We start from the raw sequence: 49,803 nt of genomic DNA on the forward strand, positions 1-49,803 counted from the left end.
CTAGTCTCTCCTTAACCTTCAGTTAGTTATCCTGCCATTATCCACCTGTTTGACAGATGGCAAAGCAATCCGCACAATGACCATACTGTGTCGTATGGAAAAGCGTACGGTAGCGTATGGAAAATATAACTGTCAAGCCCCAACCTCGAGCCGCGCGCCGCAAGCCCGTCTCATCACGCACGCAACTCGACCGCAATGACTGGGTCGAGGCGGCTATTGACGTGCTCGCCACGGAAGGCGTCACCGGCCTGCGTGTCGAAGTGCTGGCCAAGCGCTGCGGCGTGACCAAGGGAAGTTTCTACTGGCACTTCAAGGATCGTCAAGACCTGCTGACTGCCGTCCTCGAGCGCTGGAAAGAAGGACGCATCCGCGACATCGAAAAAATAACGACGGTAGCTCCCGGCCAGGAACGCGACCAGTTGCATTACGCCATCGAAGTTTATGGCGCGAGCCGAAATCGCAAGGGAATGTCGATCGAGCTGGCCGTCCGCGACTGGGCCAGACATGACAGCCTGGCAGGAAAAATCGTCGAAGCGGTTGACCTGTATCGGCTGGAATGCACGCGCAAGCTGTTTGTTGCGGCCGGAATGTCCGACGCCGAAGCCAAAAGCCGCAGCCTGCTGCTCTACGCCTGCGTTTTCGGGCTTTCATTAATGCATTACAGCCCGTTTGACGACAATCTCGGCGATCTGAAGCAACGCATCGCCGAACGGATTGTCTCCGGTTAAAGCTGGCAGTTCCGCAGTTGGCCAGCGGCGACCGACTCTTGTTCCCAGTCATTGATTGCTGCGGTCAACTGCCCGACCAGAGCCGTTAACGCCTTGACGCCCCCCTGGGCATCGGCGCTGGCGGCGGCCTGCTCCAAGTGAATGGTCCGTTCGGCCAATCGAGCCCGGGACTTGTCCAGCCACTGGACGCGCCCCTGAATCTGCGCACGGCTCTGTACAGGCGTTTCGAAAACCTGACTGAATTCGTCGATTTCCAGGCGGACAACGCAATTGCTTCGCCCCTGCCCGGCCGCAACCAGACCCAGATCGCGCACCAGACCGAGCTGGATCATCTGGGCGGGTGGTCCGGCCCAGCGCGCCCGCGCATACTCACGTAATCTGGCGGGGTCGCTGTAGGCCAGACGATAGTTGATCCCCAGCGCGTCGAACCAGAGCGGCGCCCTGACCTCAACGGCCATCGGCGACGGACGCTGCCGGCGATCGATCTGGCGCTCCAGACCTGGGCCAAGATCGTAAACAGCCATGGCCGTATCGCCGCCCCGCTTGCCTGCGGTAAAACAGGCGCTCAGGGCAAAACTCAGGAAAATGATGGCGAAGCGACGCATATTATTTCGCCCCTTCCACCGAAAAACCTGCCTCGCCCGGCCCCGGCGGCATGGCCGGGGCGCCGAAGACCAAGCCTTGCGGCGAATCTTCAAGAATGCGCAGGACCCGGCTCAACTGGCGCGAGGTCAGCGAGAAATCACTGGCCAGCTCGTTCAGGCGCGGCATCAGGGCGGATGCCCCACCGGCCGAAGCGTCACCGATCGCCACATCGAGCTTGTCGGTCGCCTGCTGCATCTTGCCGATCAGTTGCCGGGTATCCGACAGCAACGGGCCCACCTCGCCGGCGGCCTGGCTCAGGCTTTTGACATTCTTGTCATCGAGCAGTTTTTTGACCTGCACCAGGGTACCGCTCAGGTTATCCAGCGCCGGTTTCATGCTGGCCGAGGCAGCTTCGAGGTTGGCCAGGGTTGCCGTCAGATGCTGGCGATTCTCCTCGCTGAGCATGGCATTGGCGCTGGCCATCAGTTGCCGGGCCTGGCGCAGCGTGGCGGTGCCGGTCTCGCCCAGTTCGTCGAAGAGGGACGGAATCATCGTGATCCGTGGCGGCCTCTCATCGTTCGGCTCAAGCGGCTCCATGTCCTTGCCGGTTTCCAGCAACAGGATGTGAGCCAGACCGGTCACCCCCTGGTAGTTCAGTTTGGCAATGGTGCCACGGGTCAGCGGCACATCCTCGCTGACCGAAATGGTGACCAGAATATTGCTGTAATCGTCCGGATCGAGACGGATATCGGTGACCTTGCCGACCCGGATACCACGGTAGCGCACCTGCGCCTGCGGATTCAGACCACCGATGTTTTGCTTGGTGACGACGATGTAGTCGTGCGTATCTTCCTTGCTGCCGCCCAGCCAGTAGATAGCGAGAAAAGCGGCCACCCCGAGCAGGATGACGAAGAGGCCGGCAGCAAAGGCGTGGGATTTGTTTTCCATGAATGCTTATTAAAGCAGTTTCCGGCGGTCGGCGCCAAAAAAGCCAGTCACGAAGGGATGATCGACGGTCATCACCTCGTCTTTCGGACCAAAAGCGATGATGTGCTGATCGGCCAGCACGGCGACATGCGTCGCCAACCCGGCCAGGGTATTGAGATCGTGGGTGACCATGACCACGGTCAGCCCGAGCTCCTTTTGCAGCGCGCCGACCAGATCGACGAAATTCTGGCTGCGATCCGGGTCGAGGCCGGACGTCGGCTCGTCGAGCAGCAGCAGTTCCGGCTCCAGCGCCAGCGCCCGAGCCAGCGCAACGCGCTTGATCATGCCGCCGGAAAGCTCGGCCGGCATCAGCTTGCCATGGGCCGTTTCGAGTTCGACCATGGCCAGCTTGAGGTGCACCAGCCGGCGAATCCAGTCTTCGTCGAGGCATTTCAGTTCGCGCAGCGGGAAGGCGATGTTGTCGAACACCGAAAGCGCTGAAAACAGCGCCCCTTGCTGGAACAACATGCCCAAACGGCGGCGCACCGCACGCTGCTTGAGCGGATCGGCGTGATTCAGGTCGAAACCAAACAGGCGAACACTGCCCGCATTAGGGTGCAACAGACCGAGCATCTCGCGCAGTAGCGTGGTTTTCCCGCTGCCCGAGCCGCCGAGCAAACCGACAATTTGCCCCGCCTCGACCCGCAAATTCAGATCGCGATGCACGTGACGGCCGGCAAACAGCGTATCGATGCCGCACAGTTCCACCACCGGTGTCTGGCTCATTGCTAGGGCACCCCGATGTGACGGGTAAAGACGGCGAAGATGGCATCGACCAGAATCACCGTGGTAATCGCCGTCACCACGGCACTGGTCGTATTGGCCGACAGGCTCTCGGTGTTCGGCTTGACGCGCAGCCCGAAGTGGCAGGCAACCAGGGCAATGACAAAACCGAAGACGAGGCCCTTGCCAAGGCCGATCAGCAGATTGGAAACCGGCACGGCGAGCGGCAGGTTTTCCAGGAAATAGACCAGTGAAAGGTCCAGTTGCAGCATCGCCGCCAGCATGCCGCCGAACAGCGCGACACCGGAGGTCCACAGCACGATCAGCGGCATTGCTGCGGTCAACCCGAGAATTTTGGGCAAAACGACGCGAATGCTGCGCGAGATCCCCATCGTCGACAGCGCATCGATTTCCTCGGTGACCCGCATGACGCCGATCTGCGCCGTCATCGCCGAGCCGGAACGCCCGGCGACCAGCACGGCGACCAGCACTGGCCCGAGTTCGCGAATGATCGAGATGCCGAGAATGTTGATGATGAACAGATCGGCACCAAAGCCTTTCAATTGCAGCGCCGACAGGTAACTGATCGTCACGCCAATCAGAAAACCAACCAGCGCCGTCACCGGCATGGCCTGGGCGCCGGCCTTATAGACATTGGCGGCGCACTCTTTCCACGGCATATCGGCCGGGTAGCGCACGAGGTGCACGAGGTCGAACAACAACTGGCCGAACAGGGCGATCATGCCGCGCAAGTTGGCGACGGCCTTCAACAGCAAGGCGCCGAGGAACACCGGCAGAATGAACGGCCGGCTCGGTGGCGGCGGCATGTCGTGCGGCAGTTCGGCCACCCGACCCAAGACCTGGCGATGCAAATCGGCGATCAGCAAGTTCTCCGGCCAGGCATTACCCCAGGTCCGCCAAAGGAGGACGGCGGCCGCGCTATCCAGCCGGGTCAAACCCGACAGATCCCACTGCTGGCTAGCCGCCGGCTGCGCCGTCAGCCGGCTCTGCAGATCAGCCAGTTCGGGCAGCATGGCGGCCAGCGTCCATTGCCCGGCCAGCACGACTTTCCCCGGCTCGACGTGCAAGCTGGGGATGCCGTTCACACGCTTTTCCCTGGAGCGCGCGACTTGACGACGTATTCGCGCCCGACCTGGCGCCAGACGGCGGCCTCCTCGCCCAGCGCTGCGGCCGTCCAGGGATTGGCGGCCAGCCAGTCGGCTGGTAGTTCGAGCGCGAAACCAGTGCCGTTCGTCCGTACCCGCCAAGCCGGCAGGGCGCGGTCGTCACGGGTGCGATGCAGCAACACCGCCAGTCGCAAACAGAAAACCAGCCGCCAGGCACTGTCCACCGCAGGAATCCCCCCCAGCTTTTCCAGCTTGCCGCGATGGCCGAGCACCAGCATGGCCAGGCGTGCCTGATCCTTCTTGGAGAAACCGGGCATATCGGCGTAGGTCAGAATATAGGCGCCGTGCTTGTGGTAGGCGTTGTGGGCGACCGAAATGCCGATTTCATGCAGACGGGTCGCCCACGACAGGAACTGCACATCCGCCTCGGCCGGCGAACCGTCGGCCAATTGCGTCAAGGCCGAGAGTGCGGTCGCCTCCACCCGTTCCACCTGATCCGCCTCGGCCTGGTAACGGCGGCGAAACTGCGCCACCGTCGAGTCGCGCATGTCGTGGTGATGAAAACGGCCGAGCAGGTCATAGAGCACGCCCAGGCGCAGCGCGCCGTCGGCATAGGTCATGCGCTCGATGCCCAGCTCCTCGAAAATCGCCGACATGATGGCAATGCCGCCCGGCAGCACCGGCAAGCGATCCCCCTTGACCCCCGGCAGATCGAGCGCCTCGGCCGACCCCGCCTTGACCAGCAGCAGGCAGAGCTTGTCCAGCCCCTCGCGGGTGATGCCGCTCTCGCCATTCGGGTTCATGTTGTTCATTTCCAGGATATCGGCGATCGCCCGCGCCGTTCCCGACGAGCCGACCGCCTCTTTCCAGCCCAAGCGCTGGTAATCGTGAGCGATCAGTTCAATTTCCTTGGCCGCCGCGATCTGCGCCTCGCGCAAACGCTTCTTATCGATCTTGCGATCCGGGAAAAAGCGCAGCGTGTAGCTGACGCAGCCCATGTAGAGCGACTCCATCAGCTGCGGATCGTGCCGCTTGCCGATGATGAACTCAGTCGAGCCACCGCCGATATCGACGACCAGGCGCTTATGGGCGACTGACGGCAGCGAGTGCGAAGCACCGATATAGATCAGTCGCGCCTCTTCGCGGCCGGCGATGATTTCGATCGGGAAACCGAGCGCCTCCTCGGCCAGCGGCAAAAAATCCATCGCGTTCTTGGCGACGCGCAGGGTATTAGTCGCCACCGCCCGCACCGCCCCGTTATCCAGGCCGCGCAGGCGCTCGCCGAAGCGGCGCAGGCCGTCCAGCGCGCGCGCCTGCGATGGCGCGTCAAGGCGCTTGTCGGCAGTCAAGCCGGAGGCGAGTCGCACCGGCTCCTTCATGGAGTCCAATGTGTAGATCTGGTCATCGACCACCCGTCCGACTTGCAGACGGAAGCTATTGGAACCTAAATCGACAGCGGCAACGGTTTCGTAAATCATCGGTTTGAAACAACGGGAAAGGTAGCTCTGGCGGCCATTCTAACACCCTGCCCCGGCCCGGATTCCGACAAGGCAGGCGCAAAAAAGCCCGCCGGTTTGCGCCGACGGGCTTTTGACGAACGACAAGGGCGTTTAGCTGGCCAGTGCGTTCTTGATCTGCTCCAGCGTGGACGGATCGTCGATCGTCGTCAGATCGCCCGGATCGCGGCCTTCAGCCAGCGCCTGCAGCGAACGGCGCAGCATCTTGCCGGAACGGGTCTTCGGCAGACCGGTCACGAAGTGCACGCGGGCCGGACGGCCAATGGCACCGAGAATGCCATCGACCGTGCCGAACACTTCCTTCTCCAGCGCCTTGACCAGTTCCGGTGTCGCCACCTTGGAGGCGTCCTTGACCACGGCAAAGGCCATCGGCACTTGGCCCTTCAGCTTGTCCTCGACGCCAACCACGGCCACTTCGGCAATTGCCGGGTGGTTCTGGATCGCTTCCTCGATTTCACGGGTGCCCAGACGGTGACCGGCGACGTTGATCACGTCGTCGGTACGGCCGAGGATGGTGAAGTAACCGTCGTCGTCCTTGATCGCCCAGTCGTAGGAGGAATAAACCAGCGGCTCCTTGAACAGCGTGAAGTAGGTCGACACGAAACGGTCGTCCTGCCCCCAGACGGTAGACAGGCAGCCCGGCGGCAACGGCGGGATGACGGCGGCGATGCCCTTTTCGTTGGCGTCGCAGACCGAACCGTCTTCGCGGAAGATCTGCAGGTTGTAGCCGTAGACCGGGAAGGACGGCGAACCGTATTTGATCGGGGTCTTTTCGACGCCCGGCAAGGCGGCCAGCATCGGCCAGCCGGTTTCGGTCTGCCAGTAGTTGTCGATGACCGGCTTTTGCAGTTCGGTCATGAACCACTCGTGGGTCGGCTGATCAAGCGGCTCACCGGCCATGAAGACGTGCTTCAGGGACGACAGATCGTACTTGTGCATGAAGGCCGGATCCTGCTTCTTCAGCACGCGAGCCGCGGTCGGCGCCGAGAACATCACGCTGACCTTGTACTTCTCGACGATCTGCCACCAGATGCCGGCATCCGGACGCAGCGGCGTGCCTTCGTACATCACGGTGGCCATGCCGGCGATCAGCGGGCCGTAGATGATGTAGGAGTGACCTACCACCCAGCCGATGTCCGAGGTCGAGAAGAAGGTTTCGCCCTCGCCACCGCAGTAGATGTGCTTCATCGATGAGGCCAGCGCCACGGCGTAACCGCCGGTATCGCGCTGGACGCCCTTCGGCTTGCCGGTCGTACCGGAGGTGTAGAGGATGTAGGACGGCTCGGAGGATTCCAGCCATTCGCACGGCACCTGGGCATCCAGGAACTGTTCACGCAGGGTGGCGTAGTCGACGTCGCGACCGGCCACCTTGTTGAATTCCTTGTCCAGGCCACGGTCGACCATCAGCACCTTGGCCGGCTTGTGTTCGGCCAGCTCGATCGCTTCGTCGAGCAGATGCTTGTACGGAACGGCCTTGCCGCCGCGCATGCCGGCGTCGGACGAAACGATCAGCACCGGCTTGGCATCGTCGATCCGGGTCGCCAGCGAACCGGAAGCAAAGCCGCCGAAGACCACCGAGTGGATCGCGCCAATACGGGTGGCGGCGAGGATGGCGAAGGTTGCCTGGGCAATCATCGGCATGTAGATCAGGACGCGATCGCCCTTCTTGACGCCAAGGCTCAGGTAGATCGCCGCCATGCGCTCGATTTCGCGCTGCAGTTCGGCAAAGCTGTAGACCTTCTCTTCGTCGGTTTCCGTCGAAATGAAAATCAGTGCCCGGTCGTTCGGACGCTTGGCCGCATGACGGTCAACCGCGTTGTGACAGAGATTGGTCTTGCCGCCGACGAACCACTTGGCAAACGGCGGGCGCGAATAATCGCAAACCTGGGTGAACGGTTCCTTCCAGTCGACAAGCTGGGCCTGCTCGGTCCAGAACTCGTTCGGCTTTTCGATGGAATACTGGTGAAACTCCTTGTACGTCGCCATAAAACTCCCTCTAAAAAGGTTTTCCTGCACAACAGAAATTCGAGCGGCCTAATTATTTTTTCATCGCGCGCTCGTTCAAACGGTGTTCGATCTCCGCCAAGGGCAAAGCCAAACCCAATTCTTGGTCCATCAATTTCAATAGCGGCAGCAATTGTTTGCCCAAGGCATCCAGATGCGGCAAGACGGCCTGTGTCCGGTTGGCGGTCAGTAGCTCGAGGGCATGGTGCAGCGAAATCGTTCGCGTTGCCGCCGCTGTACCCCCCGCCCCCGTCCGATTGCCTCCCGATTGCATGGCTTCGCGCATGCGCTGCCCGGCCAAGTCGAGCAACGAAGCCGCCGAGGCGACGTGGTCCACCGGCACACCAGCCACCCCGATACTGACCGTCACGCCAACGCTCTGCCCTTGAACGGAAAGACGGGCCACCTCAACCGCCTGCCGAACCCGGTCGGCAAAAGTTACGCAAAAGCTCAGGGCAGTACCCGGCGAAACGACGGCAAACTGGCCGGCGCCAAAGTGCCCGAGGCTATCTTCCTGACGCATCTTGCCGGCCAGCATCTTGGCGAAGCGATTGGCAATCTGCTCGGCCACGGCTTCCCCAAAGCGCTCACCCAGTTCGGCAAAGTCATCAAAACCGAGAACCATCACACTGGTCCCCACCCCGTGCCTAGCTGAATGCGACAGCGCCTGCGCCGCCTGCAACTCAAGGTATTTCCTCGAATACAGGCCGCTGGCCGGGTCCTGCACCATCGCTTCGCGCCCGGCATCCAGGTTTTCCTGGGCGCTGGTCAGGGCAAGCAAATTGTTCAGGCGCACCAGAATTTCGGCGCCCCCGACCCCTTTGGTGATGAAATCGGAAACCCCCATGGCCTTGGCCTTGGCGCGCTCCTCTTCGGTTTCCTCACCGGAGACCAGAATGAACGGCAACTGCTGCAAGCGGCGCAACTTGGAGGTACGCACCCGCTCCAGCAACTCGTAACCGGTCAGCTTCGGCATTTGCAGGTCGGAAATCACGGCCTGGATCGAATGATCCAGCACCAGCGTCTGCCAGGCCGCTTCCCCGTCGGACTCCTCGCGCACTTCGTAATTCCCGCGCAGGTGCTGGGACAAAGAAGCCCGCACCACCCGGGAATCATCAACAATCAGTACGTGCGGCAGGTCGGCCATTTCAGGCTCCGCCGATTTCCACGACGACTCGCCCCTTGGCGCGACCGGCGACAAACTCGGTGAAGGTGGCCGGCAATTCGTCAAAACCTATCCGGCGCGCCATCCCGGCCAGATGCGGTGGCCGCAAATCGCCGGCCAGACGCTGCCACACCCCCAGCCGGTACGGCTCCCGGATATAACCGGAGTCCACGCCGAGCAAGGAGACGCCGCGCAGAATGAAGGGCGCGACCGTCGTATTCAGGGACATGCTGGCCGCCAGGCCAATGCTGGCGATCGTGCCGCCCTGCTCCATGGTGCTGGCGATCCAGGCCAGAATATCGCCCCCCAGATTGTCGACCGCGCCAGCCCAGCGAGCCCGGTCGAGCGGGCGAATCTTCGTCAGGTCGAGGCTTTGCCGCAGCATGACCTCGGCCGCCCCCAGTTCGCGCAGGTAGTCGGCCTCGCTTTCCTTGCCGGTCAGGGCGACGACGTGATAACCCAGCTTGGCCAGCATATCGACGGCCAGGCTGCCGACTCCGCCAGTCGCCCCGGTCACGATGACCGGTCCCTTGTCGGGCCGCAGACCGTTCTCTTCCATGCGGACGATGCCCAGCGCCGCGGTAAAGCCGGCGGTACCGAGCGCCATCGCATCGAACAGCGACAGGCCGGCGGGCAATGGCACCACCCAGTCGCCGGGGACGCGAGCGATTTCGGCATAGCCCCCATGATGCGCGACACCGATATCGAAGCTGGTGGCAATGACCGGATCACCCGGCTTGAAACGTCGATCGACGCTGCTGATGACGACACCGGACAGATCGATCCCACCGACACACGGAAAGCGCCGGATGATCTTGCCGGCCCCGGTCGCGGCCAGCGCGTCCTTGTAGTTGACGCTCGAATAGGCAACCCGGATGGTGACCTCGCCGGCATCCAGCTGGCTTTCGTCCATCCGGACAAAACCGCTGCTCACCTTGCCGTCACGTTCCTCAATCAGCAGTGCATTGAAGGACTCCATAGCGCTCCTCACTCCTCGGGAAATAAATTGTATTCATAATTACGGATTATGAATATAGTTGCAGTCGCTGATTTTTTCAGCATCTTTACAGGTCAGTGTTTTTGAAATACATTCGCGAGCTATGCATAAAGTTCTAGCTTCCATATCACTTTCCGTCGCCCTGCTGGTCGGCGGTATCGGTGCGGTCTCCGCTGCCGAGCAGGTGCGCAAGGAAGAACAACTTTCCTTCCTTGAACGTTACACCAATGCCGCACAGGATGTCATTCTGCAAGGCCTGAAACTGGTCGGCGTCCGTTACCGCCTGGGTGGCAACGACGAAGACAGCGGCCTCGATTGCAGCGGCTTCGTGCGCCTGGTTTTCAAGGACAGCATCGGCGCCTCCCTGCCCCGCACCGCTCACGAAATGAGCGAAGTCGGCCAGCGCATCGACACCAGCCAGCTCAAGCCGGGCGATCTGGTGTTTTTCAACACCATGCGTCGCACCTTCTCGCATGTCGGTATCTATCTTGGCGACAACCATTTCCTGCACGCCCCGCGCACTGGGGCCGAAGTTCGGGTCGAGAGCATGGAAAGCAGCTACTGGGTAAAACGCTACAACGGCGCCCGTCGGATCATCGACGGCAACTGAGCGATGCGGCGATTACGCCGCATTTTTTTCGCCCACTTGCAATAACGTTTCTCATTTGCATACACTGGCGACTCCATCAAATCTGCTGCATGCCACAGGAGTCTGCCCCATGAAGTTGAAGCTGTCCCTCGCCGCACTCGCCATCCTCGCCACCTCGGCCCAGGCAAGCGAACTGAATCTGTATTCGGCTCGCCACTACCAGACGGATGAAGCCCTGTACGCCAACTTCACCAAGCAGACCGGCATCAAGATCAATCGCATCGAAGGCAAGGAAGACGAGTTGCTGGAACGCATCCGCAACGAAGGCAGCAACAGCCCGGCCGATATTTTCCTGACCGTCGATGCAGCGCGCCTGGCCAAGGCCCACGAACTGGGCCTCTTTGCCCCGGTCGCCTCGAAGACGCTGGAAACCCGCATTCCGGCCCATCTGCGTACCGAAGACTGGTTTTCCTTCTCGACCCGGGCCCGGGTCATCGTTTACAACAAGGCCAGCGTCAAGGCCGAAGATGTCCAGAATTACGAAGACCTGGCCAACCCGAAGCTGAAGGGCAAGTTCTGCTCGCGCTCCGGGTCGCACCCGTACAACCTGTCGCTGATGGCCTCGGTCATCGCCAACCAGGGGGAAGCCAAGGCCGAGGAATGGGCCAAGGGCATGGTGGCCAATTTTGCCCGTGCCCCGAAGGGTGGCGACACCGACCAGATCAAGGCGGTAGCGGCCGGCGAATGCGGCGTCGCTGTCTCCAATACCTACTATGTCGCCCGACTGCTGCGGTCGACCAAGCCGGAAGAGCAAAAAGCGATGGAAAAAGTCGGCATCATCTGGCCCAACCAGAAGACGACCGGCACCCACATCAACGTTTCTGGCGGCGGCATGCTGAAGACCGCCCCGAACAAGGCCGCTGCCGTGCAGTTCCTCGAATACCTGGCCTCCGACGAAGCCCAGCGTTATTTCGCCGATGGCAACAACGAATGGCCGGCTGTCGATAGTGTCAAGGTCGCCAACCCAGCCCTCGACGCACTGGGCAAATTCAAGGCGGACAAACTGCCGGTCAAGAACCTCGCCATGTACCAGGCCAAGGCCCAGATCATCTATGACCGGGCCGGCTTCAAGTAAGCCGCGAGGACTCGCCAAAGGGCAAGCGATAGCCTAGACTCTTCCTGGTTTTCTCCATGAAAATCAGGAAATGTCAGGCAAGAATCTTTCCCCCAGCCAATTGATTGCCGCCATCCGCAGCGGCAATCTGCCGGCCGTCAGCAAGGCCCTGGACGACGGCGCCAACATCGAAGAAACGGACATGCACGGCCAGCCCGGCCTGCCTTTGCGGACCGCCTGTTTCAGCGGCAATCTGGAAATTGTCGGCGAACTTATCCGCCGCGGCGCCAACGTCAATGCACCGGGCAGTGATGGCCCGGGCATGCCCTTGCGACTGGCCCGGCGCGCCGGCCACCCGGAAGTGATTGCCCTGCTCATCAAGCACGGCGCGGAAGTTCCGCCCGATGTGCCAGTCGACCCGCAATTGCTGTTCAATACCGCGCACCTCGAACTACTGCCGCTCGATGCGCCGGCCCCCGAACTCCCCGTCGCCAGTACCGTCGAAGCCGAAGCTGACACGGCGCACTTCAACATCATCGAAGACATCGACATCCCGGCCAGTTACGGTACCGATACCAATCTGCTGACCATGGAACTGCTGCGTTTCAACGAAAGCAACGCAACAGCAAACGCGCCGCCCGGCCGCCAACGGCCAGAATCCTAGACCAACGACGGCGTCAGCCGCCGCGTCAGTTGGCGCTGCTGGAACTTGCCCGGCGCGAGGCCGAAATCTGCCGCGACAAGGCGATCAACGGCAACAGGCCGACCGCGACGATGGCCAGCGCCGCGGTGGACGCCTCGGCCAGGCGCTCGTCCGAAGCCAGTGTATAGGCCTGCGTCGCCAGCGTATCGAAATTGAAGGGGCGCATGACCAGCGTGGCCGGCAACTCCTTCATGACATCGACGAAAACCAGCAGGCCGGCCGTAAACAGGCTACCGCGCAACATCGGCGCATGCACCCGACGCAGCGTTTCGCTTTGGCCGAGACCGAGGCTGCGCGCCGCGTCATCCATGCTCGGCGTGATCTTGGCCAGGCTCGATTCGACCGTGTGCAGCGCCACCGCCAGAAAACGCACCAGATAGGCGTAGATCAGCGCGGCAATGCCGCCGGTCAGCAGCAGGCCCGGGTTGTAGCCGAACCAGTGCAGCCATTGTCCGGACAGCCAGTTGTCGAGCCGGGTCACCGGGATCAGCACGCCGACCGCGATCACCGCCCCCGGCACCGCGTAGCCGAGGCCGACCAGGCGATTCAGGCCGTTGGCGAAGCCGCTTTTGGCCAGGCGTGCGCCGTAGGCCATCAGCAAGGCAAGCAGGACGCCAATGATCGCCGTCATGCCGGCCAGCACGAAGCTGTTGCGCGACAGCATCAGGAAACGCTCGCCGAACTGGGCATCCCCTTCGGTCAACGCCATCTTGAGCAGCAAAACGGCCGGCAGGATGAAACCGAACAACAGCGGCAGCGCACAGGCCAGCGTCGCCAGCAGCGCCTTGATCCCATGCAGTTGCGCCCCGGCCATCGGGCGATTGCGGCCGGTCGTGTTGTTATAGCGGGCTCGGCCGCGCGACACCCGTTCCGCCATCAGCAGGAAGAGGACGAAACCGAGCAGCATGGCGGCCAGCTGGGCGGCGGCGACGCGGTCGCCGAGCGAGAACCAGGCGCGGTAGATGCCGGTGGTGAAGGTATTGACCGCGAAATAGGCGACCGTGCCGTAATCGGCCAGGGTTTCCATCAGCGCCAGCGCGACACCGGCGACGATGGCCGGCCGGGCCAGCGGCAGCGAGATGGCGAAGAAGCCGCGCCACGAGCCCATGCCCAGCGTCCGCGCCGCTTCCAGCATGCCGCTGGCGCGTTCGATGAAGGCGGTACGGGCCAGCAGATAGACATAGGGATACAGGACGCAGACGAACATCAGGATCGCCCCGGGCAAGGTGCGGATGTCCGGGAACCAGTAGTCGCCGTGTTCCCAGCCGAAGGTGTCGCGCAGCGCCGTCTGTACCGGGCCGACGAATTGCAGGAAATCGGTATAGACGTAAGCCATGACATAGGCCGGCATGGCCAGCGGCAGCACCATCGCCCATTCGAAGATGCGGCGGCCGGGGAATTCATGCATCGCAGTCAGCCAGGCGGTGGCGACGCCGATCAGCCCGACGCCGCAGCCGACACCGAGGCACAGCCACAGGGAATTCAAGATGTAGTCGGGCAACACGGTATGGACCAGATGCGCCCAGGTGTCGCTAGTGCCGCCAACAAAAAGATTGAGGCCGACGCTGGCGACTGGCAATCCTGCCAGCAAGGCGACGACGAATCCGACAATCAGCAGGGGTGAATATTGGGCGGTACGCATACGTGTGAATGCGAATTATAATCGACCGCTATGGCACAACTTCAACTAAATGGCGTCATACAGCGCTACGGCAAGCACACCATCGTCGATGGCGTTAACTTTTCGCTGGAAGCGGGCCAGATCGCCTGCCTGCTTGGCCCGTCCGGCTGCGGCAAGACGACCTTGCTGCGCTGTATCGCCGGTTTCGAAGATATCGCCGGCGGCGAGATCCTGCTGCACGGCCAGGTGGTCAGCCGGGCCGGCCAGCGCGTCGCGCCGGAAAAGCGGCGGATCGGCATGGTCTTCCAGGACTACGCGCTGTTTCCGCACCTGACCATCGAACAGAATGTTGCCTTCGGGCTGGGCCGCAAGCCGACCGAAGATGTCCACCTGCGCGTCCGCCAGTTGCTGGCCACGGTCGGCCTCTCCGGCCAGGGCGACAAATATCCGCACGAACTGTCCGGCGGCCAGCAGCAGCGCGTTGCCCTGGCCCGCGCCCTCGCCCCGCGGCCAGAGTTGATCCTGCTCGACGAGCCTTTTTCCAACCTCGATGTCGGCCTGCGCGAGCGGCTCTCGGTCGAGGTCCGCGAAATCCTCAAACGCGAGGGGTCGACCGCGATCATGGTTACCCACGACCAGCACGAAGCCTTCGCGATGGCCGACGAGATCGGCATCATGTACGAGGGCCGCATCCAGCAATGGGATGTCCCCTACAACCTGTACCACCGCCCGGCCAACCGCTTTGTCGCCGACTTCATCGGCCAGGGCGTGCTGGTCGCCGGCACGGTCGGCGACAACAACAGCGTGCGCATGGAACTGGGCACGCTGATTTCCGACACCCCGGTTGAATGCAGCGAATCCTGCTCGGCCTGCGATAACGGCTGCCGCGTCGATATCCTGCTGCGTCCGGACGACATCGTGCACGACGACCACAGTCCGGTGCAGGCCGAAGTGCTGCACAAGGCCTTTCGCGGCGCCGACATCCTCTATACGCTGCGCCTGGCCAGCGGTACCGAAGTGCTGTCGCTGGTCCCTTCGCACCACAACCATGCGCTCGGCGAAAAAATCGGCATCCGGCTCGATGCTGACCACGTCATCGCCTTCAAGAAGCATGAGGAGTGTGACGACCCGGCCTGCGAAATCAAGCTTGAACAGCAGGCTGCCAAGCCGATTACCTGGCTGGCCGAAGACCGCGCCCGCTAACCCCCTGGCCGCAGCATGATTCCCTTCCTCGGTCCGCTCGACCTTTTCCCGCCGGTCGATGCTGCCCGCCGGGACATGGGCGGCCTGCTCGCCGTCGGCGGCAATCTGGCGCCGGACCGTCTGCTCGACGCCTACCGGCAGGGCATCTTTCCGTGGGGCACGGTCGAGGGTCATCCGCTGTGGTACAGCCCGGACCCGCGCATGGTGCTCTTTCCCGACGAGTTCCGGCTGACCCGCTCGCTGCGCAAGACGCTGCGCAGCGGCCGTTTCGAAGTCCGTTTCGACAGCAATTTCGCCGGCGTCATCGGCGCCTGTGCCGCGACGCCGCGCCCCGGCCAGGATGGCACCTGGATTTCGCCGGAGATGATGAACGCCTACTGCCGACTGCATGAACTTGGCTGGGCACATTCGGTCGAAACCTATGACGAAGGTGATCTGATCGGCGGTCTATATGGCTTGGCCATCGGTCGCATGTTCTATGGAGAGTCGATGTTCTCTCGCCGGAGCGACGCCTCGAAGGTCGCCTTCGCTCACCTCATCCGTCACCTTGTGGCTCACCAGTTCGGCATGATCGACTGCCAGATGCGCACCGAACACCTCGCCTCGCTCGGCGGCCGGGAAATTCCCCGGGCCGCATTTCTTGACCGTCTGCAGGCCTTGACCGGCAGCGGCTGCGAGCGCACGAACTGGGCGACCGCCCCTGCCGTTTTCGACTGGTAAGCCATGGCCCAGCCCGACGACGCCGCCCTGCCCTTCTCGCTGCTCCAGTTCTATGCGACCTCGCCTTACCCGTGCAGTTACCTGCCGGAACGCCAGGCCCGCTCGCAGGTGGCGACGCCGGCCCACCTGATCGACGGCGAAATCTACAGTTCGCTGGTCCGTGCCGGCTTCCGGCGCAGCGGCATTTTCACCTACCGGCCGCATTGCGACGGTTGCCAGGCCTGCACGCCGGTCCGCCTGCCGGTCGCCGACTTCCAGCCCAACCGCAGCCAGCGCCGCGCCCTGAAAAAACACTGCCACCTGGTCGCCCGCGAACGGCCGCTAATATTCTGCGACGAGCATTACGCCCTCTACGCCCGCTACCAGAACACGCGCCACGCCGGCGGCGGCATGGACGAGGACAGCCACGAGCAGTACGCCCAGTTCCTGCTGCAGAGCCGAGTCGATACCCGGCTGATCGAGTTTTCCGAAAACGACGTGGTGCGCATGGTCAGCCTGATCGACGTTCTCGACGACGGCCTGTCCTCGGTGTACACCTTCTACGACCCCGACATTCACGGCGCCAGCTTCGGCGCCTACAACATCCTCTGGCAAATGGCCCAGTGCCAGGCCAACGGTTTGCCCTACCTCTATCTCGGCTACTGGATTGCCGAGAGCCGCAAAATGGCCTACAAAGCCAACTTCCGCCCGCTCGAGGGCCTCATCGACGGCCGCTGGCAAGCCCTGCCAGCCAGTGCCCCCGACCTGGACAACGCATGAAACTGCACCACCTTCCGCTCCTCCTCTTGCCGCTGACCGCCCTGGCCGACAGCGAACGCCAGCCTTACGCCTGCGACAACGGCAGCCGCATCGAGATTTCATTTTCGGCCGCCAGCGACGGTCGACCGCAGGCCACGCTGCATTTCGCCGACGAAGCGATCACCCTGCCGCAAGTGCCGGCCGCCTCCGGCGCGCTCTATCGCAACGACACGCTGCGCCTGCACACCAAGGATGATGAAGCCCTGTTCGAAGACGGCAAGGGCAATGCCCGGCGCTGCCTGCGCGGCGCGACGCCCCCGGCCAGCCCGGTCGCCGCCCAGCCGGCAGCGGCCAGCAGTTTCATCGACCTCGCCGGCCAGGTCAGCTACCGCGTCCGGATGGCCTTGCCGCCGGAAGCCGTGCTGATCATCCGCATTCAGGACACCGCCCGGGCCGGCGCCCCGGCCCGCGTGCTGGCCGAACAGCGCATCGGGCTGGCCGGCCAGCAGGTACCGATCGCCTTCCAGGCCACCATCGACCGCGACCTGATCGGCAAGAAGGCCCGCGTCACCGTCGCCGCCCGCATCGAAAACAAGGGCAAGCTGCTCTTCATCAACGACAAGAGCTACCCGGCCCTCGCCAACGGCCAGCCGCTACCGCTCGATATCCAGCTGAAACAGGTTGCCGGTGGCAAGGCGGGCTAGGCTTGGCCTCGGCCTGGCCGGCGCGCTGCTGCTCGCTGCCGGCGCCCGGGCCGAGAGCGTCGCCTGCCATGTCACCTATGGCGGTGCGACCCAGGTCATCGAGGCCCGCCCGGTCGATTCGCCCTACGGCGTCGCAACGACCAGCATCGGCTCCTTCTTTCTGTTCCGCATCGTCTTCCGCCGCGAACCGGCCGAACTGGCCGGCATCAAGCTCTATGCCTATGCCGACCGCGACAGCGGGCCGACCCTGCTCCATCAGGCGAGCTACGCCTACCCGGCGAGCAATGCCGCGGTCGACGGCTTCAGCGGCCGGCAGGCCGTTTATGAACCGCTGCGCGACGGCGAACTGCAATACTGGTGCGAACTGAAAATGGCGGCCGGAAAATGAGCCGAAAACACGGGTTGACCGCAGGACTGCTGCTTTTGCTGGCCGGGCCGCTGCTCGCCGAGCCGGTGACGCTGATTTTCGCCGGCGACATCATGCTCGACGACGGCCCCGGCCGCCTGATCGGCCAGGGCGGCGACCCGCTGCTGCCCTTCTCGGCCATTCTGAAGGAAGCCGATTACCGGATCGCCAATCTCGAATGCCCGATTGCCGAAGGCGGCAGCCAGTTCGACAACAAAATCTACAGCTTCCGCGCCAAGCCGCGCGTCCTGCCCGTGCTGCAGGGCCGCTTCGACGCCGTGTCGCTGGCCAACAACCATTCCGGCGACTACGGCCAAAGCGCCTTCCTGGAAACCCTGCACTACCTCGACAATGCCGGCATCGCCCGCTTCGGCGGCGGCCGCAACCTGGCCGAAGCGCACCAGCCGCTGTGGATCAACCGCAAGGGCCTGAAAATCGCCGTCCTCGGCTACAACGAGTTCAAGCCGCGCAGCTTCGAGGCCGGCGCCGAATGGCCGGGCATCGCCTGGAGCGAGGACGACCAGGTGATCAGCGACATCCGCGCCGCCAAAACAGCCGGCGCCGACCTGATCATTCCCTTCATGCACTGGGGCTGGGAGAAGGAAACCCAGCCCAGCGAACGGCAGCAAACCCTGGCCCGCCGGATGATCGACGAAGGCGCCGCCCTCGTCGTCGGCGGCCACCCGCACGTGACGCAGGGGGCCGAGGTCTACAAGGGCAAGCCGATCATCTACAGCCTGGGCAATTTCGTCTTCGACGGTTTCGACTACGACAACGCCAAACGCGGCTGGCTGCTCCGCCTCAAACTCGACCACTCCGGCGTCCTTTTCTGGGAAACGCTGGCCGCGCAGATGGACGACGACGGCACGCCCCACCCGGTTTCCGGCAGCTTCACGCCCTGCGGCCGGGGTGGCGACACACTGATTTCGGAATGCATGAACCCCTGAACCAGGAGCAAACATGGACAGCCGCTACCTCGACGATCTCACCCCCGGCCAGCGTTTCACCTCGCCCGGCCTGACGCTGACTGAAGCCGAAATCATCGACTTCGCCTGGCGCTACGATCCGCAGCCCTTTCACCTCGACGCCAATGCCGCCGCCGAATCGCCCTACGGTGGGCTGATCGCCAGCGGTTTCCAAAGCCTGGCCATCTGCTTCCGGCTGTTCATCCAGTCCGGCCTGCTCGCCGACTCCAGCCTGGGCTCGCCGGGCATCGACGAACTGCGCTGGCTGGCCCCGGTCCGGCCGGGCGATACGCTGCACAGCGAGATCGAGGTGCTCGAGGCACGGCCCTCGAAGTCGAAGCCGGACCGCGGCATCGCCCGCCTCAGGTATCACGCGGTCAACCAGCGCGGCGAGGTGGTTTTGAGCTTTATCGTCAACCATTTGCTGCGGCGCAACACCCAGCCCTGACTTCGCTTCCCCATCCCGGCTTCCGCCCCCCCGGCAGCCGGGCGAAGTGCTAAATTGCGCGCCTCGCCCCCGGCTTCGTGCCTCGGCGAAAAAACACATATAGCACCGCAGGTGCACCAGGGAATACTCAGGGGAAATCATGCAGTCGGACGCGCACAAAAACCTGCCGGCAATCACCATTGCCGCCATCGGTGTCGTTTTCGGGGACATCGGCACCAGCCCGCTGTACGCCTTGAAGGAAATCTTCAATGGCCACCACCCGATCCCGGTCACCCCCGAGAACATCCTCGGCATCCTGTCGATGGTCGTCTGGTCGATCGTCGCGCTGGTCTCGGTCAAGTACGTCGCCATCATCATGCGCGCCGACAACCGCGGCGAAGGCGGCTCGCTGGCCTTGCTGGCGCTGGTCACCGAGCGCGCCAAGAACCCCCGCATGTCGTGGATCATCACCCTGCTCGGCATCTTCGCCGCCGCACTGTTCTACGGCGACAGCATGATCACGCCGGCCATCTCGGTACTGTCGGCCGTCGAGGGGCTGGAGATCATCACCCCGACGCTGAAGCCTTACGTCATCCCGATCACGCTGCTCATCATCACCGGCCTCTTCTTCATCCAGAAACGCGGCACCGGCACCGTCGGCCTCTTCTTTGGCCCGGTCATGGTCGCCTGGTTCGGCATCCTCGGCATCCTCGGCGCCCTTGAAATCATGCACAACCCGGGCGTACTGATGGCCCTGCTGCCCAGCTATGCCTTCCACTTCATCGTGAGCCACCCCGGGCTGGCCTTCCTCGCCCTCGGCTCGGTGGTACTCGCCGTCACCGGTGGCGAAGCGCTGTACACCGACATGGGCCATTTCGGCCGGTTCCCGATTCGCCTCGCCTGGTTCGGTTTCGTCATGCCGGCGCTGGTTCTCAACTACTTCGGCCAGGGCGCGCTGCTGCTCGCCGAACCGGAAGCCATCGCCAGCCCCTTCTTCCACCTCGCCCCGGACTGGGCCCTGGTGCCGATGGTCGGCCTGGCCACGCTGGCCACGGTGATCGCCTCGCAGGCGGTCATCTCCGGCGCCTTTTCGGTAGCCCGCCAGTCGATCCAGATGGGCCTGCTGCCACGCATGCAGATCATTCACACCTCGGGCAAGGAAGAAGGCCAGATCTACGTGCCCTTCACCAACTGGACGCTCTACCTGGCGGTCGTCGCACTGGTCATCGGCTTCAAGAATTCCTCCAACCTGGCCGCCGCCTACGGCATCGCCGTCACCGGCACCATGCTGATCGACACCATCCTGGTCGCCTTCGTCATGGTGCTGCTCTGGCGCTGGAACCTGCTCACCGTCGCGCTGGTTGCCGGGGTCATGCTGGTCATCGACATTGCCTTCTTCGCGGCCAATGCGATCAAGATTCCCGAGGGCGGCTGGTTCCCCATTGCCATGGCCCTGGTGTCCTTCACCGTGCTGACCACCTGGCGGCGCGGCCGGCGCCTGGTCGCCGACGAGATGGCCAAGCAGAGCATCCCGATGGACGATTTCCTGCAGTCGATCGACGATGTGCACCGCATCAACGGCACCGCAATCTTCATGACCAGCGCCAAGGAAGGCGTGCCCCCCGCCCTGCTCCACAACCTCAAGCACAACCAGGTGCTGCATGAACGGGTCGTGCTGGTCACCGTCCAGACCATGCCGACGCCGCACGTCAACGACATGGACCGCATCTACCTGCACCCGATGCGGCAAGGCTTCCAGCGCCTGATCATCCGCTACGGCTTCATGGAAAGCCCGGACGTGCCGGGCGCGCTGGAGCAATGCAAGCGTTTCGGCGAACGTTTCGACATGATGGAAACAACCTTCTATCTGTCGCGCGAAACCATTGTGCCGTCGCTGGCGCGCAAATTCAGCCCCCTGCGCGGCCGCCTGTTTGCCGTGATGTCGAAGAACGCAACCAGCGCCAGCGACTTCTTCCATATCCCGACCAACCGGGTGGTCGAACTGGGCACCCAACTGGTGATCTGAAACCGCGTTTCAGCGCAAACAAAGAAGCCGGGGCATTTCCCGGCTTTTTTTGTGGTCGACCGCAGGAGGGCTCAAAAGGGTGGTTATTTGCTCAACAGAGTTGCCTTAAAGTGATTTTCCGTAGAACTGAGTCAGTTTTTCCATGGCTTGATTCACATAGTGCGGCTTCCAATAGGTTTCAATGTGGGTCGCACCGTCAATCAAAAACAGTTCCTTGTCTTTGGCATTGACCGCATCCTTGAAAGCGCTCTGCGTCATGTACAGGGAATCGGCTTTGCTGCCAGCGATCATCAACAAGGGCTGGTCAATCAAGTCCATGTTGCTGGCCGCGTCGAAGTTCATCAATTCGAGCAGGCTGCTCATCGTGTACCGGAAGGTCGAATTCGGATGAGCATGCGTCTTCCAGTAGTACTCGAAGCCCTGGCGATATAGGTCGAACGGCAACTTGGCAATCTGCTCATCAGTCAGCATGGTGTCGGCAGCATAGATGATCTTGCCGCCTGCAGCTTCCTGGGCACGAGCTTCAGAGGCCTGTTTCAGGCGTTCCTGTATCGTGCCCAACTGGGAATCCCTGTAACCGTTGCGCCGCACGAGACCGGAATTGAACATGCTCAAGGTGGCAATGGATTTGAAACGCTTGTCGGTTTGGGCGGCCTTCAGTGAATAGCCGCCACCACCGCAGAGACCGAGCAAGCCAAGGCGAGCGGCATCGACGCCGGCGTATTGGCTGATGAAGTCGGCCATGCCGTGAATGTCTTCAATGCGATGGGATGGCTTGTCCACATTGCGCGGCATGCCGCCGCTCGCGCCTTGATACGCCGCATCCGCTGCAATGGTGATATAGCCTTGCTCGGCCAGACGCTGGGCGTACAAACCAGCGACTTGTTCCTTGACGCCACCATTGGGGTGGGCAACCACAACCGTCGGATATTTTTGGCTAGAGTCATAGTTCGCCGGGGTGTAAACGTTGGCAGATATATCAATGCCGTTCAGTTTATAAGTCACAGGATGGATGTTGACTTTGCCTTTGACGTTTTCGGCAATCGCGCCCGCGTAGGTCAGCGTGAATGGATTTTGTTTGTAGTCTGCGGCCACCGAAACTCCTGATAAAACGCCGATACTTGCGCTTACGACCGCTGCTTTAATTAAGCCGGATTTCATGTTTGTAACTCCTGAAGAGTTGAATTCGTTTCAGTTGAAAGCTGGGCTTTAAATCAGTCCAGATGCTTTTCGGCAAGAAATTGCGACATCAGGTCGGCAATCTGGAGATTGTTGAGGTCGGAAAACGGAAAGTGCGTGTTACCGCGGATACCGATCTCCGGCAGGAGAACGAGCTTTGCATCACCGCCATGGCGATTGATCGCATCAACCCATTGTTTGGCCATGGCCAAGCGTACGCGCCAGCCATCCTGACCGGGATTGGGGACGGGTTCGTTGAGGATGAAATCGCCGTAATAGATAACGATGGGGATTCGGGTCAGCTTCATGAACTCAGCCAGCGGAATCCCGACCCCTTCCAGCGGGCCGGCGGCACTGGGCATCACTGGCGGCACCTCGCCTTCCGGAAAGACAAAGCCGCTCCCCGGTTCGTAGGCGACGATGGCGCGGATGCGCGGGTTCTTCATCGCGGCCAGCCAGCCCATACCGCCACTGTGCGAATGGGTCACCAGGATGCCGGCGCCGATCTTGCCGAACAAGGCAGAGACGGCATTACTGGTCAGATTGGTGTCGATTGGGCCGGTGTCTGGCGTCATCGCCCGGAAATACTGATCCAGAGCCTCCGGCGAGCGGGAGAACTGCACGCCAGGAAAATAGTTCGGCCAGATACCGACACGGAAGGTTTCGAACCAGCGCTGGTCATCCGGCGTGGCGCTGATCGTTGTGGCGACACTGCTGCGCCCCGCAGAAGCGCGACGGGGCTGATCGAGCAAATAGGTCGCGAAGCCACGACGCAGAAAGATGTTCTGGTAGCCCTCTCGCCCATCCGGCGTCGATTCCCAGGTCTTGGTGGACTGGCCGAAGCCATGCCACATCACCAGCGGCAATTTGCGGGCCTTGACCGGGACTTGATAAAACACGCGGGCATGGTCACCGTGGAGCGTCTGGCCACCGGAACTCAGATTGAGCGAATCGTAGTTGCCGGGGCTCTGAACTACCGTCCCCCCCACGGCGAAGCTGCCTTGTTCCTGGATCACCAGCGGTGCGACAGGCTTTTGCGGAGCGGCCACCGATAGTCCAGCCGCAAACAGCATGCAGCCAGCCAAGGCGAGCAGGTTCTTTCGCAAAGTTGAAGTCATGATCGAAAACTCCTTCGGTTAAATGGCTTACTTGGCCGGCAGCACTTCTTTGGCGACCGAAACTGCCGAGACCGCACTGGGCCAACCTGAATAAAAGGCCAAATGAGTAATCGCTTCGGCAAGCTCTTCATGTGTCAGGCCGTTCTTGGTCGCCAGGGCGAGATGCGAGCGGAGCTGATCAGGGCGATTCAGTGCAATCAGCGCACTGACCGTTACCAGGCTTCTGTCCCGTTGCGACAGCCCGGGACGCTCCCAGATCTCGGCATACAGCACGTTGTCGGTCAACTCGGCCAGCTTCGGGGCGAAATCGCCCATCAGCTGCTGGGCCCGGGAAGGCTGCACGGCGGGTGCGGCCCCCTCTTTGGCTGAAGGCCTAATACGATATTGGCTGTCGGTGACCTTCTCCAGCCAGGCCACCGATTTGCCATCGACTTGCTCCTGGATGGCCAGGTGGGTCATGGCTGCCGTCGCCGACGCCCCATGCCAGTGTTTTTGGCCGGGCGGGATCGACACCACATCCCCGCGCTCGATGCGCTGAATCGGGCCATCCCAGAACTGGATCAGCCCGCTACCTTCGGTCACGACCAGCGTCTGCCCCAGGGGATGGGTATGCCAATCGGTGCGAGCCCCTGGCGCGAAGGTGACATAGGCAGCCGATGCCCTGGCCGGCGCATTCGGCGAAAAGAGCGGTACCACGCGGGCCTTGCCGGTGAAATGCTCGGACGGCGCTTCGTAAGGCGTTCGCGACGCACTCCGCAAAATAGTGGCCGAGACCGCATGCCCCGCGGCGTTGGCGGAAGCATTCAGCTCATTGCCGGCTGTTTCGGCAAAAGAGGACGAAAAGACCGGCATCAACAGCAGCAACAGGAGTGCGTGTTTCATGATGGATACCTTTCCCGGTTCGTATGTAAATGACGTTCCATGACAGCGCTCACAGTCCGGTCATGTTCAGCGCGTACTCGGGCAAGCGCGCGCCTTCCAGATGCAGTTTCGAGGCGGCCGACCCGATTTGCTGCAAGTCGTCGGCGGTCAATTCGACAGCGGCGGCCCCCAGATTCTCTTCAAGGCGATGCAGTTTCGTGGTGCCGGGAATCGGAACGATCCAGGACTTCTGCGCCAGCAACCAGGCGAGCGCAATCTGGGCGGGAGTCACTCCTTTGCTCTCGGCAACCTCCCGGATCAGGGCAACCAGCGCGACGTTGGCTTTCAGGGCTTCCGGTGAGAAACGCGGCACCTGCGACCGAAAGTCGGTGCTATCGAAACGGGTGTTCTCGTCCATCTTGCCGGTCAGGAAACCAGCCCCGAGCGGGCTGAACGGAACAAAGCCGATCCCCAGCTCTTCCAGTGTCGGCAGCAATTCGGTTTCCGGGCCTCGCCACCACAGGGAATACTCGCTTTGCACGGCACTCACCGGCTGTACTGCGTGGGCACGGCGAACCGTCTGGATACCCGGTTCGGACAAGCCGAAATGCTTCACTTTGCCTTCGGCGATCAATTCCTTTACCGCTCCGGCAACGTCCTCGATGGGCACACCAGGATCAACGCGATGCTGGTAAAACAGGTCGATGGCATCGACCTTGAGACGCTTCAGCGATGCTTCGGCGACAGCCTTGATATGCTCCGGGCGGCTGTTCACACCCCCCGAACGTTGCGCGGTTGCCGGATCGAGGTCGAAGCCGAACTTCGTGGCGATGACCACCCGTCCCCTGAAAGGTGCAAGTGCTTCACCCAGCAACTCCTCGTTCACGAATGGGCCGTAGACTTCGGCCGTATCGAAGAATGTGACGCCCAGATCAACCGCCTTGCGGATGAGCGCGATCATCTCCGTTTTGTCGCCGGCCGGACCGTAGGCAGAACTCATGGACATGCAGCCGAGGCCCAGTGTTGATACCTCAAGACCACTGTTGCCAAGCATGCGCTTCTTCATGACGAATCTCCTTTGAATGGTGAGGTGCACACTGCTATTTGAAACAGATGAGTTCCGTGTGCTGATGTTGGTCAATGTAGTTGCCGCTGATTGATTTGTTAATACGCTAAAATCAGCATGGGTTTATGCACAGGACTGATAAATGGCTGCCGGCAACTTTAGTGATCTCGTTGCGTTCATTGCAGTAGCGCGGGAGAGGAATTTCACCCGAGCAGCGGCTCAGTTAGGGATATCGCAATCGGCCCTGAGTCACACGATTCGCAGCCTGGAAGCCCGACTCGGAGTTCGTTTGCTGGCCCGCACCACGCGGAGCGTTTCGCCGACCGAAGAAGGAATCCGATTGCTGGAGAATGTTGCTCCGCGCCTTGAGGAAATCGATAACGAACTGGCGGCTTTATGCGAGCTAAGAAACAAGCCAAGTGGCCTGATACGCATCACGACTGCTGAACACGCAGCCAATACGGTGCTTTGGCCTCGTCTGCAGGGACTTTTGCAGGACTACCCCGAAATCAGAGTCGAGATAAACGTCAATTACGGGATGACCGATATCGTTGCGCAGCGCTTTCATGCCGGCGTACGCCTCGGCGATCAAGTCGAGAAAGATATGGTCGCGGTGCGGATTGGGCCTGACCTACGAGTAGCCGTTGTTGGCTCGCCGGACTATTTCGCGCGTCACCCACGACCGCAATCCCCCCAGGATCTGTCAAAACACAAGTGCATCAATCTTCGACTGCCGACCCACGATAGCTACATGGTTTGGGAATTCGAGAAAGAGGGAAGCCCATTGAAAGCCCACGTCGAGGGGCAATGGACATTCAATATAGGGTCTCACATTCTTCGGGCAGCCGTGGCTGGTTGTGGCTTGGCTTACCTGCCAGCGGACATGGCTAAGGAGGAGCTTGCCAGCGGGAAAATAATTTCAGTGTTGGAGGACTGGTGTCAGCCATACCCTGGGTACCACCTTTACTATCCAACAAGCCGGCAGTCATCACCGGCATTTAGGCTCTTGGTGGAATGCTTGCGATATCGAGTTTGAGGTGAACAGTATTGCAATGCCCGATATCAGGCGTATTGCTGTTTTCTACTGGCAAGCAGCCGAATCTTAGTCAGCCACCCACGCACGCCAAACCACCCAAATCAGCCGCCCAAAACCCAAAGGCCAGGCGGCTCGCCTGGCCTTTTCTCACTGGTAGCGCAGCGCCTCGATCGGGTCGAGCTGGGCCGCCTTGCGGGCCGGGTACCAGCCGAAGAAGATGCCGACCGTCGCCGCCACGGCGAAGGCGACCAGGGCCGCGCTGCCGGAGATGACGACGACCATGCCGGTGAAGGCGTTGATGCCGAGCGCGATGGCCAGGCCGAGCAGCAGGCCGAGCAGGCAACCGGCGAAGGAGATCATCACCGCTTCGAGCAGGAACTGGGTCAGGATGTCTTTCTGGCGGGCGCCGATGGCCATCCGGATGCCGATTTCGCGGGTCCGCTCGGTGACCGAGACGAGCATGATATTCATGATGCCGATGCCGCCAACGAGCAGCGAAATGGAGGCGATGGCGCCGAGCAGGATGGACATCGTGCGCGTCGTCTCGGCTTCGGATTCGGCGGCGGCCGACAGGTTGCGCATGAAGAAGTCGTCCGGCATCCCCTCGCGCAGGCGGTGGCGCTGACGGAGCAGGCTGGTCACGCTGTCCATGACGCGCGGCATGTTTTCGGCCGAGTCGGCCTGCACCATGATCATCCGCACAGAACCCAGGAAAGGCGTGCCGAAGACCTTGCGCTGGGCGGTGCTCAACGGAATGATCACGGTGTCGTCCTGGTCGCGGCCATCGAGGTTCTGCCCCTTGCTACCGAGCACGCCGATGACCACGAACGGGTTCTGCTGGATGCGCATCGTCTTGCCGATCGGATCGTCATCGCCGAACAGGTTTTGCGCCACCGTCTTGCCGATCAGCGCGACGCGGGTCGCCGAACGGACGTCGGAATCGCCGAAGCCGGCACCATTGACGATGTTCCAGGCCCGCGCATCGAGATACTCCGGCGTCGTGCCGATCACCTGCGAACTCCAGTTCTGCGAGCCATAGACCAGTTGCCGCGTACCCTGATGGGTCGGCGCCACGTTGGACACGCCATCCAGTTCGGCGATGGCGGCCCCGTCGGCGACGTTCAGGGTCGGCGCGCCGGCCGAGCCGCTGCGCACGCCGGCCGTGGTGAAGGAACCGGATAGGACGATGAACAGGTTCGAGCCCATGGTGCTGATCGTCTGCTGCACGGCGTACTGCGCGCCCTGACCGATCGCCATCATGATGACGACGGCGCCGACGCCGATCACCATGCCAAGCATGGTCAGCGCCGTGCGCAGGCGGTTGGCGCCCATCGCCAGCCAGGCTTCGCTGAGCATGGCCTTCAACATGGCCGGCCCTCACGGCGCTCGTTTTGGTGCCATTCCGGCGGTCGACCGTCGGAATCGGCCATTTTTCGCGACAATAAAATCATGCGGTCTGCCCCGTCAGATGGTCGCTGACGATCTGGCCGTCGAGAAACTTGACCTGCCGCTTGGCGTGCGCCGCGATATCTGGCTCGTGGGTGACCAGCACGATGGTGATACCCTCGGCGTTCAACTCGCCGAACAGGCGCATGATTTCCTCGCTGGTATGGCTGTCGAGGTTGCCGGTCGGCTCGTCGGCGAGGATCAGGCGCGGCTTGTTGACCAGCGCCCGGGCAATCGCCACCCGTTGCTGCTGGCCGCCGGAAATGCGGTTGGGCAGCGAATCGGCGTACTTGCCGAGGCCGACCTTGTCGAGCAGCTCGCACGCTGCGGCCCGCCGGCTTTCCTTGTCGGCGCCGGCATAGACCAGCGGCAGCGCGACGTTGTCCTGCAGGCTCATCCGCGGCAGCAGGTTGAAGCCCTGGAAGACGAAGCCGAGCGTCCGGTTGCGCAGGACGGCCAGCGCATCCTTTTCCATGTGCGCGACGTTTTCGCCGGCCAGGTAGTAGTCGCCGATGCTCGGCGTATCGAGGCAGCCGAGCAGGTTCATGAAGGTGGACTTGCCGGAACCCGACGGCCCCATGATGGCGATGTACTCGCCGGGGCGGACTTCCAGATCGACGCCTTTCAGCGCCGGGAACAACCCGGCGGCGGTGGCGTAGGATTTGCCCAGCCCGACGACGCGAATTACCGGTTCGGCCATCAGAACATCCGCATGCCGACGCTGGACGGCGGCTTGACGCCGTTGGTGTTTTCGCCGGTGACGATGCGCGCGCCGACCGCCAGATCGCCGCTCAGCACCTCGGTATTGCGGTTGTCGGTAATGCCGAGCTGGACGCTGACCGGCTTCAATTCGCCATCGGCCAGCACATAGACCGTGCCGCTCTGGCCGTCGCGCTTCTTGCCCTTGCCGGGACCTTTCGGGCCGCCGCCCTCGCCGGCCGGCGGCATGCCTGCGGTCGACGCCGGTTTTTGGCCATTTTCCGCCTTCTTCTCGGCCGCCTCGGCCGGCTTGAAACGCAGCGCCGCATTCGGCACCAGCAGCACATCCTCGCGCTTCTGGACGCCGATATTGACGTAGGCGGTCATGCCCGGCAGCAGCACCTGCTCGGGATTGGCGACGTTGATGCGGACATTGTAGGTGACGACGTTCTGCTGATTGGTCGGGTTCAGCCGGATCTGCTGCACCTCGCCGACGAAGTTGCGATTCGGGAAGGCATCGACGGTAAAGCGCGCCTTCTGCCCTTCGCGGATGCTGCCGATATCGGCTTCGGCGAAGCTGGTGTCGATGCGCATTTCGGAAAGATCCTGGGCGATCTTGATCAGCGTCGGCGTCTGGAAGCTGGCCGCCACCGTCTGGCCGAGATCGACGACGCGGTCGATGACGACGCCGTCGACCGGCGAGCGGATCACCGTGAAATTGAGGTTGGCCCGGTCGCGCTCGTTCTGCGCCTTGGCCAGCGCCACTTGCGCCTTGGCCGACTTCAGCGCTTGGCTGGCCTGGTCGTACTCCTGCTTCGACACGTACTCCTGGGCGAACAGCGATTTCATCCGCGCTTCGTTGGCCTGCGCCAGTTCCAGCGTCGCCTGGGCGTTGACCACGCTGGCCGCGCTCTGCCGCTCGGTGGCCGAAACCAGCGCATCGTCGAGTTCAAGCAAGGGCTGGCCGGCCTTCACCTTGTCGTTGAAATCGACATACAGCTTCCTGACGGTGCCGGAAACCTGGGTGCCGACGCTGACCAGCACCACCGGATTCAGCGTGCCGTTGGCCGAAACGGTCTGCGTCACCTCGCCTTTTTCGACGGTGGCCAGCTTGTAGCGCGTTTCCGGGTTCTGCGCCGCGCGCTGCTTGGCGTACCAGACGCCGCCGCCAACCAGGCCAGCCGCTAGCGTGACGCCAATGAGAATCTTACCTATCCGTTTCATGGTCTTCCTTCTGCTGCCCCTTGCAGCAGTGTGTAATCGAGCGCGCCGACGGCCTGGGCCAGCGTGGCGCGGAAAACATGCCAGTCGAGCGCCGCCTGGATGCGTTGCAGGCGGGCACTGGCCAGCGCGCTCTGCGCCGCCAGCAAATCGAGCACGGTGCCGACGCCGGCCTTGTAGCGACCGAGCGCTACCCGCTCCGACTGCTCGGCGCTGGCCACCAGGTCGGCCGTCGTGAGCAGGCTTTGCGTCGCCGTGGTCAGGCTTTGATAGGCCTTCCAGACATCGAGCGCCACCTGGTTCTGCAAGCGGTCGCGCTGCGCCGCCTTGACCTCGGCCTGGGCCGCCGCCGAACGGACGCGATAGGTCGTGTCGAAACCGGAGAAAATGGGCACATTCAGGGTCAGGCCGACATTGCCGCCCTGCGTCACGACACCGCCGACATCCTGCCAGGTCGGCCCGGTACCGAGCGACACGGTCGGCCGGCCCTGGGCGCGGGCGAGATCGACCGACGCCTCGGCCGCCTTCAACTGCGCTTCCGCCGCCTTGAGATCCGGCCGCCGGGCGCGCGCTTCCTCGATCAGGGCATCGACATCCTTCTGAAAACTCTGTCCCGGCGCGATGCTCGGAATCTCGGCCAGGGTAAATTTCTGCTGGGCCGGAAAACCCAGCGCATTGGCCAGCACGCCCAAGGCATTACGCGCCTCACCCTCGGCCCGAATCCGGTTCAGCGTCGCCTGCGACAGCGCCGTCTGCGCCTGCAGGCGATCGGCCGGCGTCGCCGCACCGACGCTGTAGCGGCCTTCCGCCGCCTGGAAACTCTCGCGCGCCGCCCGCTCCGCCTCGGTCACCGAAATGACGGCGGCGCGTGCCGCCTGTGCCGTGTAATAGCTTTGCAATGCCGCCAGGAAAAGCGTCTGCACCGTCGCGTTTTGCGTCGCCGCCGCGGCATCGAGCAATTGCCGGGCATTTTCGATATTGGCCGAGCGCTGGCCGGAATCGAAGACCAGCCAGGACAGCGTCAATGCGGCCGTGCTCTGGTTGTAGTTGCGTTGTTCGTTGGCGAACTGGCTGGCGCTTGCCCGGGCATCCAGACTCGGCAGCCAGGCCGCCTGCGCGACCCCGACCTGCGCCGCCTGGACGCGCGCCGCCGCCCAGACTTCGCGCGTTTGCGGATTGTTGCAGAGGGCAAGGTCGACCGCATCGATCGCCGCCAGCGGCGTCGCCGGCAGGTCGGTCGAGCATGGCGCCTCGCCAACCCGGGCCGCCAGGCGCGGCGACGGCTTAAGCGGTGCCATCGCCTCGACATCGAACGGATCATTCAGCCCGGCTGCCCAAGCGGGCATGGCCAGACAACAAAGTAAGGGGAGAAGACGGCGTGGCGAAATCGACATGGCCGGCAGTTTACCTCCCCTCGCCTTCGGCGAGATGTTAGTAATTGTTACGAGTGGGCCATCCCGCCGCTCAACGCATCAGTCGACCGCTGTTACCGACGATCGTGACCTCCACAAACCGCGAGCCGAGGCGTTCCTTGCCACTGTAGCTGACGGCAAAGCCGCCCATGTCATAAGCCCGCATGCTTTCCAGCGCCGCCTGCAATTTTTCGCGGCCGGCTTGCGGCCCGGCGCGATTCAGCGCCTCGACCATGACCCGCGCCGCGAGATAGCCTTCCAGCGTCGTATAGGTAATACCCGATTTCGGCTGCATCTCCTTCGGCAGCGCGGCAAACTCGCGCACCACGGCCGTCGTCCCGCTCCACGGGTAAGGCACGACCTGGGAAATGGCAATGCCGACCACCTCGTTGCCCAATTCGCTCTGCAAGGCCTTGTAACCGACGACCGAGAGGGCGAAGAATTGCGGCATAAGGCCGGTTTGACGCATCTGTTTGACGAAGGCGGCAGTCGGCTTATAGGTACTGACCATGACCACCGCCTGCGGGTTGGCCTTGGCAATCGCCTGCACCGCCGCGCCGACATCATTTGTCGTCTTGTCGTAACTGCCGGCACCGTGCAGTTTCAGGCCGCGCTTTTTCAAGGCCCCTTCAACCCCGGCCAGGCCGGCCTTGCCGAAGGCATCGTTCTGGTAGAAGACGGCGATGCGGTCGATGCCAAGCGTGGTCAGTTGGGCGATGATCTTCTCGGTTTCATCGCCATAGCTGGCGCGCAGCCAGAAGGTGGTCGGCGAAGCCTGCGCCCGCAGTTCGTCGGAACCGGTATAGGGGGCCAGCGACGGCACCGCCCGCTCGTTGATCAGCGGCATCAGCGCTGCGTAATTGGCACTGCCGAACATGCCGAAGAGCGCCAGCATGTTGTCGTCGGCCAGCAGTTTCTTGGCATTGTCGACCGATTTTTCGACGACATAGCCGTCGTCCAGCGTCTGCAACTCGATCTTGCGGCCATGCACGCCGCCCTTGCTGTTTACCCACTTGAAATAGGCCAGCGCACCGTCGCGATATTCGCTGCCCAGTTCGGCCAGCGGTCCGCTCAGCGGCGCCGATTGGCCGAGCAGGATCGGCGCCCCCGACAGCGCCTTGGCGGGCAGCGTCAGGCCAAGGCTGACGCAAAAAACAAGCGCCCCGAACAGGGCGCATCGCAAATCATTCATTTCCGGTCTCCTCAGCTGGCAGGATTCTTGTCGGGCGAGCAACCGGCGCTTCGCCTGTCACGCCCCGTCCTGTGGCGGATGCGCCGGCGGACTCTACCCCCGCGCCACGGCGGAGATTGTCATTACAGCGACAATTGCGACAGAAGCAGCCACTGCCTGCAGACGCTCAACCGAAGCAGCCTGAAATCAGCCCTTGTTCATCGCGGCGCGCAGCATCTCGGCTTCGAGCACCTGGGTATCGACATTGCTCAGCCGACCGACCTGGATTTCTTCGACGACCGGCACCTGCTCGGCGGTCTGTCCGGATTCGTTGACGTGACCGTCACGGAACGCGATCCACTGCGCCACCGTCACCTCGCGCTCGCTGAGGCCGGTCTGCATGCCTTCGGGCAAGGTTGCCCCCAGTTCGAGCAAAGCCCTGACCACTTCGGTCCGCCCGCCGCGCACCGCCATGCTGAGCGGCGAGGTCGGCTGCGCGTTGTCCGGCAGATTGACCTTGGCGCCCCGGCCGACCAATTCGCGAACGATATCGACATGCCCGAGAAAGCAGGCAATGCCCATCGGCAGGCCCGGCTCGCCCTGCCCGGACTCGGTCTCCAGCGTCACCCCGGACTCGAAGACGGCGCGCACATCCTGCAGCCGGCCGGAACGGATTGCCTTGAGAAGATCGAGCGGAGATGTCATGGCGCACGGGTTCGGAAGAAAGACCCTTGTATGGTACCAAGGGCATCGCGCCATGTCTTTCGAGTAAGCGCAAATCGAGCGGCAAATGACGTATTCACGGGCGCCAATGCGGTAAAATCGCGGGCTATGCTATATCCACTCATCCGCAAATTCTTCTTCGCGCTCGACGCCGAAACCGCCCACGGTATTGGCATGAGCGGTGTCTCCTTCCTCAATGCGACCGGTTTTGCCGGGCTGCTGGCCAAACCGGTGGCGCCCTGCCCGGTCGAGGTCATGGGTCTGAAGTTCCCCAACCCGGTCGGCCTCGCCGCCGGCCTGGACAAGAACGGCGACTACATCGACGGCCTGGCCCGGCTCGGTTTCGGCTTTCTTGAAATCGGCACCATCACGCCACGGCCGCAGGATGGCAACCCGAAGCCGCGCCTGTTCCGCATTCCGGAAGCGCAGGGCATCATCAACCGGATGGGTTTCAACAATGCCGGCGTCGACAAGCTGCTGGAAAACGTGCGCGCCGCGCAGTTTCCGAAAAATGGCGGCATTCTCGGCATCAATATCGGCAAGAACGCGACGACCCCGATCGACAAGGCGGCCGACGACTACCTGATCTGCCTGGAGAAGGTTTACAACGACGCCAGCTATGTCGCGGTCAACATCTCCTCGCCGAACACCAAGAATCTGCGCGAGTTGCAGAAGGACGACGCACTCGACGACCTGCTGGCGCAACTGAAGGCGAAGCAGGAACAACTGGCCGACAACTACGGCAAGTACGTGCCGATGGCGCTGAAGATCGCCCCCGACCTCGACGACGCACAGATCCTGGCGATTGCCGATGCACTGCGCCGCCACCGGATGGATGGCGTGATCGCCACCAACACCACGCTGTCGCGCGACGGCGTCGACAAGCTGCCGAACGGCAACGAAACCGGCGGCCTGTCCGGCAAGCCGGTCTTCGAGAAATCGACCGCGGTGCTCAAGAAGCTGTCTACGGCGCTGGCCGGCGAACTGCCGATCATCGGCGTCGGCGGCATCATGGGCGGCGAAGATGCGGCCGAAAAGATCCGCGCCGGGGCCAGCCTGGTGCAGTTCTACAGCGGCTTCATCTACCGCGGCCCCGATCTGGTCAGCGAAGTGGCGGAAACACTGGCTAACATGTTGAAGAAATCCGTATAAGCCCATAACCGGCGCGCGGTTGTTTGCACACCCGCGAAGCCCGATAATACGGCCTTCGAGCCTCCCCAAAATATGAGCCACTACTTATTCATCCTCGTCGGCGCGGTGCTGGTCAACAACGTCGTGCTGGTGAAGATTCTCGGTCTTTGCCCGTTCATGGGCGTTTCCAAGAAACTGGAAACCGCCTACGGCATGGGAGCCGCGACGACCTTCGTGCTGACCATGGCGACCGGCGCCAGCTACATCATCGATCATTACCTGCTGATGCCGTTCGGCCTGGAGTATCTGCGCACGCTGTCCTTCATCGTCACCATCGCCGCCATCGTCCAGCTGACCGAAATGGTCATCGCCAAGACTTCGCCGACGCTGCAGCAGACGCTGGGCATCTACCTGCCGCTGATCACCACCAACTGCGCCGTGCTCGGCGTGCCGCTGCTCAACATCGCCAACGGCTACAACTTCGTCGAGTCGCTGTTGTTCGGTGCCGGTAGCGCGGTCGGCTTCTCGCTGGTGCTGATCCTCTTTGCCGGCATTCGCGAGCGCATCGAAGGCGCCGACGTACCGGTTTATTTCCGCGGCGTGGCCATCGCCATGATTACCGCCGGCCTGATGGCGCTGGCCTTCATGGGCTTTGCCGGCCTGGACAAGTATCAGTAATGGATATCCTGCTCGCTATCGCCATCATGGCCCTCGGCGCCGTCGTCCTCGGCGCCGCCCTCGGCTTCGCCTCGATCAAGTTCAAGGTCGAGGGCGATCCGCTGGTCGAAAAGATCGAGGCCATCCTGCCGCAGACCCAGTGCGGCCAGTGCGGCTTCCCCGGCTGCAAGCCCTATGCCGAAGCCATCGCCAAGGGCGATGTCGACATCAACCTCTGCCCGCCGGGCGGTATGGAAGGCGTCGCCAAGCTGGCCGACCTGCTCGGCCGCGAGGTCAAGCCGCTCGATGCCGAGGAAAAACCGAAGCAGATCGCCATCATCGACGAAAACACCTGCATCGGCTGCACGCTGTGCATCCAGGCCTGCCCGGTCGACGCCATCGTCGGCGCCGCCAAGCAGATGCACACCATCATCACCCCGCTGTGCACCGGCTGCGAGTTGTGCCTGCCGCCCTGCCCGGTTGAATGTATCCGCATGGAAGCAATTACCGAAAACATCGACAACTGGAAATGGAAGTATCCGGTCGTCGAAATCAAGGCGGCACCGCTGCAAAAGGCTGCCTGATGCTGATGAATCTGTTCAAATTCAAGGGTGGCGTCAAGCCGCCGACCAACAAGACGCAATCCCTCGGTTTGTCGATCGCCCAGGCGCCGCTGCCCTCGAAGCTAGTCGTGCCGCTGCACCAGAGCATCGGCGGTACGCCGCGGCCGGTCGTCCAGGCCGGCGACAAGGTGCTGAAAGGCCAGCTGATCGGCGAAGCCGATGGCTGGATTTCGGCCGCTGTCCATGCGCCGACCTCGGGGACCGTGCTCGAAGTGGCGATGCATGTGCAGCCGCACCCCTCCGGCCTCGACGCCATGTGCGTCGTCATCGAGCCGGATGGCAAGGATGAATGGATTGCGCGCCAACCCGTCGATTACCAAGCGCTGACTCCCGAGCAGGTGCGCGAACGCCTGCAGCAGGCCGGTGTCGTCGGCCTGGGCGGCGCCGTTTTCCCGACCCACGGCAAGCTGACCGCTTCGAAGACGGTGCCGATGGACGAGCTGGTCATCAATGGCGCCGAGTGCGAACCCTTCATTACCTGCGACGACCTGCTGATGCGCGAACGCGCCGAGGAAGTCGTGCGCGGCATTGGCGTCTTCCGCGACCTGCTGCAGCCGAAGAAGGTGCTGATCGGCATCGAGGACAACAAGCCGGAAGCCGCCGCCGCGATGCGTGCTGCGGTCGACGCGCTGGGCGAGCCGTTTTTGGTCGTCCAGGTGCCGACGCTGTACCCGGCCGGCGGCGCCAAGCAGTTGATCCGCGTCCTGACCGGCAAGGAAGTGCCGGCCTCGAAACGCTCGACCGACCTCGGCGTCCAGTGTTTCAACGTCGCCACTGCCTACACCGCCTGGCGCGCCATCGCCCACGGCGAACCGGTCGTCTCGCGCCTGGTGACGGTGACCGGTAACGTCGGCGAACCGCGCAATTACGAAGTGCTGATCGGCACGCCGATGGGCGAACTGCTGCAATTGGCCCAGCCGCAGCCGGATACCGACGGCATCGTGATGGGCGGCCCGATGATGGGCTTTCTGGTCCCCGACGCCAAGGTGCCGGTGGTCAAGGCGACCAACTGCCTGATCGCCCACTCCGAGCGCCTGTTCCCGCCCAAGGCGCCGGAAATGCCGTGTATCCGCTGCGGCGCCTGCGCCCAGGCCTGCCCGCACGAACTGCAGCCGTTCGAGATGTACTGGTTCTCGCGCGCCAAGAATTTCGGCAAGACGCAGGAATATCACATCTTCGACTGCATCGAATGCGGCTGCTGTTCCTTCGTCTGCCCGTCGCGCATTCCGCTGGTTCAGTATTTCCGTTTCGCGAAGAGCGAAATCTGGGCCCGTGAACGCGACAAGAATGCCGCCGAGGGCGCCAAGGCTCGCTTCGAATTCAAGCAATTGCGCGATGAGCGCGAGAAGGCCGAAAAGGCCGAGAAGCTGGCCAAGGCCGCCGCTGCACAAGCCGCCAAGAAAGCCGCGGAAGCTGCTGCCGCGGCAGCAGCCGAAGCCAGCCCGACGGCGCCCGACAGCGCTGCCGCAGCAACGCAAGTCCCGGCCAGTGCGGCGACCGTCGAAGCAACAGCCACTCCTGCGGTCGACGCCGAAAAAGAGGCAAAAAAGGCCGCCATCGCCGCCGCTATGGCCCGGGCCAAGGCCCAGCGCGAAGCCGTGCAACCGAAAAACACCGAGCAACTGAGCGCCGTCCAGCAACGCGAACAGGCCGAGATCGAGGCCCGCCGCCAAGCCGCTCACCTGACCGACCCCGCCCAGGCGGAACCGGCCGCCCCGGCCAGCGAGAAAACCGACTGATGTTTGCCCCCGCCCCATTTCTACTGAAGGACGCCAGCGTCAGCCGGGTCATGACCCAGGTCTGCCTGGCCCTGGTTCCCGGCATCGCCGCCTATGCCTGGCTGGTTGGCCCGGCCATCCTGGTCCAACTGGTCATCGCCTCGCTCGCCGCGCTGCTCGCCGAAGCCGCCATGTTGCGCGTCCAAGGCAAGCCGCTCGGCATGTTCCTGGCCGATGGCTCGGCCGTCGTCACCGCCTGGCTGATCGCCCTCACCTTTCCGCCGCTTGCCCCGTGGTGGCTGGTCGTCACCGGTACGGTCTTCGCCATCGTCATCGCCAAGCAGTTGTACGGCGGACTCGGCCAGAACCCGTTCAATCCGGCGATGGTCGCCTTTGCCGTCTGCATCGTCGCCTTTCCGGCCCTGATGTCGCAGTGGCCGAGCGTCGGACTGCAACTGTCGCTGGCCGACCAGATCAACGTCATCCTCGGCCTGGCGCCTCGCGTCGATGCGCTGGCCGGCGCCACCCCGCTCGATGCGATGAAAACCGCGCTCAAGCTGGCCGACGGCAGTGTCAGCGTCACGCAATTGCTGGCCAATCAGGATATTTATGGCAACTTCGCCGGCCGCGGCTGGGAATGGGTGGCCGCCGGCTATCTGCTCGGTGGCCTCTGGATGTGGCAACGCAAGCTGATTACCTGGCATGTGCCGACCGCCTTCATCGGCGCCCTGGTCGTCGTTGCCGGCGGACTCTGGCTGTACAACCCGGCCCAATTCGCCAATCCGCTCTTCCATCTGCTCTCCGGCGGCAGCATGCTCGGCGCCTTCTTCATCGCTACCGATCCGGTTTCTGGTTGCACGACGCCACGCGGCAAGCTGATCTTCGGCGCCGGCGCCGGCCTGCTCGCCTACATCATCCGCGTCTTTGGCGGCTACCCGGATGGCGTCGCCTTCGCGGTATTGCTGATGAACCTGTGCGCCCCGGTCATTGACCTGCTGACCCAGCCGCCGATCTTCGGCATGAAGGACAAGGCATGACGACGACTGCCAAGGAACTCTCCGCACCCGGCATGGCGGCCCGTACGGCGGCCATCCTCTTTGTTTTCGTGATCATTTTCACCGGCCTGCTTTCCGCCGCCTACCTGTGGACCAAGCCGGCCATCGAAGCCTCGGCGACCGAAGAGAAGATGAAACTGGTCGACGAAGTGCTACCGCGCAGCGAGTACGACAACGCCCTGCTCGAAGACACGCTGACCCTGCCGGCGACGCCGGAACTCGGCCTGAATGAGCCGTCCACGCTGTATCGCGCCCGCCGCGGCGGCCAGCCGGCGGCGTTGATCTTCGAGTCGATCGCCCCGGATGGCTATGCCGGCAAGATCCGGCTGATCGTCGCCATTCGCGCCGACGGCCGGTTGGCCGGCGTCCGCGTCACGCAACACAAGGAAACACCGGGCCTCGGCGATTACATCGAGGTCAAGAAGGACAAGAACAAGGCCCGGCCGTGGATCACCCAGTTTGTCGACATGTCCCTGGCCACGGTCAGCGACAAGGACTGGAAAGTCAAGAAGGACGGCGGCCACCTCGACTACTACGCCGGCGCCACCGTCACCCCGCGCGCCGTCACCAAGGCTGTCTTCAAGGCCGTGCACTGGGCCGAAGCCAATCGCAACCAGCTATTCGCCGAAGCGGCCGGCAAGGGAGGCTCCCAATGATTACCCGTGACGAATTCAAGACCATCGCCGGCAACGGCATCTGGAAGCAGAACACCTCGATCGCCCAGATCCTTGGCCTTTGCCCGCTGCTGGCGGTGACCACCAATGCGGTCAACGGCATCATGCTGTCGCTCGCCACCATCCTGGTCATGGCCCTCTCCAACGTTGCCGTGGCCGCCCTGCGCAACCTGATCCCGCACGAGATCCGCATCCCGGTCTTCATCCTGATCGTCGCTGCGCTGGTCACCGTCGTCGATCTGCTCTTCAACGCCAACCTGCACGAGCTTTACCTGGTCCTCGGCATCTTCATTCCGCTGATCGTCACCAACTGCATCGTGCTCGCCCGCGTCGAGGCCTTTGCCGCCAAGAACCCGCCGCTGCAATCGACGCTCGACGGCATCTTCATGGGCGTCGGCATGCTATGGACGCTGGCCCTGCTCGGCGGCATGCGCGAACTGCTCGGTAGCGGTACGCTGTTCGGCGGCATCGACATGGTTTTCCCCAGCCTGCAGCCGATCCAGCTACTGCCGGAAAGCTACCCCGGCTTCCTGCTCGCCTTGTTGCCGCCCGGCGCCTTCATCCTGCTCGGCTGCATGATTGCCTGGAAAAACTGGATGGATGCCCGGGCCGCCGCCCGCGCCCAGACCAAGCCGCCGACCCCGGTCGCCACCGCCGGCTGCCACTGACGACGCAGCAATCAGGTCTGGCGGCTCGCCGCCAGCACCGCGCCCATGGCTTCGGCCGCCTGCGGTCGACCGAACAAAAAGCCCTGAAACTGATCGCAGCCGTGTGCCCGCAGATAGTCGCGCTGGGCCTCGGTTTCCACCCCCTCGGCAATCACTGACAGATCGAGCTGGTGCGCCATGGCGATCATCGCCGAGGCCAGCTTGCCGCTCGCCCCTTCTTCGCCGATTTCGCAAACGAAGGCGCGGTCGATCTTCAGCGCCTGCAGCGGAAACTGGTTCAGGTAGCTCAAGGACGAATAGCCGGTGCCGAAATCGTCGATCGCCACATCGATCTGCATCGCCCGCAATTCATGCAGCACCTCGACCGCTCGCCCGGCGTTGCGCATCAGCAGCGATTCGGTCAGTTCCAGCGTCAGCAGGTCGGGTGCCAGCCGATGGCGGGCCAGCGCCTCGGCGACCAGTTTCGGTACATCCTGCTGCGCAAACTGATGGGCCGAGATATTGACCGCCACCGGCACCACCGGAAGGCCTGCATCGAGCCAGGCCCGCTGCTGCCGGCAGACATCGTGAATCGCCCACTGACCGAGCCCGCCGATCAGGCCGCTTTCCTCGGCCAGCGGAATGAAACGGACCGGTGAAATCGGGCCATGCTCGGGGTGCTGCCAGCGCATCAAGGCCTCGGCCCCGATCAGACGACTAGTCGCCGCATCGACCTTGGGCTGGTAATGCATCGACAACTCGCCGCGCTCCAGCGCGCCACGCAGGTCGTTTTCGAGCAGCAATTCGCCGAGCGAGGCGCGATTGATATCGGGCGCATAGAAACGCGCCGTGTTGCGCCCTTCATCCTTGGCCCGGTACATCGCGGCATCCGCCTTGCGCAGCAACTCGGACACGGTGACGCCATCATCCGGGCAGAGCACGATGCCGGCGCTGCCCGTCACCGTCAGCGCATGGCCGGCCAGTAGATAGGGCTGGCCCATCGCTGCCAGCAGCTTGCGGGTGACATGCATGGCGTCCTGCACCTGCTCCAGTTCGGGCAGGACGACGACGAATTCGTCGCCACCCAGCCGGGACAGGGTGTCCGTTTCGCGCAGCACGGCCAAGCCGCGCTGGGCGGCCTGGATCAGCAGGTGGTCGCCGATTTCGTGGCCGAGGGTGTCGTTGATATTCTTGAAACGGTCGAGATCGACAAAAACCACCGCCGCCGGCAGCTTGCTGCGCCGCGCCTTGACGATCGCCTGGGCGATCCGGTCTTCGAGCAGCAGGCGATTCGGCAGGCCGGTCAGCGCATCGTGATGCGCCAGATGCTGAATACGCGCCTCGTTCTGCTTGCGCTCCGAAATATCGGTGAAGACACCGATGTAGTGACTGACCGCTTCGCCATCTTCACGCACGGCCGCCAGCGACAGCCACTCCGGATAGATGCCGCCATCCTTGCGCCGGTTCCAGATTTCGCCGTGCCACTGGCCATACTCCAGCAGTTCGGCCCACATCTGGCGATAGAACTCCGGCCCCTGGCGCCCCGAATTCAGGATGGCCGGCGTCTGGCCGATCACCTCCTCGACGGCATAGCCGGTTATTGCGCAAAAAGCCGGGTTGACCGCAAGAATGCGCGATTGCGCATCGGTAATCGTCATTCCTTCGGTGGCACTGGTAAAGACCCGGGCATAGAGCCGGAGTTGGGCCTCGGCCCGGCGCTGAGCCTTGAGGCGCTGGGCCAGGTCGCGCCGGTTCTTGTCGATGCGAATAACCGCATAAATGACGTAGAGCACCAGCAGCAAGGCGACGGTATACAGCAGACGGCGATAGCTCGCCGCGATGCTCAGGGACGCGGCATGCCCGGCCGTATAGAGCCGGGTCAGTTCCTCATGCAATTGCGTCGTCGGCGAATGCATGATGCGGAAAACCTGCTGATCGACTTCCGGCCGCCGTTCAATGATGACGCGGGCGTGCACCAGCAGATGCGCCAGGCCGGCCGGCTCCTTGGCAAGGGACTCGGCCGGCACTTTCTCCAGACGTTCGAGCATGGCCATCAGCCCAACCACCGAGTCGCGATCCGGCCCCTGGCCGAAACTCAGCACGGCCCGCAGGAAACGCCCCAGTTCCGGCGGCGCGGCCGCTCCGGCCTGCTGCAGATAGTGCTCGGCAGCCTGCGGGAAATAATGCAGGGAATTGCGCAGCACGGCATTGCTCCGCTGAAAGCGGTCGATCTCGGCTTCCTTGGCCAGTTGCGCCGCCAACAGATCATTCAGCTTTGCGTTCAGCAGCGGCAGATGATCGACCGGCGTCCAGCCCGGGAAATTGAGTATCCTCGGCCGCTCTTCGCGAATTTCACGCAGATGGCGGACCAACGCATCGTAGTTATGCACCAGATCGGAATAACTGCCCAGCACCGCCGCGTTCAACTCGACATCCGCCTGTTCGATCCGGCGCAGCGACTGCATGTAGGAATAATGCACCTCCGGCGCCACCTCGCCGGCCCGCACGAACAGCCAGGTCAGCAGACTGGCCAGTGCAACACCCCCCAGAGCCAGCAGCAGCCAACGCCGGTTTCGTTCCCGTGGCGTCGTCATTGCAGCAGCGCTCCCCGCCATTCGCCGGTCAGGCTCTTGAGAAAGGCGGCAATCGCCTGTGCATCGAGCTCCGACAGTTCGCGCCCCAACTGGTAACGCCCCATCAGCAGTACCGCCTGCTCCAGGGTCGCCACCGAGCCGTCGTGGAAATAGGGAGCGGTCAGCGCCACATTGCGCAGGCTGGGCACCTTGAAGACATGCTTGTCCTCGTCGCGCTGGGTGACGTTGAAACGCCCCAGATCGGCCCGGGTGATGGCGCGACCGGCAAAGTAATCGCCGAGTACGCCGAACTTCTGATACATGTTGCCCCCGACCAGCGCCCCCTGGTGGCAACTGCTGCAGCCCAGTTCGCGGAAGCGCCGGTAGCCCTCGACTTCGGCCGGGTTCAAGGCCGCCTGATCGCCCTGCAGATAACGGTCGAAGCGCGAATTCGGGGTTTGCAGCGAGCGCTCGAAAGTGGCAATCGCATTGCTCACATTGTTCACCGTCAGGCCATCCGGGTAGGCGCGCCGGAAATCGGCCTGCAACGCCTCATCCTGCGCCAGGCGGTCGAGCACCTGCGACCAGTTGCTGCCCATTTCCAGCGGATTGTGCACCGGCCCCGCCACCTGCTCCTCCAGCGTCAGCGCCCGGCCATCCCAGAACTGGGCCATGCTCAGTCCGCTGTTGAAGACGCTCGGCGCATTGATCTCGCCGACAGCACCGCCGATGCCGACGGAAAACGGCCGGCCATCGGCACCGCCGCGCCTCAGATCGTGACAGGAGACACAGGCCAGCGTCCGGTCGGCGGAAAAGCGCTTGTCGCTGAACAACCGCTCACCGAGGGCGACCCGCTCGGCAGACAGAACGGGCAAAGCTGGCAAGGGCAAGATCGGCTCAACGGCATCCTTCGTCGAGGCCGGAATGCTGCGGTCGACGCCTTCGCTGCTCTGATGGTCATAGGGCACCAGCAGGGAAGCCAGACTTGAAGCAATAAGCAGAACGGGAATGACGAGCAGCAAGCGCCGGGTCAATGGGATTTTCGATTTTTCTGGCACCAGTGTCCTGCGATTCTCTGCGGGCGGACAAGCTCGCCCGGCAACAACTCAAGCGGCCTCGATGACGCAATTCTTGCCGCGCCGCTTGGCTTCATAAGTGGCCTCGTCGGCCCGATGGATGAAGGAAGCCTCGCCTTCGCCCCGTACATACTCGGCGACCCCGATACTGACCGTACAACCGGCCAGTTCGGCATCGTTGGCCAGCGCCGCCTGAATGGCGACGCGCTCGCGCAAGCGCTCGGCAAACAAACACGCGGCAGCCGCATCGGCCTCCGGCAAAAGGACGACGAACTCCTCCCCGCCATAGCGGAAAGCGCTGTCCGTACTGCGCAGCGACTCGCCGATCAAATGGGCCAGCCCCTGCAAGACCTTGTCGCCTTCGAGATGGCCCCGCGTATCGTTGATCTGCTTGAAGTTGTCGCAATCGATGACCAGCACCGACAAGGGACGGGCATAGCGGTCGGCCCTTTCCAGTTCGGCGTGCAGGCATTGATGCAGGTGGCGACGATTGAACAGCCCGGTCAGTGGATCGGTGACGCTGAGCACGCGATAACGCTCCTCGCTCTCGCGCAGGGCCTCCTCTGCCCGCCTGCGATCCGTCACGTCCTGCAAGGTTTCGATGGCGCCGATCACCCGGCCCTCGGCATCACGCAGCGGGGCGGCGGTAAAGTACAACCAGCGCCCCCCCTGGCCAAAAGCCGGGAAGAAATCCTCGGCCTCGAAAGCGCCTTCGATCAGCGCCGAGCGGCTGAATTTGCCGTGGTAGAACTGGTCGACCGCACCTTCGAGGGCACCGCTGACAATAAAATCCGCCATGATCGGTCGCGGGTGATCGTAGAAGGCGCGCCACTGCTCGGAATGACCGATCATCTCGGCCGCCGGCACCCCGGTCAGCACAGCGCAAGCCCGGTTCCAGTGGGTGACCCGGTGCTGGTCGTCAATGACGAAACTGGCCACCGGATTGCCTTCGACAATCTGGGAGAGAACGAGATTATCCCCACGGGTTATCAGTGCCACAGAAGCGCAGCCTTCTCTGTCGGTTAGAATTTGTTTTCCTTGAATATCCATCATTCCGGCTTGCCTGACAATCCTGAAAAAGCCTTAAATCGTGAAAAAAGCCGCCATCGAAGCCTTTTACAGCCGCCTTGCCGAAAGCAATCCGGCGCCGACAACGGAACTGCATTACAGCAGCCCCTTCCAGTTGCTGATCGCCGTCATCCTGTCGGCCCAGGCGACTGACGTCGGCGTCAACAAGGCGACGGCCCGCCTTTTTCCGCTCGCCCCGACACCGGAGACGATGGCCGCCCTCGGCGAGGAAGGCCTGACCGAGTACATCAAGACCATCGGCCTCTACCGCACCAAGGCCAAAAACGTCATCGCCACCTGCCGCATCCTGCTCGCCGAGCACGGTGGCCAAGTGCCGACCGAGCGCGCCGCATTGGAAGCCTTGCCCGGTGTCGGCCGCAAGACGGCCAACGTCGTTCTCAATACCGCCTTCGGCCAGCCGACCATCGCCGTCGACACGCACATCTTCCGGCTTGGCAACCGCACCGGCCTCGCCCCGGGCAAGACCGTGCTCGAAGTCGAGCAGAAACTGCTGCGCGTCACGCCCGAGCAATACAAGAAAGACGCCCATCACTGGCTGATCCTGCATGGCCGTTACATTTGCAAGGCCCGCAAGCCGGAATGCGGACGCTGCGTCGTTGCCGACCTCTGCACCTTCAAGGGCAAGGCCCTGTGAAAGCCGGCAGCGGCCTGGCCAACGGCCCGCACCCGGCGCCCGAACTGGCCAGCAAGGCCGTTCGCCAGGCCCTCGCCGCGGCCGGCCTGGAACGCGCCGCAGCCGTCATCCTGTTCCTGAGCCGCGAATTCAGTCGCCAGCCACAGCCCGCCATCCTTGCCGCCGCCCGTGCCGCGGGCTGCCTGCAAGTCTTTGGCGGCACCGCCAGCGGCCTGTTTACCGAGCGCGGCTGGCTGCTCGACCAACCCGGCGCCGCGGCGCTGGTTCTGGAAAATGCCGACCCGGCGCCGCCTGCAGCGCCGATCGTCTCGTTCAGCGGCCACACCACCCTGCCCTTTGCCTGGCACGAGGGCGTTCCGCGCCTGGGTCTCCTCGACACCGATGCCGCCGTCTGGACGCACGGCCGGCTGGCCACCGACGGCTGCGCCGAAGTCCGCCTGCCCGGCCAGACCCGCCTGGCCATCTCGCCTGGCCTGCGTCTGCTCGGCGAGGCCCTGCGCATCGATGCGACGCGCGGCTACGACATTTGTCGCTGCGCCGGCCAGACGGCGCTGGCCAGCCTGCAGCGCAACCTGCCAGCTGAACTGCGCGACAACATCCCGCTGCATCAGATCGTCGCCCTGCGCCTGCTGGACCAGCCGGGCATTCCCATCCTGTCGGCCAATGCCGATGGTTCGCTGAGCCTGGCCGAGGCGCTGAGCGAGGGTGAAACGATCACCTGGGCCATGCGCCAGCCGCTGGCCGCCGAGCAGGACATGCGGCAGGCACTAAGGGCGGCGACCATGGCGGTCAAGGCGGGCTCTGCGACCATAGAGACAACGGCTGGCCCTGCGACCATAGAAACAACGGCTGGCCCTAGGGTCGACGTGCAAAAAGAGGGAATTTTCCGGCCGGATTGCGGCCTGATGTTCTCCTGCATCGGCCGCGGCCCGCTGTTCTACGGCGACGATGATCGCGACCTGCTCGCCTTCCGCCAGCAGTTTCCCGACACCCCGTTGCTCGGTGCCTACGGCAGCGGCCAGATTGCCCCGGCCGGCGCTCAAAACCGGCTGTTCCACAATTCCGTCATCACTCTACTTATTGAAGGCAAGCATGTTTAATCCGTCCCGCGAGCAAGTTCGTCGTTTCTTCTGCGATGCCTGGAAGAAACACCTGGAACGTCTGCCGCTGGTCGGCGCCGAAGTCACCGCCGCCGATCTCGCCATCCGTCATCCTGAATATCACGCCTTGCTTGCCGACAGTACCGGCGCTATCGAGCAGGAATGGGCGCCGGAAGCCGGTCAGATGAATCCCTTCCTGCATCTCTCGCTGCACCTTGCCATCCACGAGCAGATCAGCATCGACCAGCCGCCGGGCATCCGCGCCGCCTTCGACAGCCTGCGCAGCCGGATGGACCCGCACGATGCCGAACATGTGCTGCTCGAATGCCTCGGTGAAACCATCTGGCGCGCCCAGCGCGAGGGCGGTCCGATGGATGCGCTGGCCTATGTCGACGCGGTGCGCCGCAAGGCCAGCCTGCTCTAGTCGCGCCGCTTTATTGCGGCACGCAGTAGTGGGCCTGCGTCATCAGATCGACGCCGCACTCGATACCCTCGACCCAGCTGATGAAGTCGTTGACCGCGGCCTTGCCGGCAAAGCGGCTGCCGTGCTGCGGCACGATCTGCTCGATATCGAGCTGGCGCACCATGTTGGCCCAGAAACGGGCGACCTTGCGCGACACGATGTAGCGCCGATGAAAGCCTTCCATGAAACGGACATGGCTGGCGAAATCGCTGACCGGCTCGGCGGCCAGTTCGTGCGGCACCATTGAGGCGCCGAGGTCGCCGGAAAAGAGGATCTTGGCGATCGGGTCGTAAAACTGGAAGTTGCCTTCGGAATGCAGGAAGTGGGCCGGCAAGGCGATGATCTTGCACTGGCCGAGCGCAATCTGCGCCCCCTGGTCGGGAATGCCGACGATGCGGCCGGAAATGTCCTTGCCGTTGGTGAAATGCGGGACAAAGCGGGTCCACAGGTTTGAGATCAGGACCTTGCAGTGCGAGGCGATGAACCACTTGTTGACCGAGGCGATGATGTCCGGATCGGGATGCGAGGCCAGGATGTAGTCGAGATCGCGCGACGGGAAATACTGCTGCATGTCCATCAGCAGCCCCGAGTAGGTCATGTTGCCGCCGGGGTCGATCAGCGCGCCGTGGCCATGATCGGCGATCAGGAACTGGTTGGACTGGACGGCACCGGTCGGCGAGTCATCAACCAGATCGTAAAACGCGTGAACGATGTGTTTTCCATCGTTGTAAAGCTCGACACCCATAATAACCCCTTTGCGAAGAGGGTGACATTATCTACACACTACGGCGTTTTGCCTAATCAAAAAGAACTATTTTGATTAACTAAATGTCATCGGCCGGCGGCGCCACCTTGATGATTTCCTCCAGCGAAGTCGCCCCCTGCGCCACCTTCAGCGCACCGGAAATGCGCAAGGGCCGCATCCCTTCGCGGTAGGCCTGCTCACGCAGTTTGGCCACTTCCATCGCCGGCTTGATCATCCGGCGCACCTCGGGTGAGTTGAGCAGGATTTCGTAAATACCGACCCGGCCGATATAGCCGGTCATCCGGCATTCCAGGCAGCCGACCGGCTCCCAGATCTGGGCCGGCTCGCCGGACTTCCACGGAGCGACCAGCGAGCGCCAGGCGGCGCGCTGATCTTCCGTCGTCGGCATCGGTTTCTTGCAATGCGGGCACAGCGTCCGGACCAGACGCTGCGCCATGACGCCGAGCAGCGTCGAATTGATCAGATAGGGCGGCACGCCGAGGTCGAGCAGGCGAGTGATCGCCGATGGCGCATCGTTGGTGTGCAGCGTGGAGAGCACGAGGTGGCCGGTCAACGCCGCCTGGATGGCCATTTCTGCCGTTTCCAGGTCGCGGATTTCGCCGATCATCACGATGTCCGGGTCCTGCCGCATCAGCGCCCGCACACCGTCGGCAAAACCGAGGTCGATGCTGTGTTGGACCTGCATCTGGTTGAAGGCGCCCTCGACCATTTCGATCGGGTCCTCGATGGTGCATACATTGACTTCCGGCGTCGCCAGCTGTTTCAGCGTCGTGTACAGCGTCGTCGTCTTGCCCGAGCCGGTCGGGCCGGTGACCAGGATGATGCCGTTCGGCGATGCGGTCATCTGCTTCCAGCGCGTCTGGTCGTCTTCGGAAAAGCCGAGCGAGCGGAAATCGCGGACCAGCACTTCCGGGTCGAAAATCCGCATCACCAGCTTTTCGCCAAAGGCGGTCGGCAGCGTCGACAGGCGCAGCTCCACCTCCTGCCCCGACGGCGTCCGTGTCTTGACCCGGCCATCCTGCGGCCGCCGTTTCTCGATGACGTCCATCCGGCCGAGCAGCTTGATGCGGCTGGTCATCGCGTTCATCACCGTCATCGGGATCTGGTACACCTGATGCAGCACGCCGTCGATGCGGAAACGGACGATACCGATGTCGCGCCGCGGCTCGATGTGAATATCCGAGGCGCGCTGGTCGAAGGCGTACTGCCACAGCCAGTCGACGATATGGACGATGTGCTGGTCGTTGGCATCGAACTGCTTGTTGCCCTTGCCGAGTTCGACCAGCTGCTCGAAGCTGGACAGCCCCGAAGTGATCTCGCCCTTCGCCGCCGCTTTCTTGACCGACTTGGCGAGTGCGAAGAATTCGACCAGGTAACGCGAAATATCGTCCGGATTCGCCATCACCCGGCGAATTTCCTTGCGCAGAATCGGCTTCAGCTCATCTTCCCATTCCCGGACGAAGGGCTCGGCGGTGGCGATGACGATCTCCCGCGTCGTCACCTGCACCGGCAGAATGCCGAAGCGCGCCGCGTAGGCGCTCGACATGACATCGGCGACCCCGGTGAAATCGATCTTGAGCGGGTCGATATGCAGGTAGTCGAGGCCGCTGCAGCCGGCCAGCCACTCGGTCAGCACCTCCAGCGTCAGCAGGCGCTGCGGCAGTTTTGGCGCCCGCCATTTCTGGTCGGCAATCACGATCAGCGGGTGGATCCGGCCGCCATGCAGGCGACGCTCGTTTTTCAGGGCCTCAGCCAGCGCCGGCTCGACCAGGCCATCCGCCACCATCAGCGCCAGCACCTCGGAAAGCGCCAGACGGTGCTCGTGTGAATTCGCATTCTTGTTCATGCGCAGGAATATAGCGTGAGTCGTAACGCTTTGTAAGCGAGGCCACTTCTGTTTGCAGTCATTTACAACTTGCCGGGATATCTTTTCAGCATCGTCCTACAATCAAATTGAACCCACCAACAACAAGGAGCACAAAATGAAATCCCGCCTGATGATGATCGGTAGCGCCTTGATCGCCGCGCTGTTCTGCTTGCCAGCCATCGCCCAACCCGGCCCCGGCATGGGCGGCATGGGTGGCCCCGACCAGATGATGGGTCAAGGCAAAGGCCCCGGCATGATGCAAGGGAGTGGGCCGGGCGCCCGCGGTCCGCGTGATTGCAGCCAGTCGGCCAACCCGGCTGCCTGCAATGCGCATCGCGAAGCCCACGCCAAGGCGGTCGAAGCCTGCAAGGACAAGGCCGGCCCGCAGCGCAAGCAATGCATGGGCGAGCAAATGCAGAATTTCGACTGCAGCAAGTCCGCCAATCCGCAGCAATGCGAAGCCCGCAAGGCGGTGTACAAGGAATGCCAGAGCCAGACCGGCCCAGCCTTCCGCCAGTGCGTGCAGCAGCAGATGCCGCCGCGTGACTGCAGCCAGTCGGCCAACCCGGCCGCTTGCAATGCGCATCGCGAAGCCCGCGCCCAGGCGGCCGAAGCCTGCAAGGGCATGGTCGGCCCGCAGCGCAAGCAATGCATGGGCGAGCAAATGCAGAAATTCGACTGCAGCAAGGCCGTCAATCCGCAGCAATGCGAAGCCCGCAAGGCGGTGTACAAGGAATGCCAGAGCCAGA

The 49,803-nt window shown here is 63.0% G+C and carries 48 protein-coding genes; 24 read left to right on the top strand and 24 right to left on the bottom strand.

Annotated features, from left to right (window positions below; translation table 11 throughout):
• Positions 1-116: 116 nt before the first annotated feature.
• Entirely contained in the window at positions 117-728 is a 612-nt protein-coding gene (locus AT959_RS18870) for a TetR/AcrR family transcriptional regulator (protein WP_066886812.1), read from the top strand.
• Here AT959_RS18870 and AT959_RS18875 read toward each other — a convergent pair.
• From AT959_RS18875 to AT959_RS18910, 8 genes are all read right to left on the bottom strand, one after another.
• Entirely contained in the window at positions 725-1,333 is a 609-nt protein-coding gene (locus AT959_RS18875) for an ABC-type transport auxiliary lipoprotein family protein (protein WP_066886814.1), read from the bottom strand. The two genes, AT959_RS18870 and AT959_RS18875, sit on opposite strands and share 4 nt — an antisense overlap.
• A gap of 1 nt (position 1,334) precedes the next feature.
• A complete protein-coding gene (locus AT959_RS18880) occupies positions 1,335-2,261 on the bottom strand; it encodes an MlaD family protein (RefSeq protein ID WP_066886819.1) in 927 nt (308 codons plus the stop codon).
• A 9-nt stretch (positions 2,262-2,270) separates the two neighbouring features.
• Positions 2,271-3,026, bottom strand: a complete 756-nt coding sequence (locus AT959_RS18885) for an ABC transporter ATP-binding protein (protein WP_066886820.1) — start codon at positions 3,024-3,026, stop codon at positions 2,271-2,273.
• A gap of 2 nt (positions 3,027-3,028) precedes the next feature.
• Entirely contained in the window at positions 3,029-4,129 is a 1,101-nt protein-coding gene (locus tag AT959_RS18890; RefSeq protein WP_066886831.1) for an ABC transporter permease, read from the bottom strand.
• Complete coding sequence (gene ppx / locus AT959_RS18895) at positions 4,126-5,628, bottom strand: exopolyphosphatase (RefSeq protein WP_066886834.1); 1,503 nt, start codon at positions 5,626-5,628, stop codon at positions 4,126-4,128. Before ppx ends, AT959_RS18890 begins: the two co-directional genes overlap by 4 nt.
• Before the next feature lie 132 nt (positions 5,629-5,760).
• Complete coding sequence (locus AT959_RS18900) at positions 5,761-7,653, bottom strand: propionate--CoA ligase (protein ID WP_066886836.1); 1,893 nt, start codon at positions 7,651-7,653, stop codon at positions 5,761-5,763.
• Between the two features lie 52 nt (positions 7,654-7,705).
• Positions 7,706-8,818, bottom strand: coding sequence for a GGDEF domain-containing response regulator (locus AT959_RS18905; RefSeq protein ID WP_066886838.1), 1,113 nt, complete (start codon positions 8,816-8,818; stop codon positions 7,706-7,708).
• A 1-nt stretch (position 8,819) separates the two neighbouring features.
• On the bottom strand, positions 8,820-9,815 hold the full coding sequence (locus AT959_RS18910) for an oxidoreductase (RefSeq protein ID WP_066886840.1): 996 nt from the start codon (positions 9,813-9,815) through the stop codon (positions 8,820-8,822).
• Between the two features lie 121 nt (positions 9,816-9,936).
• On the opposite strand from AT959_RS18910, the gene AT959_RS18915 reads away from it, so the two are divergent.
• From AT959_RS18915 to AT959_RS18925, 3 genes are all read left to right on the top strand, one after another.
• The gene (locus AT959_RS18915) at positions 9,937-10,443 is read left to right on the top strand and encodes a C40 family peptidase (RefSeq protein WP_066886842.1); all 507 of its coding nucleotides are present in this window, start codon (positions 9,937-9,939) and stop codon (positions 10,441-10,443) included.
• A 109-nt stretch (positions 10,444-10,552) separates the two neighbouring features.
• Positions 10,553-11,557, top strand: a complete 1,005-nt coding sequence (locus tag AT959_RS18920; RefSeq protein ID WP_066886845.1) for a Fe(3+) ABC transporter substrate-binding protein — start codon at positions 10,553-10,555, stop codon at positions 11,555-11,557.
• A 70-nt stretch (positions 11,558-11,627) separates the two neighbouring features.
• A complete protein-coding gene (locus AT959_RS18925) occupies positions 11,628-12,200 on the top strand; it encodes an ankyrin repeat domain-containing protein (RefSeq protein WP_066886848.1) in 573 nt (190 codons plus the stop codon).
• Between the two features lie 25 nt (positions 12,201-12,225).
• On the opposite strand, the gene AT959_RS18930 is transcribed toward AT959_RS18925, so the two are convergent.
• Positions 12,226-13,881 (bottom strand): ABC transporter permease, encoded by a 1,656-nt coding sequence (locus tag AT959_RS18930; RefSeq protein ID WP_066886850.1) that lies wholly within the window; start codon positions 13,879-13,881, stop codon positions 12,226-12,228.
• Between the two features lie 30 nt (positions 13,882-13,911).
• Between AT959_RS18930 and AT959_RS18935 the strand changes: the two genes are divergently transcribed.
• The 8 genes from AT959_RS18935 (at position 13,912) to AT959_RS18970 (ending at position 21,049) form a co-directional block, all read left to right on the top strand.
• On the top strand, positions 13,912-15,063 hold the full coding sequence (locus AT959_RS18935; RefSeq protein ID WP_066886851.1) for an ABC transporter ATP-binding protein: 1,152 nt from the start codon (positions 13,912-13,914) through the stop codon (positions 15,061-15,063).
• 15 nt (positions 15,064-15,078) lie between these two features.
• Positions 15,079-15,783, top strand: a complete 705-nt coding sequence (aat, locus tag AT959_RS18940) for a leucyl/phenylalanyl-tRNA--protein transferase (RefSeq protein WP_066886853.1) — start codon at positions 15,079-15,081, stop codon at positions 15,781-15,783.
• A 3-nt stretch (positions 15,784-15,786) separates the two neighbouring features.
• A complete protein-coding gene (locus tag AT959_RS18945; protein ID WP_066886855.1) occupies positions 15,787-16,542 on the top strand; it encodes an arginyltransferase in 756 nt (251 codons plus the stop codon).
• The gene (locus AT959_RS18950) at positions 16,539-17,225 is read left to right on the top strand and encodes a YbaY family lipoprotein (RefSeq protein ID WP_066886857.1); all 687 of its coding nucleotides are present in this window, start codon (positions 16,539-16,541) and stop codon (positions 17,223-17,225) included. Before AT959_RS18945 ends, AT959_RS18950 begins: the two co-directional genes overlap by 4 nt.
• The gene (locus tag AT959_RS18955) at positions 17,209-17,613 is read left to right on the top strand and encodes a hypothetical protein (RefSeq protein WP_066887497.1); all 405 of its coding nucleotides are present in this window, start codon (positions 17,209-17,211) and stop codon (positions 17,611-17,613) included. Before AT959_RS18950 ends, AT959_RS18955 begins: the two co-directional genes overlap by 17 nt.
• The gene (locus tag AT959_RS18960; RefSeq protein WP_066886860.1) at positions 17,610-18,578 is read left to right on the top strand and encodes a CapA family protein; all 969 of its coding nucleotides are present in this window, start codon (positions 17,610-17,612) and stop codon (positions 18,576-18,578) included. Before AT959_RS18955 ends, AT959_RS18960 begins: the two co-directional genes overlap by 4 nt.
• Before the next feature lie 13 nt (positions 18,579-18,591).
• Positions 18,592-19,044, top strand: coding sequence for a MaoC family dehydratase (locus AT959_RS18965; protein ID WP_066886862.1), 453 nt, complete (start codon positions 18,592-18,594; stop codon positions 19,042-19,044).
• Positions 19,045-19,183: 139 nt separating this feature from the next.
• Positions 19,184-21,049 (top strand): potassium transporter Kup, encoded by a 1,866-nt coding sequence (locus AT959_RS18970; RefSeq protein WP_066886871.1) that lies wholly within the window; start codon positions 19,184-19,186, stop codon positions 21,047-21,049.
• A gap of 105 nt (positions 21,050-21,154) precedes the next feature.
• Here AT959_RS18970 and AT959_RS18975 read toward each other — a convergent pair whose 3' ends face one another.
• From AT959_RS18975 to AT959_RS18990, 4 genes are read right to left on the bottom strand one after another with little or no spacing between them, the layout of a single operon-like run.
• Entirely contained in the window at positions 21,155-22,210 is a 1,056-nt protein-coding gene (locus AT959_RS18975) for an alpha/beta hydrolase (protein WP_066886874.1), read from the bottom strand.
• Between the two features lie 53 nt (positions 22,211-22,263).
• Positions 22,264-23,346 (bottom strand): alpha/beta hydrolase, encoded by a 1,083-nt coding sequence (locus tag AT959_RS18980; RefSeq protein WP_066886875.1) that lies wholly within the window; start codon positions 23,344-23,346, stop codon positions 22,264-22,266.
• Positions 23,347-23,373: 27 nt separating this feature from the next.
• Positions 23,374-24,228, bottom strand: a complete 855-nt coding sequence (locus AT959_RS21930; RefSeq protein WP_066886884.1) for a (R)-mandelonitrile lyase — start codon at positions 24,226-24,228, stop codon at positions 23,374-23,376.
• Positions 24,229-24,277: 49 nt separating this feature from the next.
• On the bottom strand, positions 24,278-25,273 hold the full coding sequence (locus AT959_RS18990; protein ID WP_066886887.1) for an aldo/keto reductase: 996 nt from the start codon (positions 25,271-25,273) through the stop codon (positions 24,278-24,280).
• 142 nt (positions 25,274-25,415) lie between these two features.
• On the opposite strand from AT959_RS18990, the gene AT959_RS18995 reads away from it, so the two are divergent.
• Entirely contained in the window at positions 25,416-26,309 is an 894-nt protein-coding gene (locus tag AT959_RS18995) for a LysR family transcriptional regulator (protein WP_066886891.1), read from the top strand.
• Between the two features lie 147 nt (positions 26,310-26,456).
• Here AT959_RS18995 and AT959_RS19000 read toward each other — a convergent pair whose 3' ends face one another.
• The 6 genes from AT959_RS19000 to AT959_RS19025 form a co-directional block, all read right to left on the bottom strand.
• Positions 26,457-27,677 carry an ABC transporter permease gene (locus tag AT959_RS19000; RefSeq protein WP_066886894.1) on the bottom strand — a complete coding sequence of 407 codons (1,221 nt, stop codon included), beginning with the start codon at positions 27,675-27,677 and terminating at the stop codon, positions 26,457-26,459.
• 79 nt (positions 27,678-27,756) lie between these two features.
• Entirely contained in the window at positions 27,757-28,455 is a 699-nt protein-coding gene (locus AT959_RS19005; RefSeq protein WP_066886897.1) for an ABC transporter ATP-binding protein, read from the bottom strand.
• Positions 28,455-29,678 carry an efflux RND transporter periplasmic adaptor subunit gene (locus tag AT959_RS19010; protein WP_066886899.1) on the bottom strand — a complete coding sequence of 408 codons (1,224 nt, stop codon included), beginning with the start codon at positions 29,676-29,678 and terminating at the stop codon, positions 28,455-28,457. The genes AT959_RS19005 and AT959_RS19010 overlap by 1 nt, the downstream gene beginning before the upstream one ends.
• Positions 29,675-31,021 carry a TolC family protein gene (locus AT959_RS19015; protein ID WP_066886905.1) on the bottom strand — a complete coding sequence of 449 codons (1,347 nt, stop codon included), beginning with the start codon at positions 31,019-31,021 and terminating at the stop codon, positions 29,675-29,677. The genes AT959_RS19010 and AT959_RS19015 overlap by 4 nt, the downstream gene beginning before the upstream one ends.
• Before the next feature lie 118 nt (positions 31,022-31,139).
• Positions 31,140-32,279, bottom strand: a complete 1,140-nt coding sequence (locus AT959_RS19020; protein ID WP_066886909.1) for an ABC transporter substrate-binding protein — start codon at positions 32,277-32,279, stop codon at positions 31,140-31,142.
• 186 nt (positions 32,280-32,465) lie between these two features.
• The gene (locus tag AT959_RS19025) at positions 32,466-32,963 is read right to left on the bottom strand and encodes an ankyrin repeat domain-containing protein (RefSeq protein WP_066886913.1); all 498 of its coding nucleotides are present in this window, start codon (positions 32,961-32,963) and stop codon (positions 32,466-32,468) included.
• A 126-nt stretch (positions 32,964-33,089) separates the two neighbouring features.
• Between AT959_RS19025 and AT959_RS19030 the strand changes: the two genes are divergently transcribed.
• From AT959_RS19030 to AT959_RS19060, 7 genes are all read left to right on the top strand, one after another.
• Positions 33,090-34,133 carry a quinone-dependent dihydroorotate dehydrogenase gene (locus tag AT959_RS19030; RefSeq protein ID WP_066886916.1) on the top strand — a complete coding sequence of 348 codons (1,044 nt, stop codon included), beginning with the start codon at positions 33,090-33,092 and terminating at the stop codon, positions 34,131-34,133.
• A 72-nt stretch (positions 34,134-34,205) separates the two neighbouring features.
• Entirely contained in the window at positions 34,206-34,790 is a 585-nt protein-coding gene (gene rsxA / locus AT959_RS19035) for an electron transport complex subunit RsxA (RefSeq protein WP_066886919.1), read from the top strand.
• Complete coding sequence (gene rsxB / locus AT959_RS19040) at positions 34,790-35,353, top strand: electron transport complex subunit RsxB (RefSeq protein ID WP_420806649.1); 564 nt, start codon at positions 34,790-34,792, stop codon at positions 35,351-35,353. Before rsxA ends, rsxB begins: the two co-directional genes overlap by 1 nt.
• Positions 35,353-37,131 (top strand): electron transport complex subunit RsxC, encoded by a 1,779-nt coding sequence (gene rsxC / locus AT959_RS19045; protein WP_066886921.1) that lies wholly within the window; start codon positions 35,353-35,355, stop codon positions 37,129-37,131. The genes rsxB and rsxC overlap by 1 nt, the downstream gene beginning before the upstream one ends.
• A complete protein-coding gene (locus tag AT959_RS19050) occupies positions 37,131-38,147 on the top strand; it encodes an RnfABCDGE type electron transport complex subunit D (protein ID WP_066886924.1) in 1,017 nt (338 codons plus the stop codon). The genes rsxC and AT959_RS19050 overlap by 1 nt, the downstream gene beginning before the upstream one ends.
• Positions 38,144-38,821 carry an electron transport complex subunit RsxG gene (gene rsxG, locus AT959_RS19055; RefSeq protein WP_066886934.1) on the top strand — a complete coding sequence of 226 codons (678 nt, stop codon included), beginning with the start codon at positions 38,144-38,146 and terminating at the stop codon, positions 38,819-38,821. Before AT959_RS19050 ends, rsxG begins: the two co-directional genes overlap by 4 nt.
• The gene (locus AT959_RS19060) at positions 38,818-39,507 is read left to right on the top strand and encodes an electron transport complex subunit E (RefSeq protein WP_066886941.1); all 690 of its coding nucleotides are present in this window, start codon (positions 38,818-38,820) and stop codon (positions 39,505-39,507) included. The genes rsxG and AT959_RS19060 overlap by 4 nt, the downstream gene beginning before the upstream one ends.
• Before the next feature lie 11 nt (positions 39,508-39,518).
• On the opposite strand, the gene AT959_RS19065 is transcribed toward AT959_RS19060, so the two are convergent.
• The 3 genes from AT959_RS19065 to AT959_RS19075 all read right to left on the bottom strand — a co-directional run bounded on the left by AT959_RS19065 (position 39,519) and on the right by AT959_RS19075 (position 44,134).
• Positions 39,519-42,080: an EAL domain-containing protein gene (locus AT959_RS19065; protein WP_066886943.1), complete on the bottom strand. Its 2,562-nt coding sequence runs from the start codon at positions 42,078-42,080 to the stop codon at positions 39,519-39,521.
• Positions 42,077-43,093 carry a cytochrome-c peroxidase gene (locus AT959_RS19070; protein ID WP_240481892.1) on the bottom strand — a complete coding sequence of 339 codons (1,017 nt, stop codon included), beginning with the start codon at positions 43,091-43,093 and terminating at the stop codon, positions 42,077-42,079. Before AT959_RS19070 ends, AT959_RS19065 begins: the two co-directional genes overlap by 4 nt.
• 72 nt (positions 43,094-43,165) lie before the next feature.
• Positions 43,166-44,134: a sensor domain-containing diguanylate cyclase gene (locus tag AT959_RS19075; RefSeq protein WP_240481893.1), complete on the bottom strand. Its 969-nt coding sequence runs from the start codon at positions 44,132-44,134 to the stop codon at positions 43,166-43,168.
• Positions 44,135-44,225: 91 nt separating this feature from the next.
• Between AT959_RS19075 and nth the strand changes: the two genes are divergently transcribed.
• The 3 genes from nth to AT959_RS19090 are packed head-to-tail and all read left to right on the top strand — an operon-like array spanning position 44,226 to position 46,382.
• Complete coding sequence (nth, locus tag AT959_RS19080) at positions 44,226-44,858, top strand: endonuclease III (protein ID WP_205629970.1); 633 nt, start codon at positions 44,226-44,228, stop codon at positions 44,856-44,858.
• Positions 44,855-45,958: an FIST C-terminal domain-containing protein gene (locus AT959_RS19085; protein ID WP_066886948.1), complete on the top strand. Its 1,104-nt coding sequence runs from the start codon at positions 44,855-44,857 to the stop codon at positions 45,956-45,958. Before nth ends, AT959_RS19085 begins: the two co-directional genes overlap by 4 nt.
• Positions 45,951-46,382, top strand: a complete 432-nt coding sequence (locus AT959_RS19090) for a DUF1841 family protein (RefSeq protein WP_066886950.1) — start codon at positions 45,951-45,953, stop codon at positions 46,380-46,382. Before AT959_RS19085 ends, AT959_RS19090 begins: the two co-directional genes overlap by 8 nt.
• A 10-nt stretch (positions 46,383-46,392) precedes the next feature.
• Here AT959_RS19090 and AT959_RS19095 read toward each other — a convergent pair whose 3' ends face one another.
• Both AT959_RS19095 and tfpB read right to left on the bottom strand, forming a co-directional pair.
• Positions 46,393-47,166 (bottom strand): oxygen-binding di-iron domain-containing protein, encoded by a 774-nt coding sequence (locus AT959_RS19095; protein ID WP_066886952.1) that lies wholly within the window; start codon positions 47,164-47,166, stop codon positions 46,393-46,395.
• 79 nt (positions 47,167-47,245) lie between these two features.
• Positions 47,246-49,033 carry a type IV pilus assembly ATPase TfpB gene (tfpB, locus tag AT959_RS19100; protein ID WP_066886954.1) on the bottom strand — a complete coding sequence of 596 codons (1,788 nt, stop codon included), beginning with the start codon at positions 49,031-49,033 and terminating at the stop codon, positions 47,246-47,248.
• A 136-nt stretch (positions 49,034-49,169) separates the two neighbouring features.
• On the opposite strand from tfpB, the gene AT959_RS21675 reads away from it, so the two are divergent.
• A partial coding sequence (locus AT959_RS21675) for a hypothetical protein (RefSeq protein WP_205629971.1) occupies positions 49,170-49,803 on the top strand: 634 nt, incomplete at its 3' end.

The sequence above is a fragment of the Dechloromonas denitrificans genome (genome assembly GCF_001551835.1).
Lineage (GTDB): Bacteria > Pseudomonadota > Gammaproteobacteria > Burkholderiales > Rhodocyclaceae > Azonexus > Azonexus denitrificans.

Bases quoted from the DNA above. Each gene is read 5' to 3' on its own strand.
- AT959_RS18870 (WP_066886812.1), top strand. From the start codon at position 117: ATGGAAAATATAACTGTCAAGCCCCAACCTCGAGCCGCGCGCCGCAAG.
- AT959_RS18875 (WP_066886814.1), bottom strand. From the start codon at position 1,333: ATGCGTCGCTTCGCCATCATTTTCCTGAGTTTTGCCCTGAGCGCCTGT.
- AT959_RS18880 (WP_066886819.1), bottom strand. From the start codon at position 2,261: ATGGAAAACAAATCCCACGCCTTTGCTGCCGGCCTCTTCGTCATCCTG.
- AT959_RS18885 (WP_066886820.1), bottom strand. From the start codon at position 3,026: ATGAGCCAGACACCGGTGGTGGAACTGTGCGGCATCGATACGCTGTTT.
- ppx (WP_066886834.1), bottom strand. From the start codon at position 5,628: ATGATTTACGAAACCGTTGCCGCTGTCGATTTAGGTTCCAATAGCTTC.
- AT959_RS18900 (WP_066886836.1), bottom strand. From the start codon at position 7,653: ATGGCGACGTACAAGGAGTTTCACCAGTATTCCATCGAAAAGCCGAAC.
- AT959_RS18905 (WP_066886838.1), bottom strand. From the start codon at position 8,818: ATGGCCGACCTGCCGCACGTACTGATTGTTGATGATTCCCGGGTGGTG.
- AT959_RS18910 (WP_066886840.1), bottom strand. From the start codon at position 9,815: ATGGAGTCCTTCAATGCACTGCTGATTGAGGAACGTGACGGCAAGGTG.
- AT959_RS18915 (WP_066886842.1), top strand. From the start codon at position 9,937: ATGCATAAAGTTCTAGCTTCCATATCACTTTCCGTCGCCCTGCTGGTC.
- AT959_RS18920 (WP_066886845.1), top strand. From the start codon at position 10,553: ATGAAGTTGAAGCTGTCCCTCGCCGCACTCGCCATCCTCGCCACCTCG.
- AT959_RS18925 (WP_066886848.1), top strand. From the start codon at position 11,628: ATGTCAGGCAAGAATCTTTCCCCCAGCCAATTGATTGCCGCCATCCGC.
- AT959_RS18930 (WP_066886850.1), bottom strand. From the start codon at position 13,881: ATGCGTACCGCCCAATATTCACCCCTGCTGATTGTCGGATTCGTCGTC.
- AT959_RS18935 (WP_066886851.1), top strand. From the start codon at position 13,912: ATGGCACAACTTCAACTAAATGGCGTCATACAGCGCTACGGCAAGCAC.
- aat (WP_066886853.1), top strand. From the start codon at position 15,079: ATGATTCCCTTCCTCGGTCCGCTCGACCTTTTCCCGCCGGTCGATGCT.
- AT959_RS18945 (WP_066886855.1), top strand. From the start codon at position 15,787: ATGGCCCAGCCCGACGACGCCGCCCTGCCCTTCTCGCTGCTCCAGTTC.
- AT959_RS18950 (WP_066886857.1), top strand. From the start codon at position 16,539: ATGAAACTGCACCACCTTCCGCTCCTCCTCTTGCCGCTGACCGCCCTG.
- AT959_RS18960 (WP_066886860.1), top strand. From the start codon at position 17,610: ATGAGCCGAAAACACGGGTTGACCGCAGGACTGCTGCTTTTGCTGGCC.
- AT959_RS18965 (WP_066886862.1), top strand. From the start codon at position 18,592: ATGGACAGCCGCTACCTCGACGATCTCACCCCCGGCCAGCGTTTCACC.
- AT959_RS18970 (WP_066886871.1), top strand. From the start codon at position 19,184: ATGCAGTCGGACGCGCACAAAAACCTGCCGGCAATCACCATTGCCGCC.
- AT959_RS18975 (WP_066886874.1), bottom strand. From the start codon at position 22,210: ATGAAATCCGGCTTAATTAAAGCAGCGGTCGTAAGCGCAAGTATCGGC.
- AT959_RS18980 (WP_066886875.1), bottom strand. From the start codon at position 23,346: ATGACTTCAACTTTGCGAAAGAACCTGCTCGCCTTGGCTGGCTGCATG.
- AT959_RS21930 (WP_066886884.1), bottom strand. From the start codon at position 24,228: ATGAAACACGCACTCCTGTTGCTGCTGTTGATGCCGGTCTTTTCGTCC.
- AT959_RS18990 (WP_066886887.1), bottom strand. From the start codon at position 25,273: ATGAAGAAGCGCATGCTTGGCAACAGTGGTCTTGAGGTATCAACACTG.
- AT959_RS18995 (WP_066886891.1), top strand. From the start codon at position 25,416: ATGGCTGCCGGCAACTTTAGTGATCTCGTTGCGTTCATTGCAGTAGCG.
- AT959_RS19000 (WP_066886894.1), bottom strand. From the start codon at position 27,677: ATGTTGAAGGCCATGCTCAGCGAAGCCTGGCTGGCGATGGGCGCCAAC.
- AT959_RS19005 (WP_066886897.1), bottom strand. From the start codon at position 28,455: ATGGCCGAACCGGTAATTCGCGTCGTCGGGCTGGGCAAATCCTACGCC.
- AT959_RS19010 (WP_066886899.1), bottom strand. From the start codon at position 29,678: ATGAAACGGATAGGTAAGATTCTCATTGGCGTCACGCTAGCGGCTGGC.
- AT959_RS19015 (WP_066886905.1), bottom strand. From the start codon at position 31,021: ATGCCCGCTTGGGCAGCCGGGCTGAATGATCCGTTCGATGTCGAGGCG.
- AT959_RS19020 (WP_066886909.1), bottom strand. From the start codon at position 32,279: ATGAATGATTTGCGATGCGCCCTGTTCGGGGCGCTTGTTTTTTGCGTC.
- AT959_RS19025 (WP_066886913.1), bottom strand. From the start codon at position 32,963: ATGACATCTCCGCTCGATCTTCTCAAGGCAATCCGTTCCGGCCGGCTG.
- AT959_RS19030 (WP_066886916.1), top strand. From the start codon at position 33,090: ATGCTATATCCACTCATCCGCAAATTCTTCTTCGCGCTCGACGCCGAA.
- rsxA (WP_066886919.1), top strand. From the start codon at position 34,206: ATGAGCCACTACTTATTCATCCTCGTCGGCGCGGTGCTGGTCAACAAC.
- rsxB (WP_420806649.1), top strand. From the start codon at position 34,790: ATGGATATCCTGCTCGCTATCGCCATCATGGCCCTCGGCGCCGTCGTC.
- rsxC (WP_066886921.1), top strand. From the start codon at position 35,353: ATGCTGATGAATCTGTTCAAATTCAAGGGTGGCGTCAAGCCGCCGACC.
- AT959_RS19050 (WP_066886924.1), top strand. From the start codon at position 37,131: ATGTTTGCCCCCGCCCCATTTCTACTGAAGGACGCCAGCGTCAGCCGG.
- rsxG (WP_066886934.1), top strand. From the start codon at position 38,144: ATGACGACGACTGCCAAGGAACTCTCCGCACCCGGCATGGCGGCCCGT.
- AT959_RS19060 (WP_066886941.1), top strand. From the start codon at position 38,818: ATGATTACCCGTGACGAATTCAAGACCATCGCCGGCAACGGCATCTGG.
- AT959_RS19065 (WP_066886943.1), bottom strand. From the start codon at position 42,080: ATGACGACGCCACGGGAACGAAACCGGCGTTGGCTGCTGCTGGCTCTG.
- AT959_RS19090 (WP_066886950.1), top strand. From the start codon at position 45,951: ATGTTTAATCCGTCCCGCGAGCAAGTTCGTCGTTTCTTCTGCGATGCC.
- AT959_RS19095 (WP_066886952.1), bottom strand. From the start codon at position 47,166: ATGGGTGTCGAGCTTTACAACGATGGAAAACACATCGTTCACGCGTTT.
- tfpB (WP_066886954.1), bottom strand. From the start codon at position 49,033: ATGAACAAGAATGCGAATTCACACGAGCACCGTCTGGCGCTTTCCGAG.